General features: G+C 71.9%; 50 protein-coding genes, 1 tRNA gene and 1 pseudogene (2 of these 52 only partly in view). 23 read left to right on the top strand and 29 right to left on the bottom strand.

Annotated features, from left to right (window positions below):
- A protein-coding gene (locus tag CLT71_RS22895; RefSeq protein ID WP_101368911.1) for a peptidoglycan recognition protein family protein crosses the window boundary here: on the top strand, nt 1-645 show its end. Its footprint begins 1,389 nt before the window's first position; 645 of the gene's 2,034 nt are visible here — the last part of the coding sequence; its start codon lies beyond the left edge, outside the window; the stop codon is at nt 643-645.
- Here the strand turns inward: CLT71_RS22895 and CLT71_RS22890 are convergent.
- The 3 genes from CLT71_RS22890 to CLT71_RS22880 form a co-directional block, all read right to left on the bottom strand.
- Nucleotides 642-1,691, bottom strand: coding sequence for a hemolysin family protein (locus CLT71_RS22890; RefSeq protein WP_101368910.1), 1,050 nt, complete (start codon nt 1,689-1,691; stop codon nt 642-644). The genes CLT71_RS22895 and CLT71_RS22890 overlap by 4 nt on opposite strands.
- Nucleotides 1,688-3,055 carry a hemolysin family protein gene (locus CLT71_RS22885; protein WP_101368909.1) on the bottom strand — a complete coding sequence of 456 codons (1,368 nt, stop codon included), beginning with the start codon at nt 3,053-3,055 and terminating at the stop codon, nt 1,688-1,690. Before CLT71_RS22885 ends, CLT71_RS22890 begins: the two co-directional genes overlap by 4 nt.
- 165 nt (nt 3,056-3,220) lie before the next feature.
- A complete protein-coding gene (locus CLT71_RS22880) occupies nt 3,221-3,916 on the bottom strand; it encodes a hypothetical protein (protein WP_143743546.1) in 696 nt (231 codons plus the stop codon).
- A gap of 231 nt (nt 3,917-4,147) precedes the next feature.
- Between CLT71_RS22880 and CLT71_RS22875 the strand changes: the two genes are divergently transcribed.
- The gene (locus tag CLT71_RS22875; RefSeq protein ID WP_101368907.1) at nt 4,148-4,816 is read left to right on the top strand and encodes a DedA family protein; all 669 of its coding nucleotides are present in this window, start codon (nt 4,148-4,150) and stop codon (nt 4,814-4,816) included.
- A 63-nt stretch (nt 4,817-4,879) separates the two neighbouring features.
- On the opposite strand, the gene CLT71_RS22870 is transcribed toward CLT71_RS22875, so the two are convergent.
- The 4 genes from CLT71_RS22870 to CLT71_RS22855 form a co-directional block, all read right to left on the bottom strand.
- Nucleotides 4,880-5,524 (bottom strand): response regulator transcription factor, encoded by a 645-nt coding sequence (locus tag CLT71_RS22870; RefSeq protein ID WP_101368906.1) that lies wholly within the window; start codon nt 5,522-5,524, stop codon nt 4,880-4,882.
- A gap of 19 nt (nt 5,525-5,543) precedes the next feature.
- Nucleotides 5,544-6,812 carry a sensor histidine kinase gene (locus CLT71_RS22865; protein WP_486483397.1) on the bottom strand — a complete coding sequence of 423 codons (1,269 nt, stop codon included), beginning with the start codon at nt 6,810-6,812 and terminating at the stop codon, nt 5,544-5,546.
- 195 nt (nt 6,813-7,007) lie between these two features.
- Entirely contained in the window at nt 7,008-9,167 is a 2,160-nt protein-coding gene (locus tag CLT71_RS22860; RefSeq protein ID WP_101368905.1) for a (Fe-S)-binding protein, read from the bottom strand.
- A 212-nt stretch (nt 9,168-9,379) separates the two neighbouring features.
- Complete coding sequence (locus CLT71_RS22855) at nt 9,380-9,643, bottom strand: cell division protein CrgA (protein WP_101368904.1); 264 nt, start codon at nt 9,641-9,643, stop codon at nt 9,380-9,382.
- A gap of 225 nt (nt 9,644-9,868) precedes the next feature.
- Here CLT71_RS22855 and CLT71_RS22850 point away from each other — a divergent pair, with 225 nt between their 5' ends.
- The 4 genes from CLT71_RS22850 (at nt 9,869) to CLT71_RS22835 (ending at nt 13,892) form a co-directional block, all read left to right on the top strand.
- A complete protein-coding gene (locus tag CLT71_RS22850; protein WP_101368903.1) occupies nt 9,869-10,678 on the top strand; it encodes a DUF881 domain-containing protein in 810 nt (269 codons plus the stop codon).
- 1,247 nt (nt 10,679-11,925) lie between these two features.
- Entirely contained in the window at nt 11,926-12,927 is a 1,002-nt protein-coding gene (locus CLT71_RS22845; RefSeq protein ID WP_101371705.1) for a class E sortase, read from the top strand.
- A gap of 6 nt (nt 12,928-12,933) precedes the next feature.
- Nucleotides 12,934-13,236 (top strand): hypothetical protein, encoded by a 303-nt coding sequence (locus tag CLT71_RS22840; RefSeq protein ID WP_101368902.1) that lies wholly within the window; start codon nt 12,934-12,936, stop codon nt 13,234-13,236.
- Between the two features lie 5 nt (nt 13,237-13,241).
- A complete protein-coding gene (locus tag CLT71_RS22835) occupies nt 13,242-13,892 on the top strand; it encodes an aminodeoxychorismate/anthranilate synthase component II (RefSeq protein WP_101368901.1) in 651 nt (216 codons plus the stop codon).
- A 121-nt stretch (nt 13,893-14,013) separates the two neighbouring features.
- Here CLT71_RS22835 and pknB read toward each other — a convergent pair whose 3' ends face one another.
- From pknB to CLT71_RS22800, 7 genes and pseudogenes are all read right to left on the bottom strand, one after another.
- Nucleotides 14,014-15,825 carry a Stk1 family PASTA domain-containing Ser/Thr kinase gene (pknB, locus tag CLT71_RS22830; RefSeq protein WP_101368900.1) on the bottom strand — a complete coding sequence of 604 codons (1,812 nt, stop codon included), beginning with the start codon at nt 15,823-15,825 and terminating at the stop codon, nt 14,014-14,016.
- A pseudogene (locus CLT71_RS22825) lies at nt 15,822-17,215 on the bottom strand (serine/threonine-protein kinase). The gene pknB and the pseudogene CLT71_RS22825 overlap by 4 nt, the downstream one beginning before the upstream one ends.
- 1 nt (nt 17,216) lies before the next feature.
- Entirely contained in the window at nt 17,217-18,722 is a 1,506-nt protein-coding gene (locus CLT71_RS22820; protein WP_101368898.1) for a penicillin-binding transpeptidase domain-containing protein, read from the bottom strand.
- Nucleotides 18,719-20,110 (bottom strand): FtsW/RodA/SpoVE family cell cycle protein, encoded by a 1,392-nt coding sequence (locus tag CLT71_RS22815; RefSeq protein ID WP_101371704.1) that lies wholly within the window; start codon nt 20,108-20,110, stop codon nt 18,719-18,721. The genes CLT71_RS22820 and CLT71_RS22815 overlap by 4 nt, the downstream gene beginning before the upstream one ends.
- A 145-nt stretch (nt 20,111-20,255) precedes the next feature.
- Nucleotides 20,256-21,674 (bottom strand): protein phosphatase 2C domain-containing protein, encoded by a 1,419-nt coding sequence (locus tag CLT71_RS22810; RefSeq protein WP_101368897.1) that lies wholly within the window; start codon nt 21,672-21,674, stop codon nt 20,256-20,258.
- On the bottom strand, nt 21,671-22,156 hold the full coding sequence (locus CLT71_RS22805; protein ID WP_101368896.1) for an FHA domain-containing protein FhaB/FipA: 486 nt from the start codon (nt 22,154-22,156) through the stop codon (nt 21,671-21,673). Before CLT71_RS22805 ends, CLT71_RS22810 begins: the two co-directional genes overlap by 4 nt.
- Nucleotides 22,157-22,161: 5 nt before the next feature.
- On the bottom strand, nt 22,162-22,953 hold the full coding sequence (locus CLT71_RS22800) for an FHA domain-containing protein (RefSeq protein WP_101371703.1): 792 nt from the start codon (nt 22,951-22,953) through the stop codon (nt 22,162-22,164).
- Between the two features lie 277 nt (nt 22,954-23,230).
- Here CLT71_RS22800 and CLT71_RS22795 point away from each other — a divergent pair.
- From CLT71_RS22795 to CLT71_RS22770, 7 genes are all read left to right on the top strand, one after another.
- A tRNA-Leu gene (locus tag CLT71_RS22795) sits at nt 23,231-23,313 on the top strand.
- Between the two features lie 112 nt (nt 23,314-23,425).
- On the top strand, nt 23,426-24,496 hold the full coding sequence (locus CLT71_RS22790) for an NAD-dependent epimerase/dehydratase family protein (RefSeq protein ID WP_101368895.1): 1,071 nt from the start codon (nt 23,426-23,428) through the stop codon (nt 24,494-24,496).
- 46 nt (nt 24,497-24,542) lie between these two features.
- Nucleotides 24,543-25,349: a WecB/TagA/CpsF family glycosyltransferase gene (locus CLT71_RS22785; RefSeq protein ID WP_101368894.1), complete on the top strand. Its 807-nt coding sequence runs from the start codon at nt 24,543-24,545 to the stop codon at nt 25,347-25,349.
- Nucleotides 25,350-25,444: 95 nt separating this feature from the next.
- The gene (locus CLT71_RS37090) at nt 25,445-25,612 is read left to right on the top strand and encodes a P-loop NTPase family protein (RefSeq protein WP_158242281.1); all 168 of its coding nucleotides are present in this window, start codon (nt 25,445-25,447) and stop codon (nt 25,610-25,612) included.
- Entirely contained in the window at nt 25,606-28,182 is a 2,577-nt protein-coding gene (locus CLT71_RS22780; protein ID WP_101368893.1) for an ABC transporter permease, read from the top strand. The genes CLT71_RS37090 and CLT71_RS22780 overlap by 7 nt, the downstream gene beginning before the upstream one ends.
- Before the next feature lie 49 nt (nt 28,183-28,231).
- Nucleotides 28,232-29,626 (top strand): hypothetical protein, encoded by a 1,395-nt coding sequence (locus CLT71_RS22775; RefSeq protein ID WP_199187684.1) that lies wholly within the window; start codon nt 28,232-28,234, stop codon nt 29,624-29,626.
- Nucleotides 29,623-30,402, top strand: a complete 780-nt coding sequence (locus CLT71_RS22770; protein ID WP_101368891.1) for a 3-ketoacyl-ACP reductase — start codon at nt 29,623-29,625, stop codon at nt 30,400-30,402. Before CLT71_RS22775 ends, CLT71_RS22770 begins: the two co-directional genes overlap by 4 nt.
- Before the next feature lie 65 nt (nt 30,403-30,467).
- On the opposite strand, the gene CLT71_RS22765 is transcribed toward CLT71_RS22770, so the two are convergent.
- Entirely contained in the window at nt 30,468-32,336 is a 1,869-nt protein-coding gene (locus CLT71_RS22765) for a S8 family serine peptidase (RefSeq protein WP_101368890.1), read from the bottom strand.
- 244 nt (nt 32,337-32,580) lie between these two features.
- Here CLT71_RS22765 and CLT71_RS22760 point away from each other — a divergent pair, with 244 nt between their 5' ends.
- On the top strand, nt 32,581-33,180 hold the full coding sequence (locus CLT71_RS22760) for a hypothetical protein (RefSeq protein ID WP_101368889.1): 600 nt from the start codon (nt 32,581-32,583) through the stop codon (nt 33,178-33,180).
- Here the strand turns inward: CLT71_RS22760 and CLT71_RS22755 are convergent.
- Nucleotides 33,148-33,588, bottom strand: coding sequence for a hypothetical protein (locus CLT71_RS22755; RefSeq protein WP_101368888.1), 441 nt, complete (start codon nt 33,586-33,588; stop codon nt 33,148-33,150). The genes CLT71_RS22760 and CLT71_RS22755 overlap by 33 nt on opposite strands.
- Nucleotides 33,589-33,639: 51 nt before the next feature.
- Between CLT71_RS22755 and CLT71_RS37085 the strand changes: the two genes are divergently transcribed.
- Nucleotides 33,640-33,786 carry a hypothetical protein gene (locus CLT71_RS37085; protein WP_158242280.1) on the top strand — a complete coding sequence of 49 codons (147 nt, stop codon included), beginning with the start codon at nt 33,640-33,642 and terminating at the stop codon, nt 33,784-33,786.
- A gap of 39 nt (nt 33,787-33,825) precedes the next feature.
- On the opposite strand, the gene CLT71_RS22750 is transcribed toward CLT71_RS37085, so the two are convergent.
- Together CLT71_RS22750 and CLT71_RS22745 are read right to left on the bottom strand one after the other, a co-directional pair.
- Entirely contained in the window at nt 33,826-34,047 is a 222-nt protein-coding gene (locus CLT71_RS22750) for a DUF397 domain-containing protein (RefSeq protein WP_101368887.1), read from the bottom strand.
- On the bottom strand, nt 34,017-34,898 hold the full coding sequence (locus CLT71_RS22745; RefSeq protein ID WP_101368886.1) for a Scr1 family TA system antitoxin-like transcriptional regulator: 882 nt from the start codon (nt 34,896-34,898) through the stop codon (nt 34,017-34,019). The genes CLT71_RS22750 and CLT71_RS22745 overlap by 31 nt, the downstream gene beginning before the upstream one ends.
- 583 nt (nt 34,899-35,481) lie before the next feature.
- Here CLT71_RS22745 and CLT71_RS22740 point away from each other — a divergent pair.
- Together CLT71_RS22740 and CLT71_RS22735 are read left to right on the top strand one after the other, a co-directional pair.
- Nucleotides 35,482-35,784, top strand: a complete 303-nt coding sequence (locus CLT71_RS22740; protein WP_101368885.1) for a hypothetical protein — start codon at nt 35,482-35,484, stop codon at nt 35,782-35,784.
- A 318-nt stretch (nt 35,785-36,102) separates the two neighbouring features.
- Nucleotides 36,103-36,675 (top strand): hypothetical protein, encoded by a 573-nt coding sequence (locus CLT71_RS22735; protein ID WP_101368884.1) that lies wholly within the window; start codon nt 36,103-36,105, stop codon nt 36,673-36,675.
- A 111-nt stretch (nt 36,676-36,786) separates the two neighbouring features.
- On the opposite strand, the gene CLT71_RS22730 is transcribed toward CLT71_RS22735, so the two are convergent.
- Nucleotides 36,787-37,590 (bottom strand): PASTA domain-containing protein, encoded by an 804-nt coding sequence (locus tag CLT71_RS22730; RefSeq protein ID WP_158242279.1) that lies wholly within the window; start codon nt 37,588-37,590, stop codon nt 36,787-36,789.
- A gap of 120 nt (nt 37,591-37,710) precedes the next feature.
- Nucleotides 37,711-38,391, bottom strand: a complete 681-nt coding sequence (locus tag CLT71_RS22725; RefSeq protein ID WP_101368882.1) for a PASTA domain-containing protein — start codon at nt 38,389-38,391, stop codon at nt 37,711-37,713.
- Between the two features lie 183 nt (nt 38,392-38,574).
- On the opposite strand from CLT71_RS22725, the gene CLT71_RS37080 reads away from it, so the two are divergent.
- On the top strand, nt 38,575-40,107 hold the full coding sequence (locus CLT71_RS37080) for a hypothetical protein (protein ID WP_101368881.1): 1,533 nt from the start codon (nt 38,575-38,577) through the stop codon (nt 40,105-40,107).
- Nucleotides 40,108-40,112: 5 nt separating this feature from the next.
- Here CLT71_RS37080 and CLT71_RS22715 read toward each other — a convergent pair whose 3' ends face one another.
- Together CLT71_RS22715 and CLT71_RS22710 are read right to left on the bottom strand one after the other, a co-directional pair.
- A complete protein-coding gene (locus CLT71_RS22715; protein WP_101368880.1) occupies nt 40,113-41,591 on the bottom strand; it encodes a glutamate-cysteine ligase family protein in 1,479 nt (492 codons plus the stop codon).
- 288 nt (nt 41,592-41,879) lie between these two features.
- Complete coding sequence (locus CLT71_RS22710) at nt 41,880-42,464, bottom strand: YceI family protein (RefSeq protein ID WP_101368879.1); 585 nt, start codon at nt 42,462-42,464, stop codon at nt 41,880-41,882.
- 150 nt (nt 42,465-42,614) lie between these two features.
- Between CLT71_RS22710 and CLT71_RS22705 the strand changes: the two genes are divergently transcribed.
- Nucleotides 42,615-43,058 carry a MarR family winged helix-turn-helix transcriptional regulator gene (locus CLT71_RS22705; protein WP_486483716.1) on the top strand — a complete coding sequence of 148 codons (444 nt, stop codon included), beginning with the start codon at nt 42,615-42,617 and terminating at the stop codon, nt 43,056-43,058.
- A 344-nt stretch (nt 43,059-43,402) separates the two neighbouring features.
- Here CLT71_RS22705 and CLT71_RS22700 read toward each other — a convergent pair whose 3' ends face one another.
- From CLT71_RS22700 to CLT71_RS22690, 3 genes are all read right to left on the bottom strand, one after another.
- Nucleotides 43,403-46,051, bottom strand: a complete 2,649-nt coding sequence (locus CLT71_RS22700; protein ID WP_101368877.1) for a helix-turn-helix domain-containing protein — start codon at nt 46,049-46,051, stop codon at nt 43,403-43,405.
- 119 nt (nt 46,052-46,170) lie between these two features.
- On the bottom strand, nt 46,171-48,417 hold the full coding sequence (locus CLT71_RS22695; RefSeq protein WP_101368876.1) for an MMPL family transporter: 2,247 nt from the start codon (nt 48,415-48,417) through the stop codon (nt 46,171-46,173).
- Nucleotides 48,418-48,625: 208 nt separating this feature from the next.
- Nucleotides 48,626-49,111 carry a MarR family transcriptional regulator gene (locus tag CLT71_RS22690; RefSeq protein ID WP_199187683.1) on the bottom strand — a complete coding sequence of 162 codons (486 nt, stop codon included), beginning with the start codon at nt 49,109-49,111 and terminating at the stop codon, nt 48,626-48,628.
- A gap of 51 nt (nt 49,112-49,162) precedes the next feature.
- Between CLT71_RS22690 and CLT71_RS22685 the strand changes: the two genes are divergently transcribed.
- Nucleotides 49,163-50,455, top strand: coding sequence for a multidrug effflux MFS transporter (locus CLT71_RS22685; RefSeq protein ID WP_199187682.1), 1,293 nt, complete (start codon nt 49,163-49,165; stop codon nt 50,453-50,455).
- 54 nt (nt 50,456-50,509) lie between these two features.
- Entirely contained in the window at nt 50,510-51,763 is a 1,254-nt protein-coding gene (locus CLT71_RS22680) for a D-alanyl-D-alanine carboxypeptidase family protein (RefSeq protein ID WP_101368875.1), read from the top strand.
- On the opposite strand, the gene CLT71_RS22675 is transcribed toward CLT71_RS22680, so the two are convergent.
- Nucleotides 51,760-52,512 (bottom strand): GNAT family N-acetyltransferase, encoded by a 753-nt coding sequence (locus tag CLT71_RS22675; RefSeq protein ID WP_101368874.1) that lies wholly within the window; start codon nt 52,510-52,512, stop codon nt 51,760-51,762. The genes CLT71_RS22680 and CLT71_RS22675 overlap by 4 nt on opposite strands.
- Nucleotides 52,513-52,618: 106 nt before the next feature.
- On the opposite strand from CLT71_RS22675, the gene CLT71_RS22670 reads away from it, so the two are divergent.
- Nucleotides 52,619-53,170: a DUF1697 domain-containing protein gene (locus CLT71_RS22670; protein ID WP_101368873.1), complete on the top strand. Its 552-nt coding sequence runs from the start codon at nt 52,619-52,621 to the stop codon at nt 53,168-53,170.
- A gap of 20 nt (nt 53,171-53,190) precedes the next feature.
- On the opposite strand, the gene CLT71_RS22665 is transcribed toward CLT71_RS22670, so the two are convergent.
- A complete protein-coding gene (locus CLT71_RS22665; protein WP_101371700.1) occupies nt 53,191-54,339 on the bottom strand; it encodes an acyl-CoA dehydrogenase family protein in 1,149 nt (382 codons plus the stop codon).
- Nucleotides 54,340-54,412: 73 nt separating this feature from the next.
- Nucleotides 54,413-55,945 (bottom strand): acyl-CoA carboxylase subunit beta, encoded by a 1,533-nt coding sequence (locus CLT71_RS22660; protein ID WP_101368872.1) that lies wholly within the window; start codon nt 55,943-55,945, stop codon nt 54,413-54,415.
- A 206-nt stretch (nt 55,946-56,151) separates the two neighbouring features.
- Between CLT71_RS22660 and CLT71_RS22655 the strand changes: the two genes are divergently transcribed.
- On the top strand, nt 56,152-56,727 hold the full coding sequence (locus CLT71_RS22655) for a snapalysin family zinc-dependent metalloprotease (RefSeq protein ID WP_101368871.1): 576 nt from the start codon (nt 56,152-56,154) through the stop codon (nt 56,725-56,727).
- A 107-nt stretch (nt 56,728-56,834) separates the two neighbouring features.
- On the opposite strand, the gene CLT71_RS22650 is transcribed toward CLT71_RS22655, so the two are convergent.
- A protein-coding gene (locus CLT71_RS22650; protein ID WP_101368870.1) for an MBL fold metallo-hydrolase crosses the window boundary here: on the bottom strand, nt 56,835-56,923 show its 3' portion. 559 nt of this gene lie beyond the right edge of the window; 89 of the gene's 648 nt are visible here — the last part of the coding sequence; its start codon lies off the right edge, out of view — the gene reads right to left on this strand; it ends in the stop codon at nt 56,835-56,837.

The following is a 56,923-nucleotide window of genomic DNA, read 5'->3' as shown; positions in this document are numbered from 1 at the left end:
GACTTCGCCACCAACCGGCCGGCCTTCACCGGCTGCCAGAGCGCCGGTGTGCCCTGCCCGTCCCGTGGATCGTCGTCGGTGATCCTGCGCAGCGCGCCGGCCGCCGACGCGCCGCTGGTGAACGACATCGCACTGCGCCCGGACGGCACCCCGAACACCATGCACATCTCCGACCACGGCGCGCGGGCCTCGGCCGGGCAGACCTACGCGCTCGCCGGCCGGCAGGGCGACTGGACCGCGATCTGGTATCTCGGGCAGAAGGCGTGGTTCCACAACCCGAGGAGCAACCCCACCGCCAAGTGGACGGTCGGGCTGGTCGCGACGCCGAAGCCGGGCCGGGCCAGCATTCCGGTGTACGGCAGGGCGTACCCGGAGGCCGACGCCTACCCGGCCGGCGTACCGGTGCAGGCGGTCACGCCGTTGCAGTACACCCTCGCCGCCGGGCAGCGGTACGCCGTCGGCAACCTCCTGCCCAGCGAGTACTACCGGGCCACCACCTTCGACGGCTCGTCACCCGGTGACTGGACGGTGATCCGGGGCGACCTGCGGTACGTCCAGATCCAGTTCGGTCACCGGATCATGTTCGTGAACGCCGACGACGTACACCTGCTGCCGTCGCCGGTCGGCGCACCGCGAGCGGGCTAACCAGCCGGCTGCGCGGGTTGGGCCGTGGTGCCGGTGGGGTCGGTGGCCGCCCCGACGACGGCGGTGAGCACGTCGTCGAGGGTGACCACCCCCATCGGCACCCGCCCGTCGCTGACCAGCACCATGTGCCGGCGCTCCCGGCGCATCGACAGCAGCAGGTCGGCGAGGCTGCGCTCCGGCGGCACCACGGCCAGCGGCCGGAGCAGCTCGATCGGCACCGGCGCCCGGCGGGCCGCACCGGAGTACCCGAGGACGTCCTTGACGTGCACGAAGCCCAGCACCCGGCGGGTGGCCCGCTGCACCACCGGGAACCGGGACCGGCCGGTACGGGTCGCCAGCACCTCCAGGGAGGCCGGAGAGACGTCGTCGGCCACCGTGGTGACAGTGGCCCAGGGCCGCAGCGCGTCGGCGGCGGTACGCCGGTTCAGCGCCAGCGCGCCGGTGATCCGGGCGTGCTCCTCGGAGCCGAGCAACCCTTCGGTACGCGCCTGCGACACCAGCCCGGCCAGCTCCTCGGCGGTGAATACCGTCTTGACCGCGTCGGTGGCCTCGACCCGCCACAGCCGCAGGATCCGGGCCGACGCCCACTTCATCGCCAGCAGCAGCGGCTTGGTCGCCACGCAGAACGCCAGCATCGCCGGCCCGAGCCAGAGCGCGGACGGCTCCGGCCCGGCCAGGGTGATGTTCTTCGGCACCATCTCGCCGATCACCGTGTGCAGGAAGACCACCAGGCCGAGCGCGATCACGAAGGCGACCGGGTGCACCGCACCGTCCGGCAGCCCGACGGCGTGGATCGGCACCTCCAGCAGGTGCGCCAGGGCCGGTTCGGCGATGGCGCCGAGGCCGAGCGAGCAGATGGTGATGCCGAGCTGGGCACCCGCGATCATCAGCGGGATCTGGTTCATCGCCGACAGCGCCCACCGGGCCCGCTTCGACCCCGCCGCCAGCGGTTCGAGCACGGTACGCCGGGAGGCGATCAACGCGAACTCGCTGCCCACGAAGAAGGCGTTGCCGAGCAGCAGCCCGACGGTGATCAGCAGGTTCATCCGACGGCCTCCTCGGGTCGGACCACCCGGACCTGCTCGATGCGGTGCCGGACCACCTCGACCACGGTGAACTCGTAGCCCTGCTCCTCGACGGTCTCGCCGGCCACCGGGATGTGGCCGAGCCGGGCCAGCAGGAACCCGGCAAGCGTCTCGTACGGGCCCTCGGGCAGCCGGAATCCGACCCGTTCGACGAGCTCGTCCCCGCGCAGCACCCCGTCGACGAGCACGGCGCGTTCACCGCCCGGCACCGTCAACTCCACCGGGCTCTCCTCGGCGGTGTCCCGGGCGGTCGAGTCCGGCTGCGGGGTGGAGTCGTCAGCAACCGGATCGAACTCGTCGGCGACCGGGTCGAACTCGTCGGCGATCTCCCCGACCAGTTCCTCGACCAGGTCCTCCACCGTCACCACACCGTCGGTGCCGCCGTACTCGTCGACCACGATCGCCAGGTCCGCACCGGCACCGCGCAGCGCCGCGAGTACCCCGTCCAGGTCGAGGCTCTCCGGCACGTACACCGGCTCCCGGGCCACCGCGGCCACCGTGGTGCAGGACCGCCGGTTCGGTGGTACGCCGAGCGCGTCGACGACCCCGGCCACCCCGGTGACCAGGTCGACGGTCTCCTCGTAGACCGGAAACCGGGTCCGGCCGGTCTGCTGGGCCAGGGCCAGCAGCTCGGCGACCGTGGCGCCGGCCCGCAGCGCGACAACGTCGACCCGGGGCGTCATCGCCTCGGCGGCCCGCTTGTCGCCGAACCGGATCGTCCGTTGCAGCAGCATCGCGGTCTCCCGGGGCAGCGCACCGGCCTGCGCGGAGATCGCCGCCAGCAGGCCGAGTTCCTCGGGTGACCGGGCGCTGGCCAGCTCCTCCTGCGGTTCGACGCCGAGCCGTCGGACCAGCCAGTTGGCCGAGTTGTTCAGGGCCCGGATCAGCCAGCCGAAGATCCGGGAGAAGGCCCGCATCGGCCCGGCGGTGGCCAGCGCGGCCGGCATCGGCCCGGCCAGCGCGGCGTTCTTCGGCACCAGCTCGCCGAAGAGCATCGAGAGCAGCGTCGCCAACGCCAGTGCGAGCAGCGGGGTGACCCGCCCGGTGGCGTCCCCGGCGATCGGGCGGAGCAGCGGTGCGAAGAGCTTCGCCAGTGCCGGCTCGGCGAGATAGCCGGTGAGCAGGGCGGTGATGGTGATCCCGAGCTGCGCGCCGGAGAGCTGGAAGGAGAGTTCCCGCAGCGCCTTGCGGACCGTACCGGCCCGCCGGTCGCCGCCGGCCACCCGCCGGTCGAGTTCCGCCCGGTCGACGGTGACCAGCGCGAACTCGGCGGCGACGAAGAAGGCGTTCCCGCCGGTCAACAGGGCGAAGCCGGCCAGTGGCAACAGGGTGCCCAGGAGTAGGGCGTCGATGATGGGTTCACCTCGACCGTGGTTGCGTCCCGCCCGCGAATATCGAGCACAGTACCTGTCCGACCAGGCCACGGCTGCCCGGTCCGCCGCTGGATTCTCGACGCCGCCGGCCTCCGCCTGGCGGTCTGCCAGCGGAGCTCAGCGTCGGAAGCAGCGCCAGCCGAACGGGTCCCGGCCCTCCGGGTTCTCCGCGAACGCGTCGTCGCCGTAGCTGTCCCGGCAGGCCCGGTCGATGTCGATGGTCCGGGACGACAGCAGCAGCCGCTCGCACTCCCAACCGCCGTCGCCACGGGTGTCCGCCCAGGTCGCCCCGCCCACGTGCTCGTCGCAGTAGCGGTCCATCATCCGGGCCAGCCCGTCCCGGCCGTCCGGCCCGAGCAGCACGGGCTGCGCGGGCGGTGGCGGCGGTGCCGGGGCAGCCGGCGAGGACGGCGCGGCACTGGTCGCGGACGGTGTCGGTACCGTCGCTGGCTGAAGCGGTGGCCGTGACGGCGTCGACGGTGCGGACGGCGGCGACGCTCCGGCACCGCCGGCCCGGGACGCCGGGGTCGCGGTCGCGGTCGCCGCGGGGGTACCCGTCGGCGGCGCGGCGTCCGGGGACGGCCCGGCCGTCGGCGACTGCGGTGCCGGCGGGCTGGCCACCGCCACCGGTACGCCGGCCTCCGGCTCGGCCCCGCCACCCCAGAGCGTCGCCCGGAGCGTCTCGGCCCCGAACGGTACGGCGAGGAGCAGCAGCCCGACTCCGAGCCCCACAGTGGAGGTCAGCCGGAGCCGGCGTCCCGACCGGCGGTCGACCGGCCCGACTTTCCGGTGCCGTCCACTCGACTCCGTCACCCTCCGGTGTGGTGCGCTTTCCGCCACGCGGCGCCCGCCTCCTCGCGGTCCGAGGGCCGTCGTCGGCCCACCCGTCGCCTCATTGGAGACCGCCGCGCGGCGGTCCAACATGGACAGGTACGAACGAACGCCGTATGTGGTTCACCGCAGTCCGTGACTGTGGCGGCCCGGCGGATCATCGGGCGCCGCTCCACAGGGTTTGAACAGGTTCCACCGGTTAGCGTCGGATTCATGATCGATGATACGGCTCCGATGGCCGCCGAACCCACCCCGCTGAGCGGGATCGCCGAGTGGGCGACCGACCTGATGGACACGCTCGGTGCCCCCGGAGCGGGCCTCGCGGTGGCGTTGGAGAACCTCTTCCCACCGCTGCCCAGCGAGATCATCCTGCCGCTCGCCGGCTTCGCCGCCAGCCGGGGCGAGATGAGCCTCTGGTCGGCGATCTTCTGGACCACCCTCGGTTCGGTGGTCGGCGCGCTGGCGCTCTACTACGTCGGCGCGCTGCTCGGCCGGGAACGTACCCGGGCCATCGCCGCCCGGCTGCCGCTGGTCAAGCTCGACGACGTGGACCGTACCGAGGCGTGGTTCCTCCGGCACGGGGTGAAGACGGTCTTCCTCGGTCGGATGATCCCGATCTTCCGCAGCCTGATCTCCATCCCGGCCGGCATCGAACGGATGCGGATGGGCACCTTCCTACTCTGTACCGCCCTCGGCAGCCTGATCTGGAACACCGTCTTCGTCCTCGCCGGCTATCTGCTCGGGGAGAACTGGCACATCGTCGAGGAGTACGCCAGCCTCTTCCAGAAGGTGGTGATCGTGACCGTGGCGCTCGCGGTCGGCTGGTTCGTGCTCTCCCGCCTCTCCCGGCGCAACCGCCCGCGCAGCCGCCACCGCATGTGACGAGGTGTAAGGAAGGGCCCCCTCTACAACAGAAAACGATAAGAAGGGGCCCTTCCTTACACCTCAGCCGCCCAGATAGCGGAGTACGGCGAGCACCCGCCGGCTGTACCCGGTGACGTGAGCCAGGTCGAGCTTGTCGAAGATGGCGTTCACGTGCTTCTCGACGGCGCTCTGCGAGACGTGCAACTGTCCGGCGATGGCGGCGTTGGTGTGCCCCTGCGCCATCAGGTCCAGCACCGCCCGCTCCCGTACGGTCAACCGGGCGAGCGGGTCGGTGTGACTGGTCCGGGCGAGCAGTTGGCGTACCACCTCCGGGTCGAAGGCGGCGCCGCCGTCACCCACCCGGGCGAGCGCGTCGAGGAACTCGCCGACCTGGGCCACCCGGTCCTTGAGCAGGTACCCGACCCCGCCGCTCTGGCTGGTGAGCAGCTCCACGGCGTAACGCTTCTCGACGTACTGGGAGAGCACCAGGACCCCGACGGCGGGCCAGCGGCGGCGGATCTCCAACGCGGCGCGCAGCCCCTCGTCGGTGTGCGTCGGCGGCATCCGTACGTCGACCACCACCGCCTCCGGTGGATCGGCCTCGACGGCCGCGAGCAGGGCGGTCGCGTCCCCCACGGCGGCGGTGACCCGATGCCCCTCCTCGGCGAGCAGCCGGACCAGCCCCTCCCGGAGCAGGGTCGAGTCCTCGGCCAACATCACCCGCATGGCAGCTCCGCGACCACTATCACTCGCATGGCAGCTCCGCGATGACTGTGGTGGGGCCGCCGGCCGGGCTCGTCACCCGGAGCCGGCCGTCCAGGGCGGTGACCCGGCGGGCCAGCCCGGAGAGGCCACCGCCGGCCGGGTCGGCCCCGCCGACGCCGTCGTCGACGACCGTCACGACCAGCCGGCCGTCCCGGATCGCGACCTCGACGTCGACCCGGCTGGCCCGGGCGTGCTTGGCGGCGTTCGTCACCGCCTCCGAGACCACGAAGTACGCGGCCGTCTCGACCGCCCGCGCCGGTCGGCTGGTCAGCCGGTGGTCGATCCGGACCGGCAGCCCGGCGTGCTCGGCGACCCGGGCCAGCGCGTCGGCCAGCCCGAGGTTGTCCAGCGCCGTCGGGTAGACCCGCCAGGCCACCTCGCGGAGGTCGTCGAGGACCCGGCCGGACTCCTCGTGCGCCTGCCGCAGCAGCTCTGCCGTCCGGGCCGGGTCGGTGGCCCGGCGGGCCCGGCCGACCAGCATGCCGAGCGCGACCAGCCGCTGCTGTACGCCGTCGTGCAGGTCCCGCTCGATCCGGCGACGTTCCGCGTCGACCGCGGCCACCACTCCGGCCCGGCTACTGGCCAGCTCGGTGATCCGGCGTTCCAGCAGCTCCCGGTCGCTCGGTCCGAGAAACCGCCGGGCCAGCCGGCGGTCCAGCGCCGCGACACCGAGCACCCCCTGCACGGCGAGGAAGAGCAGCACCAGGGCGAAGACGCCGAAGTACGCCACGATCAGCGGGGTGGCCTCGATCCCGTCGACCGGGCGGCCGATCACCCAGCCGACCAGCACGCCACAGACCACGACCGTGCCGTACAGCATCATCCCCAGCACGATCCCGCCGAGTACCCCGACCGGCAGCCGGGCGACGAGGTAGCCGGCCGCACGGGAGTCGGTGATCACGCCTGCGGGGCTGTCGCCGAAGTACCGCTCGACCCGTCGACGGTCGTACTCGGCGAGCCTTCGGGCCAGCCCTCCCAGCCACCGTCGAGATCGTGGAAAGCGGCCCGGTACGGCGTGGCCGAGCAGCGTGCCGGCCAGGTGACCCAGGCTGACCGTCGCGGTGACGGCACCGAGCAGCACCCCGGTGGCGAGCCGCACGCCCGCACGCGGCGGCCACCAGGACGGGCGGCTGGCGGAGTCGGCCCCCGGCGCCGCCCGGCCGTTGCGGTAGTGCAAACCAGGCTCGACGGCGGTCTCGTCCGGCCCGCCCGGCACCGCGTCCGTCGTCCCGATCCCCTGCTCCGGCACGTCCCGAAGGCTACCGTTGTGGTTTTCCACACCCTGCCGGCGACGGAACTCCACAGCACCTACCCGATCCGATCCGGGAGGTCGCCCGGCCGGCCGGTCCGCCTGCTGTCCGGGTGGTGGCGGATGGTCCAGGTAACGGCCGATGGTCCGCCTGCTGTCCCGGTGGTGGCGGATGGTCCGGGTGGTGGCGGGCGGTCAGGCGCCTGGCTTGACCGAGCGGAGCAGCACGGTGGCCACGTCGACCACCTCGACCTGGTCGCCGGCCTCCTTGCCGTTGACGCCGTCGCTGAGCATCGTCGAGCAGAACGGGCAGCCGACCGCGATCGTCTGCGCGCCGGTCGACATCGCCTCCTCGACCCGGTCGACGTTGATCCGCTTGCCGATCCGCTCCTCCATCCACATCCGGGCACCACCGGCACCACAGCAGAAGGAGCGCTCCTGGTTGCGGGGCATCTCGGTGATCCCGTCGGCCGCCGCCGCACCGAGCACCTCGCGGGGCGGGGTGAAGACCCGGTTGTGCCGGCCCAGGTAGCACGGGTCGTGGTAGGTCAGCCCGCCGTCGACCGGTTGTACCGGGGTGAGCCGTCCCTCGGCGACCAGGTGGGCCAGCAGTTGGGTGTGGTGTACCACCTCGAACTGGCCGCCGAGTTCGCCGTACTCGTTGCCGAGGGTGTTGAAGCAGTGCGGACAGGTGGCGACGATCTTGCGCTTCGCCGGCTCGCGGTCGCCGAACGCCTCGTTGAGGGTCTCGACGTTCTGCTGGGCGAGCATCTGGAAGACGAACTCGTTGCCGATCCGTCGGGCCGGGTCACCGGAGCAGGTCTCGCCCTCGCCGAGGATGGCGAAGTTCACCCCGGCCTGGTTCAGCAGGGTGGCCACCGCCCGGGTGGTCTTCTTGGCCCGGTCCTCGAACGCACCGGCGCAGCCGACCCAGAAGAGGTACTCGAAGTCGTCGACCTCGCCGACCCGGGGCACCTCGAAGTCGAGGCCCTTGGTCCAGTCCTCCCGGGTGTTCGGCGGGGCGCCCCACGGGTTGCCCTTGTTCTCCAGGTTGCGCAGCATCACGCCGGCCTCGGAGGGGAAGCTCGACTCGATCAGCACCTGGTAGCGGCGCATGTCCACGATGTGGTCGACGTGCTCGATGTCGACCGGGCACTGCTCCACGCAGGCACCGCAGGTGGTGCAGGACCAGAGCACGTCGGGATCGATCACCCCGAGTTCCTCGGCGCCACCGACCAGCGGCCGGTTCGCCTCGGCCAGCGCCAGCACGTCCACGTGCGCCAACTGGGCCTCGGTCGCCTTCTCCTCGCCGGTCAGGTCCTTGCCGCCACCGGCCAGCAGGTACGGCGCCTTGGCGTACGCGTGGTCGCGCAGCGACAGCACCAGCAGCTTCGGCGAGAGCGGCTTGCCGGTGTTCCAGGCCGGGCACTGCGACTGGCACCGCCCGCACTCTGTACAGGTGGTGAAGTCCAGCAGCCCCTTCCAGCTGAACTGCTCGACCTGGGCCACCCCGAACTGGTCCTTTTCGGGGTCGGCCTCCTCGAAGTCGAGCGGCTTGCCGTTGCTGGTCATCGGGCGCAGTGCGCCGAGGCCGGAGCCGGTCCGGTCGGGGTCGCGCTTGAAGAAGATGTTCGGGAAGGCGGCGAACCGGTGCCAGGCGACGCCCATGGTGACGTTCAGCGAGATCACGATGACCCAGGTCATCGAGATCGCGATCTTCACCAGGGCGGTGACGCTGGTGCCCGCATCCCAGGCCGGCAGCAGCCCTCCGACGGCGTGGCTGACCGGGGTGGCCCAGGCCGGGAACTCGAAGTGGTCGGTGGCGACCTTGAAGCCCCGGATCAGGAACCCGCAGACCAGTACGGCCAACACCACGGCCTCGACGAAGTAGCCCTGCCACATGGTCGAGCCGGTGAACCTGGAGCGGCGGGCCGGGTTGCTCGGCCGGTTGCGCAGCCGGATGCCGATCAGCACCAGGATCCCGACCACCCCGAGGATCCCGATCAGCTCGGTGACCAGCCCGTAGCCCACCCAGTGCCCGATCAGCGGCAGTCCGCCGGTCGGGCTGACCACCTCGAAGTACGCCTCGAGCACCAGCAGCGACAGCACGACGAAGGCGACCATCACGAACCAGTGCGCGGCGCCCACCACGCTCCAGCGCAGCATCCGGGTGTGGCCGAGCGTCTCGACCAACATGTTCCGGGCCCGGAGGCCCCGGTCGGTGAACCGCGTCGGGTCGGGTTGGCCGAGCCGGATCACCGCGGTCATCCGCAGCACCGCGCGGGTCGCCAGCCACACCGCGACCGCGGTGATGGCGGCGGCGAGGATCGTGGTGACGATCTGGACGCTGCCCATGCCTGTTGGCCTCTCCGTCCTGCTGTCTGACGTCGTCCACCGCCGGCCGTCGAGCGGCGGTGCCGATGCACGAAGCCTACGCGGCGAGGTTACTGGTTGGTAACGTGACTATCCTCGCAGCGACGGGCAGCGGGGCCGAGATGGGACGGCGAGCGAGGCGTTCGGTAGCGAGCAGCCCCGGCAGGGCGCCGGGGCTGGATGTCGAGCCGGAGTCAGCGCCAGCGGGAGAGCAGGCCCAGCGAACCGACCATCGCACCGAAGCCGATGGCGAGGTTCCAGTACCGCCAGGTGGCGACGGGGTACTCCATGTCGGACAGGTAGAAGACCACCAGCCAGCCGATGCCGAAGACGATCAACCCGACCGCCGTGGCCGGCAACCACACCGGGCTAGGCTTACGAGTCGCCGCGGTGGACGTGGGACGAACGTCCGTCGGCGGGGTGTACACCTTCTTCTTACGTACCTGAGACTTGGGCACGGCGCTCTCCTGAGGGGGTGGTGATCCTCGTCCGGCCTGACAACCGGACGCAAGGGCGACGGTCCATGGCCAATAATGTTCGACAGCTAGCGTAGTCGCGAGAACCCGTTCAGGCCACGGACCCGGGCATCTGGGTACGGACGGTTGAACGCCCGGATCGCCTCGGTAATTCCCGCGATCAGGACATAATTACCAGACCGGCATGATCGTGAGGGGGAAGGCCCGATGGAGTACACCTCCGGTGTCGCCTCCTGGCGGAAGGTGCTCCGCCGCGCCGCAGTGGGGCTGCTACCCCGGCGGTCGGCCGAGCGCCGCCCCGGATGGTCGGTGGGGGTACCCCTGATCGCGCTCGCCGCCGGGCTGCTCTTCACCACCACGGCCACCACCGCCGGCGGCACCTCGCTGCGGGAGGACCGCCGCCCGGAACTCGCCCAGCTCATCGAGAGCCGCCGTAGTCAGGTCGCCGCAGGCCAGGAGCGGGCCGCCGCACTCCGCGACGAGGTGGAGAACCAGGCGGAGGCGCTCGGCGGCTCCGACGGCCGGGTGGCGGCGCAGCGGGACCGGGCCGCCGTCAGCCGACAGGCGGCCGGATTCACCGCGCTGACCGGCCCCGGCGTCACTGTCGAACTCGACGACGCGCCGCAGCACGGCGAGGGCAAGCTGCCGGCCGACGTCAGCAACGACGATCTCGTGGTCCACCAGGGCGACGTACAGGCAGTGGTCAACGCGCTCTGGGCCGGAGGTGCCGAGGCCATGACCATCATGGGCGTCCGTGTCCTCTCCACAAGCGCGGTACGCTGCGTAGGGAACACCCTGCTCCTGCACGGGCAGGTGTACTCACCACCATTCAAGATCACCGCCATCGGCAATCCCGCCGCACTACAGCGAGCACTCGCCGCGTCCGAGGGGGTCCGGTTGTTCAGGGACGCCGTCACCCACTACCACCTCGGATACCGCGAGGCAGTGCAGCCCAGCGTGACGGTTCCCGCGTACGACGGCCCCGGCGGGCTCCGGTCGGCCAAGGTTCCGGGGTGACTCCGGTGGCCGGCGACCCGAACTCCGCCCGCAACGGTCGGCACCGCGCCCCGGACGGCGACGACCCGACGATGTTCATCCCCCGGCTGCCGGAAGCTGACGAGGCACCCGCGGCCGACCGGGCACCCCGTCCGTCCCGCCCCGGGCCGCCGGAGCCGGCCGCCCGCCGCCCCCGGATCACTGTCGACCACGTCGTGCCGGCGCCACCGGTCCGCGGACCGCGCACACCCGAGCCGCCCCCGCCGGCCGCCCACGACACCGTCAACCTGCCGGTAGCGAAGAGCCCTGCCTCTCCCGTCAGCCCTCCCGTCGGTCCTCCCGTCAGCCCTCCTGTGGGCGGCCCCGGCCGCTATTCGGCCGCCGATCCGGTGCGGCGCGGCCCAACCGGGGCACCCGACCCCCGTCCCGGACTCGGGACACCAGGCCCCCGTCCGGGACTCGGGGCCCCCGAACCGCATCCAGGTCTCGGGGCATCAGGCCCGCACCCCGGATCCGGAGCACCCGAACCGCACTCGGGACTCGGGGCGCCAGGCCCGCGCCCGGGACTCGGGGCACCCGAACCGCACTCGGGGCTCGGAACACCAGGCCCGCGCCCGGGACTCGGCGCGCCCGAACCGCACTCGGGGCTCGGGGCACCGGGGCCCCGGCCGGCAGAGCATGGCCGGCCCGGTGACCGCCGCAGCCCGGTCGAGGGCCACCACCCGCAGCCGTACGCGCCGGCCAAGCCGGAGTTCCGGCAGCCGTACCCGCCGGTCGAGGCCGAGTTCCGGCAGCCGTACCCGGCCGTCGAGGCCGAATTTCGGCAGCCGTACCCGCCGTCGGGCCGCCGGGAGTCGGCGCCGTCCGGCGGCCGCCGGGGCACGGCGACCGATCCCGAGAGCTGGTCACCGGCTCCGGAGACCACGTCGGAGCGGTGGGAACCGGCGCCGGCCGTCCGGCCGGGCGCCTGGGAGCCGACCCGGGCCACCGCCGAGCCCGGTCGCCGGGAGTCGGCTGACCCCGGCCATCGGGAGTCGTCCCCGGGTGCTGCCGGCCATTGGGAGCCGTCCCCGGGTGCTCCGGGCCTTCGGGAGCCGTCCCCGGGTGACCTCGGCCGGGAGCCGTCCCGGGGTGAGTCCGACGCCCGCCTCCGTAGTGACCCCTCGGCTGGCCGCCGGACCAACGGGGCTGATCGGGTCGACGCACCGACCGCGCTCATCCCGACCGTCCCCGCGGCCGACCCCGAGACCACCGCGCCGATCCCGCCGATGCCGCAGCGGGCCTCCGGAGCCGAGGCCGGCCCGCCGACGACCCCGCATCGCGCCCCCGCCGCCGCCGACGGCGCCACCACCGCGCTGCCACAGGTCCGGCCCGCCGCCGCACCCCGGCGGGACGACATCGAGTCCACCGCGCTGATCGGCGCGATCCCACCCCGACCGGCGACCGACGACAAGGACGACCCCGCCGACACGGACGGCGATGCGGACGCCGAGCAGCGGCCTCGGCGGGGCGAGCGGGTGGTCCAACTCCGCCCGGAGCAGACCGGCGAGGGCTACAAGAGCGTGTACTCCGAACTGACCCGACCCTCGCTCGGTTCCCGGATCCGGACCGGCGTACGGGCCACCGGCGAGATACTGATCACCTTTGGCCTGGTCGTCCTGCTCTTCGCGGCGTACGAGGTCTGGGGCAAGTCGACGATCGTCAACGCACACCAGGACGATCTGGGCCAGCAGTTGGCACAGCAGTGGGAGGAACCCGACCCGACGGTCGGGCCGACCCCCACCGCCACTCCGAAGCCGACCAAGCCGGTGCAGGGCAAGCCGATCGCCGGGCTCTACATCCCGAAGCTGGACAAGCAGTGGGTCGTGGTCGAGGGCGTCAGCCAGAAGGACATCCGGTACGCCCCCGGCCACTACCCGAGCAGCGCCCTGCCCGGACAGGTCGGCAACTTCTCGGTCGCCGGTCACCGGAACCGGGCCACCTTCTGGCGACTCGACGAACTCCACGACGGCGACGTGATCGTCGTGGAGTCCAAGGAAGCCTGGTTCGTCTACCACGTCTCGCAGACCCGGATCGTCCGGCCGTCCCAGGTCGAGGTGGTCGCCCCGGTCCCCGGCAAGCCGAAGGCGAAGCCGACGAAGGCGATGCTGACCCTGACCACGTGCAATCCGAAGTTCGACAACTACCAACGGTTGATCGTGCACGCCGAGCTGGTCCGTTCCGAGCCGAAGACGGTCGGCTCGGCCCGCCCGCCCGAGTTGGACGGCTGACCCGCCATGTACGCGTGGATCTGGCGCAAGCTGCCGTACGGGATTCCGGGCAAGCTGATCGGCTCGCTGCTGATCGTGGCGAGTCTGCTCGCCCTGCTCTGGTACGTCGTCTTCCCGTGGGCCGAGCCGCTGCTGCCGTTCGACGACGTACAGGTGACCCAGGACAACGGAGTTCCCGGAGCGCCGGCCGGTGAGCCGGGAGTCGACGGCGAGAACCCGGGTGTCGGTGACGAGCCGCCCGGCGACGAGCACGATCTGCCGTACGACACCACCCGGAACAACACTCCGCCCCCGAGCCCGACCAGGTAGGCCCGATGCGTGTCCTCGTGATCGACAACTACGACTCGTTCGTCTTCAACCTCGTGCAGTACCTCGGCCAGCTCGGCGCCGACTGCGAGGTACGCCGCAACGACGAGATCGACCTCGCCGAGGTGGGCCGGCTGGACGTGGCCGGAGTGCTGCTCTCGCCCGGCCCCGGTACTCCGGACCGGGCCGGCGTCTGCCTCGACGTGATCCGCGAGTACGCCGGCCGGCTGCCGATCCTCGGCGTCTGCCTCGGCCACCAGGCCATCGGCGCCGCCTTCGGTGGAACGGTCGAACGGGCACCCGAACTTTTGCACGGCAAGACGTCCGAGGTCCTGCACCGGGGCGTGGGCGTACTGGCCGGGCTGCCGGATCCGTTCACCGCGACCCGCTACCACTCGCTCGCCGTACTTCCGGAGACCCTGCCGGCGGAGATCGAGGTCACCGGCTGGACCGAGTCGGGCGTGGTGATGGCGATGCGGCACCGCGAGCTGCCGGTCGAGGGGGTGCAGTTCCACCCCGAGTCGGTGTTGACCGAGGGCGGCCATCTGATGCTCGCCAACTGGCTCGCCGGCTGCGGCCTGCCGGCGGCACTGGACCGGGCTCCCGCGCTGGCCGCCGAGGTCGACGCCCGGCGCCGGTCCGCCTTCGTCACGGTCTGAGCCGGTGTGACGCGCTGCGTCCGCGTCACGGCCGCAAGCCGTCGACGTGGTCGCCGACCACCCCGGGGTGATTCCGCCGGGGTGGCCCGAGCACGTCGAGGTCAGCCCCGGCGCGCCGCGATCACCGTTCGGGTCGGGTGACCGGCGGGTTCACCGGCGGGAACAGTCCGCCGCCACCCCCGCCGCCGTCGCCCGGACCGGTTGGCGAGCCGGTGGGGGTCGGGGGATCCGGGTCGTCCTCCTCGGCCACGCTGACGGTGATCGTCACGGTGGTGCCGGTCGCCCGCTTCTCCCCGGCGCTCGGGTTCTGCTTGGTCACCTCACCGGCCTCGGCCGGCGGGACCGGCTCACCGTCGACGACCTTTACCCGGAAGCCGGCCCTGTCCAGCTGTTCCCGCGCCTCGTCCTCCTGCAGGCCGAGGACCCTCGGCACCTCGACGACGTTGCCCCGGGAGACGGAAACCGTCACCTTGGAGCCCTTGGGGACCTTCCTGCCCTCGGCCGGGTCGACGGCGGTGACGGTGCCCTTGTTCTGGCCACTGTTCACGTCCGTGCGCACGACCACCAGACCCTGCTCCTTGAGCCGGATCTCGGCGGACTCGAACGTGCCGCCGATCAGCCCGGCCGGAACCGCCACGGTGCCGGGGCCGGCACAGATCCGGATCTCCACCTCGGTACCCGCGTCGACCTTGGTGGTCGGCGCCTGACTCTGCGAGGTGACCTGCCCCACCTTGCAGTCCTCGCTGGTGTCCGGGTCACCGACCTTGGCGGTCAACTCCGCCTGTTCGAGGGCGTTCCGGGCCGCCGCCTCGGTGCTGCCGACCACGTTCGGCACTTCGACGCTTGCCGTGGCGCCCGGGTCGTTCTCGTTGTTGAGCATCAGCGCGGCGACCAGGGCGATCACCGCGAGCACCCCGAGGCCGCTCAGTGTGGCGATCACCCAGGCGGACGCCCTGCGGCGCCGCGCGTCACCGACCCGGGCCGGCGGCATCGGCCGGCCTCCACCGACCTGGATCTGGCGAGTGGTCGCCGCGTGCGACATCGCCATCGTCTCGTCCTCGCGCAGCACCGGAGTGGCCATCACCGGCCGGCCGGCGGCGGCGCGGAGCAGGTCGGCGCGCATCTCGGCCGCGCTCTGGTAGCGGTTGAGCGGGTTCTTCGACAGCGCCTTGAGCACGATCGCGTCGATCGGCGGGGTGACGTCCGGGTTGAGGTCGCTCGGTGACGGCGGATCTTCCCGTACGTGCTGGTAGGCGACGCTGACCGGGCTGTCACCGACGAACGGCGGATGGCCGCAGAGCAGTTCGAAGAGCACACATCCGGCGGCGTAGACGTCCGACCGGGCGTCCACCGCCTCGCCCCGGGCCTGCTCGGGCGAGAGGTACTGGGCCGTACCGATCACCGCGCTGGTCTGCGTCATCGTGGTGGCGCCGCTGGCCAGTGCCCGGGCGATGCCGAAGTCCATCACCTTGACCTGGCCGGTCTGGGTCATCATCACGTTGCCGGGCTTGATGTCCCGGTGGATGATGCCGTGCCGGTGACTGAACTCCAGCGCGGCGCAGACGTCGGCGGTGATCTCCAGGGCCCGCCGGGGCATCAACCGCCCCTCGGCGGCGAGCACCTCCTTGAGCGTCCGGCCGTTGACGAACTCCATGACGATGAACGGCAGGGTCTCACCGGTGGGGGCAATCTCCTCACCGGTGTCGTAGACGGCGACGATCGCGGGGTGGTTGAGCGACGCGGCGTTCTGCGCCTCCCGCCGGAAACGCATCTGGAAGGTGTCGTCGCGGGCCAGATCGGTACGAAGCATCTTGATCGCGACATCGCGGCCGAGCCGGAGGTCGCGCCCGCGGTGCACCTCGGCCATGCCGCCGTAACCGAGCAGCTCGCCGACCTGGTACCTGCCACCCAGCAGGCGGGCCTGCGCCGTCATCTCGTCTGTCGTCCTTCGCTCATCTGGTCACCCCGCCGGGGTATCCGTTCCGTTCCACCTGACGGTACGACGCACCGGTTGGTGCGTCGCGTCCGGCTTCCGGCCGGAATTCCGATATCGCCGCCTGGGGCGCTGACATGCCGCTTGTGTTCTGGTTCTCTTTCCAGTTGAAGGCAATCACGCCCGAGCAGATCAGTACCAGCAGGCCCAGCACAACGAAGAGCGCGATCAGCAACGAGCGGTTCCCGGGCGACGGCGGTGGTACGGCCGGACGCCCCGGGTACGAGTATGCGGCCTCCGGCCGGGGCCGGACCGGCTGCGGCACCGGGGCCGCGCCCCGGTTGTAGCCGGCGGGCCCGACCGGCGCCGTACCGGCCGGCGGGCGGGCCAGCGGCGCGGCGGCCGGCGAGTGCGGCGCGTGCGGTGCCACCCGCGCGGCACCCGGTGGCACCCGGGGCGCGGGCGGGACCGAGGTCGGCCGGGGTGGCATCACGGGCGCGGGCGGCGGCGGCGCGGAGCGCTGCGGCGGCACCGGCAGCGCCGTGACCGGCCGGCCGGGCTGGTTCGCCATCCCGATCGTGGCGGCGGCCTGCCGGGACACCGCGGCCAACTCGGCGGCGCTCTGCCAGCGGGCCTTCGGGTCCTTCGCCATCGACCGCTCGACGATCGCCCGGATCGCCGGCGGGATGTCGCCGGGAAGCTGCCGGGGAGTCTCCCGTACGTGCTTCATGGCGATCTCGATCGCGCTGTTGCCCTCGAACGGCCGCCGGCCGGCAAGACACTGGTACGCGACCACGCCGAGCGCGTACACATCCGAGCAGGCGGTGGCGACCTCGCCGGCCGCCTGCTCCGGCGAGATGTACGACGCCGTACCGAGCACCGAACCGGCGGCGGTGAGCTGGCCGACCAGGGCCGAGCGGGCGATGCCGAAGTCGGTCAGCACCAGCGTGCCGTTCGGCCGGACCAGCAGGTTGCCCGGCTTCACGTCCCGGTGCACGATGCCCTTGTCGTGTGCGGCCTGCAACGCGTCGGCAGCCTGCGCGACAAGTGCCATGGTGCGGGCCGGGGTGAGCCGGCCGACCCGGCTCAGCGTCCGGGAGAGCGCGTCGCCCTCGACGTACTCCATCACCAGGAAGGCGATCTGCTGGTCGCTGCCGTAGTCGTAGACGTCCACCACGCCCGGGTGGTTGATGGTGGCCATGGTCCGGGCCTCGCCCCGGAACCGCTCGGCGAAGCCCGGTTCGTCCAGCAACGCCGGCAGCAGGATCTTGACCGCCACCGTACGGCCGAGCACCTCGTCGGTGCCCCGCCACACGTCGCCCATGCCGCCACCGGCGATCCGCTCGTCGAGGCGGTACCGGTTACCGAGCAGCACTCCGGGCTTCAGCATGTCAGCGGCCTCCCCGGTCGGTGATGACCGCCCGCATGATCTGCTGGCTGATCCGTGCCGCCTCGCCGCTGCCGCCCTCGCCGGCGTTCTCCAGGAAGACGCAGACCGCCGAGATCGGCTTGCCGGCGCTGTTGATCGCGAACCCGATGAACCAGCCGTGGTCCGGGTTGGTTCCGCCGTTCTCGGCGGTCCCGGTCTTGCCGCCGACCCGGTAGCCGTTGATCCTCGCGTTGGTGCCGCTGCCGTTCTGCACCACGCTGACCATCATCTCTTCGAGCTGGCTGGCCACGTCGGCGCTGACCGGCTCGCGCAGCTCCTTGGGAACCGCGGTGTAGTAGTCGGTGGTGCGGTCCGGGCCAAGCTGCTGCTGCACCAGGTACGGCCGCATCTGCCGCCCGTCGTTCGCGACAGTGGCCGCGATCAGCGCGCCCTGCAACGGGGTCATCTGGACGCTGTTCTGCCCGATGGAGGACTGGGCCACCTGCGGCGGGTCGTCCTTGCCGTCCGGGGTGGTCATCTCGCCGGTACGGCTGGCCGCCACCTTCTGGCCCGAACCGTTCAGCCGGCCGACCGCCAGCTCGTCGTCCTCGAAGCCGAACTGCCTGGCCTCGTCCTTGAGCTTGTCGGCGCCGAGCTTGACCCCGAGCTGGGCGAAGCCGGTGTTGCAGGAGTCGGTCAACGCCGTGTTCAGGGTCACCTGGGCCTGGGGGCAGATGCTCGGCGCCGCGTTGCGGATCGGCTCGCCGGCGGTCGGCGCCAGGTAGCTCGGACCGGCCGGGATCCGGGTGCCGGGCTCGTACCCGTTCTCCAGCGCGGCGGCCGCCATGATGACCTTGAAGGTGGAGCCCGGCGGGAACCTCTCGGAGAGCGCGCGGTTCTTCAGCGGCCCGTCCTTGGCGGCGTCGAGCTGGTTGTACGCGGCCTCGGCCTGCTCGGTGTTGTGGTCGACGAGCGGGTTCGGGTCGAAGCTCGGCATCGAGACGAGCGCCTGGATCGCCCCGGTGGTGGGGTCGATCGCCACCGCCGCGCCCTTGACCGCGTTCCTGCGGTTGTTGGCCAGCTCCCGGTAGGCGACCTCCTGGGCCCGGGGCGAGAGGGTGAGCAGGATGTTCCCGCCGGCCGTCTGGTTGCCGGTGAAGAGGTCCCGCACCCGGTCACCGAAGAGCTGGTCGCTGGTGCCGGCGAGGAACTCGTTCTCGCTCTTCTCGATGCCCGTCTCGGCCAGGTTGACCGGCTTGTAGCCGAGGGCGTGCGCGTACACCTCGCCCTTGGGGTAGGTGCGGAGGAACTTCAGCTTGCCGCTGGTCTCCTTGCTGGTCGCCAGGGGCGTACCGCCGGCCTCGATGATCCCGCGCTTGCGCTCGTACTCGGCGACCTGGACCCGGCCGTTGTAGTCGCTGTTGCGATATTCGTCAGCCTTGTACGCCTGTACGTAGTTGAGGTTGACGAAGAGCAGGCCGAACAGGACCATCACGACGACACCCACCCGGCGCAACGGTGCGTTCACGGTCTGATCACCTCCGTTTGGGCGCCGTGCAACTGTGCCGGCGGTCCGGCGGGTACCCCGCTGGGCCGGGCCGGGGAAGCGGAGTCGACCGGCCGGCGCGCCGCGTCGGAGATCCGGAGCAGGGCCGCGACCAGCAGCCAGTTCGCCATCAGCGACGAACCACCGGCGGAGAGGAACGGCGTGGTCTGGCCGGTGAGCGGGATCAGGCCGCTGACGCCGCCGATGATCACGAAGAGCTGGAGGCAGACGGTGAAGGAGAGTCCGCCGGCGAGCAGCTTGCCGAACGAGTCGCGGACGGCCAGGGCGGCCCGCAGCCCCCGCTCGATGATCAACAGGTAGACCACCAGCAGGGCGGAGAGCCCGAACAGGCCGATCTCCTCACCCAGGCCGGCGAAGACGAAGTCCGTGTGCACCTCGGGGATCTCCGTCGGCTGCCCGGCGCCGGGGCCGGTTCCGAATAGCCCACCGGTACCCAGCCCGAGCAGTCCCTGGAGGGTCTGCCAGCCGGTGCCGTACGGGTCGCCGTACGGGTCGAGCCAGATGTCCACCCGGGTGTAGAAGCTGGCGAAGGGCCCACCGACCACACCGCCGAGGTACCAGGCGAGCACGGCACCGCCGAAGAAGAGCAGCAGACCGATGATCAGCCAGCTGACCCGTTCGGTGGCGATGTAGAGGGTGACCACGAACATGCCGAAGTAGAGCAGCGAGGTGCCGAGGTCCTTCTGGAAGACCAGCACCGCGAGACTGATCAGCCAGACCACGATGACCGGGCCGAGGTCCCGGCCACGGGGGAAGTCGATGCCGAGGAAGCGCCGGCTGGCCAGCGAGAGCACCTCGCGCTTGCGGACCAGGTAGTAGGCGAAGAAGACCAGCAGGGCCAGCTTGGCGAACTCGCCGGGCTGGATGGTGAACCCGCCGAAACTGATCCAGAGTTTGGCGTCCGACTGCGGGTTGACCTGCGAGTACTTGGCGGGCAGCAGGGCCGGGGTGATCACCAGTACGATGCCGGCCAGCACCAGCGTGTAGGCGTACCGGCTGATCGCCCGGTGGTCGCGGATCAGCACCAGCAGCCCGGCGGCGAGCGCCACCGAGAGCAGCGTCCAGGCGAGCTGCCGCCCGCCGGTGCCGGAGAACATGGTCAGGTCGGCCCGCTCGTCCGGGGTGGCCCGGCCCAGGTCCAGCCGGCGCAGGAAGGCGACGCCGAGACCGTTGACCAGGGCGACCGCCGGCACGAGCACCGGATCGGCGTACGGCGCCAGGAACCGGACCACCACGTGGATCGCCAGGAAGACGGCGGTGATCGACGCGATCGGTACCCAGAAGTCGAAGGTCACCGTGTCGAGCAGGTTCGCCTCGGCCGTCGCCGCGTACGCCGCGACGACGACCATGGCCAGCAGCAGCAGTGCCAGTTCGGCGTTCCGCCTGGACCTGGCGGCGACTCGGACACGTGGCAGCTCGCCCGTGGGTGCGGGCGTCGATGCCGATCCAGGCGGGGCGGTCACGTGAGTTCCCTCGGATCGTCGGAGCTGACGCTCACTCGATCGACCGGCATCCCGCGGGGTCGGTGACCGGCGGGATCGGGTCGGACGGTGGCGCGTCGGGCGTGTCCGCCGGGGTGGCGGTCGCCTGCACGGTCTGGCCGGGGGTAGGAGTGGGTGCGGTCGTGGCCGGCGGGGTGGCGCTCGGCGTGGGGATGGGGATGGGGGTGGCGCTCGGCTGGCAGAGCGGCTTCAGGTTGGGGTTGCCGGGGTCCTCGTTCGTCAGCTCCGCGAGCCGGCGTTCCGCGTCCGGCTCGTCGTCGGCCTGGATGCCCTGCCTCACCTGCTCCTGGGCGGCGTCGGTCAGGTCGTCCAGCTTCGTCGGACTGGTCGCGTGCACGTTCGACAGTTCGAGCCCGGCGATCCGGCCCGGAATGCCCTGGAAGACCGCGAGCTGGCCGTCGTCGGTGGCACCGACGTAGTACTGCCGCTGGCTGTAGTCCCAGCCGAACCAGAGTCCGGCGCCGACCACCCCGAGCAGCGCCACCACGAGTACGGCGGTGCGCAGCGGGCGCCGACGGGGGCGCTCGGACTCGTCGTCGGCGGAGGGTTCGGGCTCGTTCTGCTCCGGCGAGGCCGGACGCGGCGGGGAGAGTGCCGAGGCCCGGGCGGCCGGCGTCGAGTCGTCGGCCGAGGTCGCCATGCCCCGGTCCCGGGACGCCGCACCGCCGACGATCGGGGCCGCCTCCAGGATGTCCTGGTCGCTGGCGTCCGCGATGATCACGGTGATGTTGTCCGGGCCGCCACCCCTGAGCGCGAGCTGCACCAGCCGCTCGACGCACGCCTGGGGGTCCTTGATGTTGCGCAGCGTCTCGCCGATGGTCTCCGCGCTCACCACGCCGGAGAGCCCGTCGCTACAGATCAGGTAGCGGTCACCGGTACGCACCTGGCGTACGGAGTATTCGGGGTCGATGTCGCGGCCGTCCAGCGCGCGGGTGAGCAGCGACCGCTGCGGGTGGCTGCTCGCCTCCTCCAGGCTGATCCGGCCCTCGTCGACGAGCATCTGGACGTACGTGTCGTCCTTGGTGATCTGGGCGAACTCGCCGTCACGGAGCAGGTAGGCGCGGGAGTCACCGATGTGCACCATGCCGATCTTGCTGCCCGAGAAGAGCAGAGCGGTGAGCGTGGTGCCCATCCCCTCGAGATGCGGATTGGCGTCCACCGTGTCGCGCAACTGTTGGTTGGCGGTGTCCACGGCCGATCGCAGCGCATCGACGAGGGCGTCACCCGGGACGTCCTCGTCGAGCGGGGCCATGGCACCGATGACGATGTTGCTGGCGACGTCACCGGCGGCCATCCCGCCCATGCCGTCGGCCACGGCGAGAAGCCGCGGCCCGGCATAGACGGAATCCTGGTTGCCGTCTCGGATCAGCCCGCGGTCGCTGTGCGCCGCGTAACGCATGGTCAGAGTCATGGCCGTAATTCGAGAGAAGTGCGGCCGATCCGGATCGGCACGCCGAGGGGGACGGGGGTAGGTCCGGTGACCTTAGCGCGATCGAGGTAGGTCCCGTTAGTCGAGCCGAGATCTTCGACGTACCACTGCCCGTTGCGCGGCACGAGCCGGGCGTGCCGGGCCGAGGCGTAGTCGTCGGTGATCACCAGCGTCGAGTCCTCCGCCCGGCCGATGGTGATCTGCGCTTCGCCGAGCGTTATTCGTGTGCCGGCGAGCTGACCCGCGGTCACGACCAACTGGTGCGCCGCCCGGCCCCGTTTGACCTTCGCCGGTTTGTTCTGTCCCAGCGCCGCGGCCCCCACCCCGCGCGGCGCGGCGACGAGGCGACTGGACCTCGCGCCGGCGAAGAGGTCCCGACGGATCACTCCGACCACCGTGAAGACGAAGATCCACAGCAGGACGATGAAACCGATCCGGGCAACGGTGATGACGAATGGGGGCAAGGTGGTTAGCCGTCCACGCGGAAGGTCAGGGTGGTGGTGCCGAGCTGGATCATGTCGCCCGGGTTGAGCGCCACGGCGGAGACCCGCTGCCCGTTGACCATAGTGCCGTTCGTCGACCCGAGGTCGGTGAGCACCACCTGGGCGCCGTCGAAGTCGAGTCGGGCGTGCCGGCGGGAGATGCCGACATCCGGCAGCCGCAGGTTCGCCTGGTCGCCCCGGCCGATCACGGTCGAACCCATCTGCAACGGATAGGTACGGCCGTCACCGGAGACCAGCCGGATGTTGCGGCCGCCGGCACCGTGCCCGGGCGGTGGGCCGTAGCCGCCGCCCTGGTCGTACGGCGGGTAGCCGCCGGGCTGCTGGTCGTATGGCGAGGAGTGCACCGGTGCCACGTCGCCACCGGTGTAGACCTCGGCGGTGACCCGGAACATCCCTGTGTCGAGGCCGTCCCCGCGCTCGATCTCGACGATGACGTCGCCGTAGACGGTCCACGCCTGCTCGCCGATGAACTCCGCCTGCGACTGGGCCAGTTCCTGGGCCAGCGCGGCGGCGTACGGCGCCAGCCGACTGTGGTCGTACGGCGAGAGATCGATCACGTAGCGGTTGGGTACCAGAGTGCGCCCACCGGCGAGGATCGCCTTGTGCGCCTCTGCCTCCCGCTGCATCGCGTTGAGGATCTCGACGGGGTGCACGACCCCTTTGAACACCTTTGCGAAGGCCCCCTCGACCAGGCCCTCCAGACGCTTCTCAAAGCGTTGCAGCACGCTCACCGGCTCCTCCTCGGGTTCCGAGGACATGATGGTATCCGGCCGCCGCACGTGCGGCTCGCACGCCGCTCGGCCGCCTGCTGCCGGCCTCTCCTCAGCGGCCGGGATAGTCGTGCTACTCTTCCATCCGCTGCGGGCGGTAACGCCCACAGCGGCAGTAGGGACAGCGTAGTATGTCCCGGCACATGCCGAAGAGTGGGCTCCGGAGACGATTGTTATTGTCCTGTGGCGCACTCGGGGGGATGAGTCGGGTTGTCCCGGGCCTCTCGTCGAGAGGGCACGGGGCGACGCGGGTCACGCCTCGCAAGGGGAAGTGGCGGAATGGCAGACGCGCACGGTTCAGGTCCGTGTGCCCGAAAGGGCGTGGGGGTTCAACTCCCCCCTTCCCCACCGCTTCGAGGGGCTCCGTGGTGACACGGGGCCCCTCGTTCATATTGGGGCAAAGGCGCCACCGCGCTATGCTCCGGTGGTTTTCCGACCCAAGGGCAACCCAGGAGTGCGTGTGACAGTCGCGTTGGTGACCGGATCCGGCGGCCTGATCGGCTCCGAGGCGGTTCGGCACTTCGCCGGGCTCGGCCTCGACGTGGTCGGAATCGACAACGACATGCGGCGACGCTTCTTCGGCGCCGAGGCCTCCACCGCGTGGAACGTACTGCGGCTCACCAGTGACCTCGGCGACGCGTACACGCACCACGACGTCGACATCCGCGACCGGGACGCGCTGGCGGAGATCTTCAGGCGGTACGGCCGGGACATCGGCGTGGTGATCCACACCGCGGCGCAGCCCTCGCACGACTGGGCCCTGCGTGACCCGTTCACCGACTTCGACGTCAACGCGGGCGGCACCCTCAACGTCCTGCAGAACGTCCGTGAGCACTGCATCGACGCGCCGGTGATCCACTGCTCCACCAACAAGGTCTACGGCGACCGGCCGAACAGCCTCCCGCTGATCGAGCAGGAGACCCGCTGGGAACTCGCGGCCGACCACCCGTACTTCGACGGCATCAAGGAGGACATGTCGATCGACGGCTCACTGCACTCGGTCTTCGGCGCCTCCAAGGTCGCCGCCGACGTGATGGTGCAGGAGTACGGCCGCTACTTCGGCATGAAGACCGCCTGCTTCCGGGGCGGCACGCTGACCGGCCCGGCGCACTCCGCCACCGAACTGCACGGCTTCCTCGGTTACGTGATGCGCTGCAACATGGAGCGCCGGACGTACAAGATCTTCGGGTACAAGGGGAAGATGGTCCGGGACGCGATCCACAGCCACGACGTGGTCGCGGCCTTCGAGGCGTTCTTCCGGGAGCCCCGCTCGGCGGCGGTCTACAACCTCGGCGGCGGTCGGCACTCGAACTGCTCGCACCTGGAGGCGTTCGCGCTGGCCGAGCAGATCACCGGGGAGCAGATGGTCACCGAATACCACGAGGCCAACCGGGTCGGCGACCACCAGTGGTGGATCGGCTCGAACGCCGCCTTCCAGCGTGACTACCCGCACTGGAAGCAGATCTACGACGTGCCGATGATCCTCCAGGAGATCTACGACGCCAACGTCGACAAGTGGATACCGCGGTGAACCTTTCCAGCCGTGAGGACGGCGACCAGCGGGGCAGGGGGAGACTGTGATCTCGCGGGGTAAGCGCAACGTCCTCGGCGTACTTGTCGACGCGATCGACTACGAGGCCGCGACCGAGCAGGTGGTGTCCGCCGGGCGGGAGCGCCGGTCGATGGCGTTGACCGCGCTGGCCGTGCACGGGGTGATGACCGGGGTGCTCGACCCGGCGCACAACGCCCGGCTCAACGCCTTCGACGTGGTCACCCCGGACGGCCAGCCCGTGCGCTGGGCGCTCAACCTGCTGCACCGCGCCGCCCTGGCCGAGCGGGTCTACGGCCCCGACCTGACGCTCAGCGTGCTGGCCAGGTTCGCCGACGAGGGCATGCCGGTCTATCTCTACGGCTCCACCGACGAGACCCTGGCCCGGCTGATCCCGGAACTGGAGCGGATGTTCCCGGCCCTGAAGATCGCCGGGGTGGAGTCGTCGAAGTTCCGGCCGGCCCGCCCGGGCGAGGACGCCGAGATCGCCGACCGGATCCGCGCCTCCGGCGCCCGGCTCGTACTCGTCGGGCTCGGCTGTCCCCGGCAGGAGGTCTTCGCGTACGCGATGCGACCGCTGCTGGACATGCCGCTGATGGCGGTCGGGGCGGCCTTCGACTACCACGCCGGCCTGCTCCGCAAGCCTCCACCGTGGATGCAGCGGGTGGGGCTGGAGTGGCTGTGGCGGTTCGGTCTGGAGCCGAAGCGCCTCTTCCACCGGTACATGGTGCTCAACCCGGCGTACGTGGCCCGGCTGACCGCGCAGCGGCTCGGCATCTGGAAGGCCAACCCGCCGGCTCCGGCGAACGACCGCCCGGCCAGCTTCGCGGTCTGACCGGCCCGGACGCGGCGGAGGTAGGGCTGCCCCTACCCGGGAAAGGCCGGTCGCCGGGAGTGTCCCGGGGTGCCCGGTCCGATTGACTTCCCGCTATGGACGCGGTGCGGCTGGCGGAGGTCGGCAGACGGTACGGCTCGGGCGGCGGCGCGGTGACCGCGCTTGACCGGATGACGCTCGGCTTCGGGACCGGCCCGTACACGGTGCCGACGGGTCCGTCGGGTTCCGCCAGGAGCACGCTGTCGCGGGTCGCGCCGTGCTGACGCTCGCCGGCCAGACGTTCCGGAGCCGCTGGACCGCGTTCGTGGGTACCTTCGTCGCGCTCGGTCTCGGCGTCTGCCTGCTCGCCACCACCGGGCTCGCCCTGGCGTCCAGCGTCAGCGGTCCGGACCGGGCCACCGAGTGGTACCGGAACGCCGACGTGGTGGTGGCCGGACCGAGGTCGGTGAGTGTCACCACGGGTACCGGCGACGAGCGGTACACCTCGACCACGGACACGGCGTACTCGCGGCCGGTGCCGGTCGAGTTGGCGGCCCGGCTGGGTACGGTGCCGGGGGTCGTCGCGGCGGTACCCGACCGTCAGGTCCCGGTGGATCTGGCCGGTACGGCGGGAATCGCCCGCCCCTGGTCGGTCTCGGCACTCGGCGGGTACGGCCCGCTGGTGGGTGAGCCGCCTACTGTGGACGGTGAACTGGTCGCCGCCTCGCCGGGCGGGCACCGGCCGGGTGACCGGATCCCGGTGCAGACCCCGGACGGGCCACGGACGTTCACCGTCAGCGGCGTCCTGACCCCGCCGACCGCAACACCCGACACGCCGGAGAACGGGAACGGGCCGGGCGGCGGGAACGGGCCGGTGAAGAGGGACGGGCCGGGCGGCGCAGGGCGGGTGGACGACGGGGAGGCGCCGGTCGTCGTCTTCATCACCGACCGGGCCGCCGCCGAGCTGGCCGGGGATCGGATCACCGCCGTGGCACTGCGGGCCGGCGACGGGATCTCCACCGGCGCGCTGGCCGCGCGGGTCCGGGCCGCCGCGCCCGGGTTCCGGGTGCTCACCGGTGACGACCGGCGGGCCGCCGAGCCGGATCCGGACGGCGAGGAGCTGGCGATCGCGGCGTCGTTGCTGGGTACCACCGCCGGGGTGGCGATCTTCGTCTCGGTCTTCGTGGTCGCCGGTACCTTCTCGTTCGCGGTCGCCCAGCGCCGGCGCGAGTTCGCCCTGCTGCGTACCACGGGTGCCACGCCCCGGCAGATCCGCCGGCTGGTGCTCGGCGAGGCGGTACTCGTCGGGGTACTGGCCGGGCTGGCCGGCAGCCTGCTGAGCCTGGTCACCGCGCCGCCGTACGCGCACTGGCTGGCCCGGTCCGGGTTCGCGCCGGAGGACTTCACCGCCCGGTTCGTCCTCTGGCCGCTGCTCGCGGCGTCCGGGGCGGGTCTGCTGGTCGCCCTGCTCGGCGCCGGGGTCGCGGCCCGGCGGGCGGCCCGGGTACGCCCGATCGAGGCGCTGCGGGAGGCGTCGGTCGACACCCGGGTGATGGGTTGGGGGCGGTGGCTGTTCGGACTGCTCTTCCTCGGCGGCGCGGTGCTGCTGCTCGCCGTGCTGCCGGAGATCGGGGTCTCGGACGGGCTGGCCATGGTGATGCTGGTCGCCCAGCTGGGCCTGGCCGCCGCCGGGCTGCTGGCGCCGGTGCTGATCCGGGTGCTGGTGCCGCTGTTCGGCGTCCTGCTGTGGGGGCCCACCGGCGCGATCGCCCGGTCGAGTGCGTCGGGCGCGCTGCGCCGTACCTCCGCCACCGCCGGGCCGATCCTGGTCACCGTCGGCATCGCGGCCACCACGCTGCCGCTGACCGCGACGCTCTGGCAGGCCGAGCAGAGTTCCGCTCGGGAGCGGGTCATCGCGGGTGCGGTGGCGACCGCGAGCGGCCCGGTCGGGTTCGCCGAGCCGACGGTCGCGGCACTGGGCCGGGTCACCGGGGTACGCGCCGCCGTGCCGAGCCGGCAGACCGAGGTGTACGTGCGCAGCGACGACTACCCCGAGGAGTACTCCGCCCGGTATGTAGGTGCGGGGCTGGACCGGGTACTGCGACTGCCTGTGGTGGCGGGGTCGCTCGACGGGCTGACCGGTACCGACACGGTGGCGGTGAGTCGCTCGATGGGCTGGCAAGTGGGCGAGCGGGTCCAGGTGTGGCTCGCCGACTCGACCGAGGTGCGCCTGCGGGTGGTGGCCGTACTCGTCGACTCGATCGACCTGGACCGAACCCTGCTGCTGCCCTGGGAGCTGGGCCGGGCGCACCGGCCGGGCGGCGGCGCCGACGTCGTCTACCTGGACGGCGGCGACCCGGTGGCGCTCGACGCGGCGGCCGTCGCCGGTGGCGGGCGGGTGCTGCCCACCGCCGAGCACCTGGTGGTGGGGGACGCCGTGCAGTACGAGCGGAACCGGGTGGCGCTGCTGGCGGTGCTCGGGATGGCGTTGCTCTACACAGGCATCGCGATCGCGAACACGCTGGTGATGGCGACGAACGACCGGCGACGGGAGCTGGCGGTGCTGCGGTTGACCGGGGCGACTCCCGGGCAGGTGCTGCGGATGGTCGGGCTGGAGGCGGTGCTGGTGGGGCTCGCCGGCACGGCGCTCGCCGGGCTGGTGGCCGCCGCGATGCTGGCGGGGCTGCGGGCCCGGCTGGCCGAGTTGGTGGCGCAGCCGCAGGTGAGCGTGCCGTGGTTGCCGATCACGCTGATCGCGGCGGGGTGCCTGCTCGCCGCCGTACTGGCCAGCGTGGTGCCGACGGTGCTGGCACTGCGTACCCCGGCCGCGCGGCTCGCGGGGATGCGGGAGTAGGGCCGAGTCCCCCCTGTCGCTCGGGATAGCGCTTTCCTATGCTGGGCCGATGATGAGGATCGACCAGGGCCTGACCCCGTCCGCGCTGTTACCCAAGATCGAACGACTCTGGGACGCCTCCGCCCAGAAAATCGACTCGATCGAGAAGACCTGCCCGCCCGGCGCCGCCTCGCCGGTCTTCACCGTCGACGGGCAGTACACCGCGCGGGGCTGGACCGAGTGGACCCAGGGCTTCCAGTACGGCTCCGCGCTGCTCCAGTTCGACGCCACCGGCGAGCGGCGGTTCCTCGACTCCGGGCGGGAGCAGACCGTCGCGGTGATGGCCAGCCACGTCAGCCACATCGGCGTACACGACCACGGGTTCAACAACGTCAGCACGTACGGGAACCTGTGGCGGCTGATGAACGAGGGGCGGATCCCGGCCGACCGCGCCGAGCGGGACTTCTACGAGCTGGCGCTCAAGCTGACCGGCGCGGTCCAGGCGGCCCGCTGGCGTACCACGGCGGACGGCACCGGCTACGTCTACTCGTTCAACGGGCCGCAGTCGCTCTTCGTCGACACCATCCGGTCCTGCCGGGCGCTCGCCGTGTCACACCTGCTCGGGCACGTGCTGATGGGCGAGCGGGACGAGCGGATCTCGCTGCTGCGCCGACTGGTCGAGCACGCCGGCAACACTGCCCGGTGGAACGTCTACTACGGCGAGGGCCGGGACAGCTACGACATCCTCGGGCGGACCGCGCACGAGTCGATCTTCAACGTGAACGACGGCAGCTACCGCTGCCCGAGCACCCAGCAGGGGTACTCGCCCTTCAGCACCTGGACCCGGGGACTGGCCTGGGCGATGCTCGGCTTCCCGGAGCAGCTCGAATTCCTCGCGATCGTGCCCGACGAGGAACTGGCCCCGTACGGTGGCCGGGCCGAGATCGAGGCGACGATGCTGAAGGCGGCCACCGCCACCTGCGACTTCTACCTCGCGCACACCCCCACCGACGGCGTGCCGTACTGGGACACCGGCGCGCCCGGCCTGGTCCACCTCGGCGACTACCTGGACCGGCCGGCCGACCCGTACAACGCGCACGAGCCGGTGGACTCCTCGGCTGCGGCGATCGGGGCGCAGGGGCTGCTCCGGCTCGGCCGCCACCTCGACCGGGCCGGCCGGACCGAAGAGGGGCGGAAGTACTGGCAGGCCGGGCTGACCGTCGCCGACACGCTCTTCGGCGAGCCGTACCTGAGCACCGACGCCCGCCACCAGGGCCTGCTGCTGCACTCGGTCTACCACCGGCCCAACGGCTGGGACCACGTACCGGCCGGGCAGCGGGTGCCGAACGGCGAGTCGAGCATGTGGGGCGACTACCACGCCCGGGAACTGGCCCTCTATCTCCAGCGGATCGCCCGGGACGAGCCGTACTACACCTTCTTCGGCCTGATCGGGGCGAAGGCGTGACCGGCCGCCCGGTGGCGGTGGTGACCGGCGGGTCGCGGGGGATCGGTCGCGGCGTGGTGCTCGCGCTGGCCGGCGCCGGCCACGACGTGGTGGTCAACTACGCCAGCAACGCCGACGCGGCGGCAGATGTCGGCAAGGAGGTCGAGGCCCGGGGCAGCCGGGCCCACCTGGTCCGGGCCGACGTCTCCCGGGCCGAGGACCGGCAGCGCCTGGTCGACGAGACGATCGCGGCGTTCGGCCGGATCGACCTGCTGGTCAGCAACGCCGGGGTCGCGCCGAGCGTCCGGGCAGACCTGCTGGAGGCCGGGGAGGAGTCCTTCGACCGGCTGGTCGGCATCAACCTCAAGGGGCCGTACTTCCTGATCCAGATCGTCGCCAACACGATGATCGCGCAGCAGGCCGCCGGGCTGGTGGAACGGCCGAAGATCGTGGTGATGTCGTCGATGAGCGCGTACACGGCCAGCGTCAACCGGGGCGACTACTGCGTCACCAAGGCCGGCCTGGCGATGACCGCCCAGCTCTACGCCGCCCGGCTGGCCGAGTACGGGATCAACGTCTACGAGATCCGGCCCGGCGTGATCGAGACCGACATGACCGGCCCGGTCAAGGCCAGGTACGACGATCTCATCTTCAACCAGGGGCTGACCCCGATCCGGCGCTGGGGACAACCCGACGACGTCGGCCGGGCCGTCGTGGCGGTCGCCACCGACCTGCTCCCGTTCAGCACCGGCGAGGTGATCAACGTGGACGGCGGTTTCCACCTCCGCACCCTCTGAGGTGCAAGGAAGGGCCCCTTCTTATACAAAAAGCGATAAGAAGGGGCCCTTCCTTGCAGGAAAGCCTAGAGGGTGAGGGTCCAGGCGTTGATGTAGCCGGTGTCGCCGGAGTAGACGTCCCGCACCTGCAACCGCCAGAGACCGTTGGCCGTCTCGCCGGAGAGGTTGACGGTGTACGTCGCGTTCACGTTGTCGGCACCGTCGAAGATGCTGCTGTTCTTCAGCCGGTAGCTGCTGCCGTCCGGAGCGATCAGGTCGATGACCAGGTCACCCCGGTAGGTGTGCACGATCTGCACGGCCACCGTGGAGGTGTTGGAGGCGTTCCGGTTGCAGCCGGAGATGGTGATCCCGCTCGTCACGTTGACGTTGGTGTCCGGGATGGCCACGTCGGCCGTGTTGCCGGCCGTGCAACCGCTGCTGCTGCCGGTCACCGTCAGCGTGAACGGGGTGCTCCGGGTCGCCGACGTCCCGGTACCGGTGATGGTCAGCGGGTACGTCCCCGGCGGGGTGGCGGCGGAGGTGGCGATGGTCAGCGTGGCCGAGCCACCCGAGGTGACCGTGGCCGGGCTGAACGTGGCGGTGGCACCGCTCGGCAGGCCGCTCGCCGAGAAGGTCACCGACTGCGCCGAGCCGGCAGTGGTGGCGGTGGCGACGGTGGCCGACACCGAACCGCCCGGCGTCGTCGACCCGGTGCCCGGCGAGACCGAGACCGAGAAGTCGTTTGCCGGCGCCTCGTTGACCACGTAGAGCAGCCGGTTCGGGGTGCCGGTGCCCACGTTTGTCACCACGTTCGGGGTGGAGTTGTTCACCAGGTGGTCGCGGACCTGCTGCGGCGTCCAGGTGGGGTTGGTGGAGAGCACCATCGCCGCCGCGCCGGCCACGTGCGGCGACGCCATCGAGGTACCGCTGATGGTGTTGGTCGCGGTGTTGCTGTTGTACCAGGCGGAGGTGATCCCGACCCCCGGCGCCAGGATGTCGACGCAGGTGCCGTAGTTGGAGAAGCTCGCCGCCGCGTCGTTGTTCTGGGTGGCGCCGACCGTGATGGCGTTCGGCACCCGGGCCGGGGAGTAGTTGCAGGCGTCCTGCCGTACACCGAGGGTGTTGCCGTTGCCGGCCGCGACCACGTAGGTGATGCCGGCGTTTATGGAGTTGTTGACCGCGGTGTCGATGGCGCTGTCCGCCGAGCCGCCGAGGCTCATGTTGGCCACGGCCGGGCGTACCGCGTTCGCGGTCACCCAGTCCATCCCGGCCACCACCTGGGCGGTGGTGCCGCTGCCGGAGCAGTTCAGCACGCGTACGCCGTAGATCCGGGCCGACTTGGCCACCCCGTACGAGCTGCCGCCGACGGTACCGGCGACGTGCGTGCCGTGCCCGTGGCAGTCGTCGGCCGTACCGCCGTCGATCGCGTCGAACCCACTGACCGCCCGGCCGCCGAACTCGTTGTGGCTGAACCGGATTCCGGTGTCGATGACGTACGTGTTCACGTTCGACGCCGTGTTCGGGTACGTGTACGAGCTGTTCAGCGGCAGGTTGCGCTGGTCGATCCGGTCGAGGCCCCAGGACGGGGGGTTCGGCTGGGTACCGCTGACCTGGAACGTCTTGTTCTGCTCGACGTACGCCACGCTCGGGTCAGCGGCGATCCGCCGCGCGGCCCGCGCGGTGGTGCTGATCTCGAAGCCCCGCAGTGCGGCGCTGTAGGTGCGGCCCACCTTGCCGCCGTGCTTGCCGATCAGGCCCCGGGCCGTCGTCGACACGTTGGTACGGGCGACCGCGGTGTCCTTGAACACCACGATGTAACTGTCGGCGACGGCATTCGCGCTGCCGACGCCCCGGACCGGCGCTTCCGGTGGAGCCGCGGCGGCCGGCACGGCGGCAGCGGCGATCATGGCCAGAGTGGACACTCCGACGACTACGGACCTACGAGGGAGACTCATCTCCCCTCCTCCCCTCCGATCGGTGCACGACCGCCCGCCCCCGTTGGATGGCGGGTCAGCACGACCGATCGAGCTGACACTAGTCAGAAGCCCTGCCGAACAGTAGATCCCGAACGTTCTATCTCTGCGGAAAGATGGTCGTCGCTGCCTGCGTCGTCGTCGCACCCCCTACGGGTGGCTTCTCCGGGGATCGGTGGGGCGGGCCCCGGATTCGCCGGAGCCGAAATCGGGCAAGGCTGATGGCATGTACACCGATCTCGCCATCCTGCTCGCGATCGCCGCCGTCTGGCTCGCGGCTGGTCTCGTCGTCGAGGGGCTGCCGCAGTTGCGGGCAGCGCGACCGCTGCGCCGGCGTACCGGACTGCTCCTCGGGCTGGTCGGCGCCGGCCTGGCCGGGCTGGCCGGGGTACTGCTGGCCGGGCTGGTGGAGGCGGAGCCGACGCTCGCCGACCGTACCGCCACCGGGCTCGCGCTGCCGGCGGTGCCCGCGGTCGTCGTCGCGGCGGTGACCGTACGCCGGCTGCGACAGATCTGGGCCGGCGCGGGCGCCTTCGCCTCGGCGCCGGAGACCCCGGCCCCGCCCGCGCTGCGCGCCGCCGCCGCGCACCCGATGATCGCCCTGCCGGTGCAGGTGACCGGTCTGGTCATGCTGCCGGCACTGGTCACCGCCACCGGTCTGGTGCCGCTGACCGATCCGGGCATGATCGGCCTGGTGCTCACCGTGGCGGTGCTCGCGGTCGCCACCATCGGGGTACGGCACGCGCTGCGGCACAGCCGCCTGGTGGAGCGGGCGGTCACCCTACGGTCGCGGTCATCGCGTCCGGCTGGCGTCCTGCACGTATAGCAGTTCGAGGATCGCCCGGGCGGCCTCGAACCAGCGGTCGAGCCAGAGCGAGTTCGGGACGCTGCCCTTGGGCGGCAGTTCCAGCAGCAGCCCGCGCAGCAGTGGGTGGTCGACGAGCGGCTCGGTCGGCGGGGTGTCGGGCCAGCCGGCCGGCGGAAAGACCGGCTCGGTCAGGCCGCCCATGTCCAGCGACGGCAGCGTCGGCGCACGCTCCGGCGGCACCGCGGCCAGGCTCGCACCCAGCTCGGAGACCCGCTCCGCCGGGGCGCCCTCGGCCGGGCCGAGGTTGGTGTCGACCGGCGCCTCCTCCACCGTGGCGCCGCTGTCCCTGCGGGCACCCCGGTACTTGCCGCCGAACCGTTCCGACTTGGCGGAACCGTTGCCCAGATTTTCCGACCCGATCGTCATCCGTCTCGCCTGCCTCGCTCGGTTTGCGAACCCCCTGCGGGCGGGTCGGTCATGCCGACTCTCACCGTCTGGTACAACGACCCGGCCGGTCACCGGCGACGGCCAGCCCTCGGTCGTCGGGCGGCCAGCGTCCGGGCGTGGGGCGGCCGGGACGCGGCCAGCGCGGCCATCCGGGCAGCTTCGGCGCTGGCCGGGTGACCGCGCTGGGTCGATCGCCGGTGTTCGTGACCCGTCAGATCAGGTCAGGTCGAATTCGCCGTCCTTGGCACCGCCGACGAACGCATCCCACTCGTCGGGTGTGAAGATCAGGGCGGGCCCGCTCGGGTTCTTCGAGTCGCGTACCGCGATCGCGCCGCCCGCGAAGGCCACCTCGACGCAGTTGTCACAATTGGGTCCGCTACGCGAACTCTTGTGCCAGGCTGCCCCGCTCAGGTCGACGCGGTACCCCTTTGTCTCCACTTCCACAATGGCTCCTCTGCCAACTTCGAAATCAGCGCGACGGACTCCTCCGGGCGTAGGGCTGCCGCACGGATATGATCGAAGATGAATATGTATTTCTGCAGCTCATCCCGCTTCTCCAGGAAAAGCCCGCCTGTGGCGTTTTCGGCGTACACCACATCCGGATCACCCGGTTCCGGAAAGCCGAGGATGGTGAAAGTGCCGTCCATGCCGGCGTGCGCACCGGCTTCGAACGGCAGGACCTGGAGCGTGACGTTCGGTAGGTCAGCGGCCTCTACCAGCCGCTCCAACTGGGCCCGCATGACCGCGTCGCCGCCCACCGGCCGGCTGATCACCGCCTCATCGAGCACCACCCACAGATCGATCGGATCGTCCGGGTCAAGTAACGACTGACGACCCAACCGGACACGGACCCGCTTGTCGACTTCTTCGGGGACCCAGTCCGGCCGGGCGGACCGGATCATGGCCTGGGCGTACTCCTCGGTCTGCAGAAGTCCCGGTACGGTCTGCTGTTCGTACGCCCGGATCGAGGCGGCCGCCGCCTCCAGCCCGACGTACGCCCCGGCGAGCACCGGGCTGTACGGATGCCACCAGCCCTTCTGTCGGGCCTCCCGGGCGATCTGGATCAGCTCGTCGCACTCCGCGCCCGTCACGCCGTAGATGCCGAGCATGTCCCGCACGTCCCGGACGGTGGCCGTGGTGTGGCCGGTCTCGATTCGGGACACCTTGGACGCGGAGCACTCCAGCAACTCGGCGACGGCCTCGATCGTGACTCCGGCCTTCTCCCGGCGCTGGCGCAGCTCGGCGCCGAGCCGACGGCGGCGGATGGTCGGGCTCCGGCGCTCGGTCACCGGGTCACCTCCGGACGATCAATAGAGAATCGGATTGCCGCCGCGCCTTCGTGACCGCCGATCGGCGGAGGATCTTTCGCGGCGGATGGAGCGATGACCCTGTACGGCCACAGGGGGCCTAAACCGGGTCCAGTCTGCCGGTTCCACGCGCAGCGCATCAAGCGCCACCCAACCCACTATCGCCATGCCGGAGCAAAGGGCAAACTGCAACTTGCATTGATCATGTTCTTGATGCACCCTGTCCGTATGGCTCGGGCTACGCAGCGTTCCCCTCTGGTCAGGCGACGCAATGCTCCCCCATTCTCGCCTGACCGTGGAGACGGCCGTGCCGGCGGTACGGCGAGGAGCCCCGCTCCGGGGTAAGAGCCCCCGCCGCTGTATGCCAGGGCCGCTACGGCGGCTGGCGCGTCCCGGAGTCGACAGGTGTCGGCCGGGGCGATGTGGTGGCAACGACACATCGCCCCAGCCGACGCCCCACACGACCGGCCCTGGTGCACCCCCGAACGACCGCGTCCGACCCACCACCAGACCCCCGCCCGCCACTTTCGCCGGCCCGCCCGGCGCCAGTCGGACAGGAGCTGATGTGCCCCTTCCCCGCTCCGGTGACGTACTCCACGTGACCCGCGCGGCGAGCGTCCAGTTCGCCGACCCCATCTATTTCCGGGTGATCCGGGTGCACGACTGGCCGACCTACCACGGCTGGGTCTGGCTCGACGGCTACGAACTCAACCCCAGCGGCGACGCGGTCGAGCGACGGTCGATATTCGTGCAGATCAACGGGCTGCGGCACCTCCAGACCAACACCGCGCGGCGTAACTACCCGCAGCCCCGCAGGCCCGCGCTCACCAACTCCAACGCACTGGCCGCGCGGGTCCGGGTCGGCTGAGACGCGGCCGCGGCGGCCACACCACCCGCGGCGGAGGCAGCTGTGCCGGGCGCGGCTGCGGTCGAAGACACCTGCGGCAGGTGCGGCTGCGGCGAAGGCACCTGCGGCAGGTGCGGCTGCGGCGAAGGCACCTGCCGCAGACGCAGCTGCGGTGGACGCATCTGCGGCAAAGGCGGGGCGACGGCACCGGGCAGCGCCCTAGACTGGGCGTATCCACCCCAGCGTTTTGACCGACCCGCACGTCGTCGAGGGCCCCGAACCTGGGAGCCGCCGATGGCAGTTGAGACCTCCGACCGACACCGGACGACGTGTCGGAGCATGCGGGTCAGCGTACTGCTGATCCTGATCACCGTCGGGCTGCCCGGCTGTGCGAGCGGCACCGGCACCGGGCGTCCAGCGTCCGTACGGCAGCCGGTCGCCAATCCGACGTCGCCGGCCGAGTCGGGGCGTGGCAAGACCGACTCGGCCAGGACCGAACCCGACTCGGGACTCGCCGCCCCCTCCGGGCACGGCGCTGCCGCCGCCCCCGCGTCTCCCACCGACACCGACACCGCGCGGGGATGGCCGGGCCGACGCGTCCAACCCTGGCACCGCCTGCCGGCGCAGGGCGACCGGGACGAAGAGGACGACCGGGAAGACGAGTACGGCGCCGACGTTCCGGACCCGGCCGGCGACCCGGCCGGCGGGCCCGATCACGACCGGGCCGGCTACCCCGCGCCGGTCGGCCCGGACCGAGCGCCTGACGACACCGGGGAACAGCGGGCCGGCCCCGCCCACACCGGCGGACCGCCGCCGGGCTACCAGCGCTCGCTGGCGTACTCCGGCCTGTTCGGCCTGGTCATCTCCGCCGTCGGACTGGTCATGGTGGGCACCAGACGCCGCTACTGGTGACCGCGCGGGTTCGGGCACCTCGCCGTCCCCGTTCCTCTCCTCTCCTCTCCGGGCGAGATGGAAGGTGTGCCGGCCCAGCTCGTCGTCGCCGCCCGTCCGGACGCCGCCGGATCAGCCGTCCGGGGTGGGCTGTGGCGGGCCGGTCGGATCGGGCGCGGTGCTCGGCGGCGGGGTCGGCGGCTCGGCCACCACCAGCACGACCTCGCTGCCCGGCTCCACCTCCGTACCGGTCGACGGCTCGGTGTCCAGCACGGTGCCGGGCGGCCGGGCGGAGGTACGTGGCTGGATCCGGGGGACCAGCCCCAGCCGTTCCAGTGCCGCCACCGCCTCCTCCTGGCTCAGCCCGACGAGCGGCGGCAGCGGCACGGGTGCCGCGGTGGTGGCCGCCGGGGTGGGGCTCGGGGTGGGCGCGGGAGTGGTCTGCGCGGCCGTGGTCGGCGCCGCCGAGGTGGTCGGCACAGGTGACGGCGAGGTGGGGGTGTCCCGCCGGCTCGCGTCGACGATCGCCCAGCCGGCGACGACCAGCACGCCGAGCAGGACCAGTGCCACAGTTCCGATCAGGATCGGCATCCACCAGCGCCGGTCGTCCGCCTCCGCGCCGTAGTTCCAGTCCGGCTGCGGCTGCCGGGGCGGGTTCGCGCCGGGAGGCGGCACTCCGGCCCGGCCCGACCAGGCGGGCTCGCGGGGCGGCATCGGCACGGTGGCGTCCGGTGCACCGGGCTGGCGGTGGGTCCCGGCGACCCGGGTGGCATCGTCCGGCCCCGAACCGGCGCCCGTCGGCGGGCCGGCAGACGTCGGCGGGCCGGCGGGCCTGGGTGGATCGCTCGGCTCGCCGTGGCGTGGGCCGTCGTCGGGTACGCCCCAGCCGCCGTCCACGCCCCGGTCGTCCGGAGGCTGCCGCGGATCGTCGGCCATGCCACGTCCTCTCGCCATCGGATGGGACCGGGCGGACCAGCTCAACCTATCCGGCGGGACGTGCTGCGGCCATCGTCGCGGGTCCGGGCGTGTCTGCCCGTTCGACGCCGCCGCGCAGGGTTACGGCGTCGGCGTACCGCCGGGTGCGGGACCGTCGGAGCAGTGCAGCCGAACCCGCTCGTTCCAGCGCAGCACGGTACCGCCGGGCGGCTCCTGGTTGCGTACCTCGCCCCGCTCGCCGGTCGGATAGCTCGGATAGAGGCCGTCGTCGACCAGCCGCCGTGCCGCCTGCTTGCAGGACTCCCCAACGAGAGCCGGCACCACCACCTCCGGGGCCGCACCGACCACCGTGACCCGTACCGTGACGCCTCGCTTCACCGCCGTACCGCCCTTCGGGTTGGTACTGGCCACGGTGGGGTCGTCACCCGCACTGCCGAAGACGAACTGCACGCCGAGACCGAGACCGCGCAACTCCTCCCGGGCCTTCTGGAAGTTCTCGCCGACGAGATCGGGCAGGATCATCTGTCCGATCGGCGGGGAGGTGCTGCTCGGCCGGTGGCTCGGGGTCCGGCTCGGCGTACTCCGAGGTGGCTTGCTCGTGGTCTGCACCGTCGGGGCGGTGGTCGCCCCGGCGTCGTACGGCCCCTCCTGGTCCGAGCCGTCGCCGGCCAGCAGGTAGCCGCCGAGGGCACCGACGACGGCACAGATGACCAGCCCGACCGCCGCGCCCGCGAACAGACCCGTCCGGTTCGAGGGATCACCGCCCAGGTCCGGGTGCCCCGTCACAGCCTCATCCGTCATGCCGACCCTGCCTCACCATCCGGCGTACGTGAGCCACGCCGTTGTTCCGTCCGCCCGGTCCAAGTGTGTGTCCGACAGCATCGGTGGCCCGGCCCTCGAAACGCAACCGGCCACGGTTCGTGTCGGGACGGCTCCCCTTTGACGACTCGCCCCCGGTATCGGATGGACGCTACGCTGCCCCGCATGGCCGCACGAGGCTGGGGAGGATCCGTCGCGACGGCGGTCGGCGTGGCCGCCGGCGCCGGCGCCGCTCAACTGGGCTTCGGCTACGGGCTCGGCATCATCGCCTGGGTGCCGGCGGCCGGCGGCAGCAGCGAGGCGGCCTGGGTCGCCAGCCTCACCTGGGCCGCCTGGATCGCCGCCACCTCGACCGTGGCCGGTGCGGTCTGTGCGTACCGCCTCGGCGGGAGCGGCCAACGTCCGACCGGGAGCGGCCAGCGTCCGGTTGAGGGCGGCCAGCGTTCCGGCGGAGGCGGCCAGCGTTCGGCCGGGCGGGCGGGCGATCCGGCGCCGACCCTGGCCACCATGCTGTGGCGGGCCGTGCTCGCCGTCTCCAGCGCGATCGGCGCACTGGTCACCGTGGTGCTGGTGGCGGTACCCGCCCGGTCCGCGGTGCGGGTCGACACCTCCGCCCCGCAGACCGTCGCGGCCGGCTACGCCGTTCTCGGCGTACTGCTCGGACTGGTGGCGGCGATCTGGGCGATCTCGTCACCGGCCGTCGCCAGCAACGTGCTCGGTACGGTCTGCTGGCTCTGGGCGCTCGCGGTGATCTCGGTCGTCGACGGCGTACTCTCCGGGCGCGGGCTCTCCGCCGCGCAGCTCGGGGTGTGGCAGTTGACCTCCGACGGCGAGCGCTTCTGGTTCCGCGAGTACTTCTACTGGCCCGGTGCCGCCCTGTCACTCGGTTCCGCGCTGCTGATCGGTGCGCTCGCGGCCCGCTCGGCGGCCCGCCGGCCGGCGACCCGGGTCGGTGCCGCCGTCTCGGGGATCAGCGGGCCGCTGCTGGTGGCGGTCGCCTACTTCCTCGCCGCGCCCCGGCTGGTGGGCATCCGTCCCGAGCAGGTGTCGGCACACCTGATGGCGCCGTACGCGGTGGTCGCCGGTCTCGCCGGGTCGGCGCTGGTGGCGGCGCTGGCGCAGCGCGCGGAGACGATTGCCCGGCAGGGGGATCCCGGCGATGCCGGCGCCGAACCGCTCCCGTCCGGGACCGGTCCGCAGGCACCAGCACCGGCCACCGACGCCGACCCGGCGTTGCCGCCGCCCGGCACGGACTCCCGCCCGACCGAGGCGGACCGGAGCGCCCCGGCTACCGCAGCCGCCGCCTCGGACCAGCGGACCGACGGCACCGGCGACTCCGAAACCGGTACGCCGGGCGGTGCCGGTACGCCGAGCACCGGTACGCCGGGCGGTGCCGGTCGTCGGCTGCCCGGCCAGCCGGGCCGCCGGGCGCGGCGTGACGCCGACAGGGCCGCCACTTCCGGGGTACCACTGACGCCCGCCGCCCCGACCCGGGCCGGTACCGAGGCGCCCGCCGCCCCGACCCGGGCCGGTACCGAAGCGGGAGCCGCCCCGACCGCCGACGGGCCGGAGGATGTCGCCGACCGACCGGCGGATGGCACCGACGCAACGGCCGGGGCGGAGAATCCCGCCGGGCCGGTCACCGAGGACGGTGCGAAGGGCGGCCGGCTGGGCAGGTTCGGTCGGCGCTCCCGCTGACCGGGTCAGTCGACCGGCCAGGTGTGCACGGGCTGGTCGGTCCGCTGGAGTTCGCCGTACCGGTGCAGCATGTGGTGCAGCGCCTCGGACCGGTTCATCCCCCTGCCACGTTCGGCGGCCTGCACCGCCTCGACCTGCCACACTGCCCCGTTGCGCCGGGTACGGCAGCGCTGCTCGATGATGCCGAGCAGCCGGTCCCGGTGGTCGGCACCGACGCCGAACCGGTCCAGTCCGGCTGCCGCCCTGGGCAGCAGTACGTCGAGTACCAGCTCGGTCACCTTCACCTCGCCGAGCCGGGGCCAGGTGACCGAGGCGTCGATGCCCCGCCGGGCGGCGGCGTGGAAGTTCTCCTCGGCGGCGCTGAACGTCAGCTGGCTCCAGAGCGGCCGCTCGCCCTCGGCCAGGTCACGGGCGAGCCCGAAGTAGAAGGCGGCGTTGGCCAGCATGTCGACCACGGTCGGCCCGGCCGGGAGTACCCGGTTCTCCACCCGCAGGTGCGGCCGGCCGTTCATGATGTCGTAGACCGGGCGGTTCCACCGGTAGACGGTGCCGTTGTGCAGCCGTAGTTCGGGCAGCCGGGGGATGCCGCCGTTGTGGAGCACCTCGACCGGGTCCTCGTCGTCGCAGATCGGCAGCAGCGGCGGGAAGTACCGGACGTTCTCCTCGAAGAGGTCGAAGATCGAGGTGATCCACCGCTCGCCGAACCAGACCCGCGGGCGTACCCCCTGGGCCTTGAGTTCGTCCGGGCGGGTGTCGGTGGCCTGCTCGAAGAGGGCGACCCGGGTCTCGGCCCAGAGTTGCCGGCCGTGCAGGAACGGCGAGTTGGCGCCGAGCGCGACCTGCACCCCGGCGATGGCCTGCGAGGCGTTCCAGTAGTCGGCGAAGCTGTCCGGCGCGACCTGGAGGTGGAACTGGAGGCTGGTGCAGGCGGCCTCGGAGACGATCGAGTCGGTGTGGGTCTGCAACCGTTCGACGCCCCGGATGTCGAGTTCGATGTCCTCGCCCCGGGCGGCCACGATCTGGTCATTGAGCACCTGGTAACGCTCGTTGCTGGAGAGGTTGTCGCGGACCAGGTGCCGGGGGGTGAGCGTGGGGAGGATACCGATCAGGATGATGTTGGCGTCGGACTTGACCGCCAGTTCCTCCGCCCGGCCGAGGCTGGCCCGCAGGTCCTGCTCGTAGTCGGCGAAGCCGGCGCCCTCGATCAACCGGGGCCGGGCGTTGAGTTCCAGGTTGAACTGGCCGAGCTCGGTCTGGAAGCTGGGGTCCCCGAGGTTGTCCAGCACCTCCGCGTTGCGCATCGCCGGCTCGGCGTTCGCGTCCACCAGGTTCAGTTCGATCTCCAGGCCGGTGGTCGGCCGATCGGCGTCGAAGCCGAAGTCGTCCAGCATGAGCGCGAAGACGTCCAGACAGCGGCGTACCTTCTGCCGGTATCGGATCCGGTCCTCCCTGGTGAAGGGGACCTCCGACACGTCCTGGCCCATCGACCCTCCCGCCGTGCGGTGCTGTCCGCGCAGTCCCGGGGGATGCCCCGGGAAGGCGTGTTGGAATCATTACGGTAGGAGCACCACGCGCGCGTGACCAGGGCCACGGCGCCCGCCGACCCCGGTGACCCGCCGACCCGGCGAGCGGAGAGCGGCGCTGTGTCCACGATCGCACACGACCGAGCTGCTCTTTCCATCGGGAGCATTACCCAGCGAGGCGCCCCGGTCACCATGAGATCGGTGACCGGGGCGTCCTGGTGCCGACTTGACCGTGTCGGCCGGCGAAGGTCAGGCCTGGCGGATGGCCTCGCCCTCGATCTCGATCTTGATCTTCTTGCCGACAAGTACGCCGCCGGTCTCCAGCGCGACGTTCCAGGTCAGCCCGAAGTCCTCCCGGTCGATCTCGGTGCTCGCGGTGAAGCCGAAGATGTCCTGGCCGAACGGGCTGCGGCCGGCGCCCTCGAACTCGACCTCCAGGTCCACCTGCTTGGTGACGCCCTTGATCGTCAGGTCACCGGTGAGCACGAACTCGTTGCCGCTGTGCGACTTGACCCCCGTGCTGCGGAACTCCAGGGTCGGGTACTTCTCCGTCTCCAGGAAGTCGCCGCTGCGCAGGTGGTTGTCGCGGTCGTCGGCGCCGGTGTCGATGCTGGCGGCCTGGATGGTCGCGGTCACCGCGGAGTCCAGCGGGTTCTCGGCGACGGTGATGGTCGCCTCCGCCTCACGGAACCGGCCGCGGACCTTGCTCACCATCATGTGCCGGGCCACGAAGCCGACGCGCTTGTGCGCCTGGTCGAGCAGGTACGTCCCGGCGGTGGGGATCGTCAGTCCTTCCCACGTACGGGTGGTGGTGGACTCGGCGCTGCTGGTCATGGTGATGTCTCCCCAGGAATAGGTTGTGTGACCGATGTCTGACGAAGCAACTATAGACACAGCAATATTCCCCGTGTCAATTACTGCTACGATGACCCTGTGACCAAGAACCTGTACGACGACGGCCGGATCACCGCCGTGGGCCTCGTCATGGAGGTGTACGCGGGGCTCGCCGCGAGGTTTGCCGCGCAGTTCGAGGAGCACGGACTGTCGACGGTCGAGTTCGAGGTCCTGATGCGGCTGGCCCGCTCACCCGAGCAGCAACTCCGGATGACCGACCTCGCCGCGCAGACCTCGCTCTCCACCAGCGGCGTGACCCGGGTCGTCGACCGGATGGAGCGGGACGGGCTGCTCTGCCGCCGCGCCTGCCCGTCCGACCGGCGCAGCGCGTACGCGGTGGTGACGGAGGCCGGCATGGCGCGACTCGAGGAGACGCTGCCCGGCCACATCCAACTGATCCAGGACTGGTTCGTCGGACAACTCGAACCCGCCAGGCTGGAGAGCCTGCTCGACTCGCTGCGGATCGTCCGGGACGCGGTGCATCCCGGTGCCACCGCCGGCAGCCTCGGCGCCGGAGCGACAAGCGACTGTTGATCTCCGGGGTACGGAGTGCCAGCAACCACCACGGATCCTGCTTATCACCCCAGGACGGGACGAGCGGCACGCTCCGGCGACCACCGGCAGAAAGACCGGCAGAACTCAGCCGCAAATAGCCATGTTTTCCGTTAAGCAGAAAAAACGGGCGCCGAGAGCTGGTTAATCTTCAGGCAGCCGGGGGCTCTGGGACGTGGCGCGAGCGGGGATCAGTAAGGGCTCTGTCGGGGGGCTGTCCCGCTCGCGCCACGGCCCTGAGATGAACACACGCCCTGAGGTGAACACACGGCCCTGAGGTGAACACTGCCACGGGCCTGAGGTGACGTAACCCCGAAGCCGCCCGGTCAGCTCCCGGGCTCCTCCGTCCGGTCCACGGCCGCCGCGTCGACAAGTGCCCGCTCCCGGGGCAGCAGGACGATTGCCCCCTCCCGGCACACCTGGTCCAGACGCCGCAGCGCCGCCGCCCGGGCCGCCGGCTCGTCGGTGCTCGCCACCAGGCCGACCAGCGCCTCGGCCACGTCCCGCAGGTCACGAGAACCCTCGCAGGCCCGCACGGCCGCCGCGTACCACTCGGCCGCCCACTCCCGGTCACCCCGCCACATCGCCAGGCTCGCCTCGATCAACGCGCAGATCCCGTCGTCGCGGGGAGCGTCCTCCTCCGCACCGGAACGTCCGGGCTCCAGTTCCGCCGGGCCGGCACCGTCGACCGACTTGCGGGCGCGCAACTCGGCGAGTACCGCCGTCGCCTCGTCGATCCGCCCGTCCTGGGCGAGCGCCAGACCGACCGTGCCGAGCACGCGCCGACGGTGCCCGGGGTCGCCGAGGTCACCCAGGGCGGCGACCGCCTGCCGACCGTGCCGGACCGCGTCTGCGTACCGGCCCTCCAGGCGGGCCGCCTCCGCCAGGTTGGCCCGGGCCAGCACCCGGAGCCGTTCCTCCCCGCACTCCCCGGCGAGCCGGTCCACCGCCGCCAAGCGTCGCCGCGCCGCGACGAGGTCGCCGACCCTGATCTCGTGCCAGGTCAGGTTGTTCTGCGCCACCGCCATGTCCCGGATCCGTCCGGCCCGGGTGGCCAGCTCCAGCGCCGCCTCGCCGTGCCGTCGCGCCTCGTCGTGGCCGCCGAGCGCGGTCCACAGTCCACAGAGCACGTTCCGGGCCGCCAGCTCACCCGGAATGTCGGACAACCGCTGGAACGTCGCCACCGCCTCCTCGGCGGCCGGCAGCTCCTGCGGCCCGGCACCGTGCTCCTGGGCGAGTTGCGCCACACCGACCTGCGCCCAGGCCCGGTCCGCCGGGTCGGCGTCAGGGGTGCGCGGATCGTCGAGCAGCCGACGCAGCCACTGCCGGCCGGCCACGTCCCGCCCCCGGTAACGCCACCAACGGGCGAGGTTCCCGGCCAGTCGCAGCGCGGTGTGCGGATCGTCGTTCGCCGAGTACGCCAGTGCGGTCCAGAGGTCACCGGCGACCTCGTCGAGCCGGCCGACCGCCTCGACGAGTCTGGCACCGGCCAGGTCCGGCGCGACCCGGGCGGCAAGCGCGGCGAAGACCGAGGCGTGCCGTCGACGGATCGCGGCTGTCTCACCGTTGGCGGTGGCACGTTCGGCGGCGAAGTCCCGCACCACGTCCAGGACCCGGAACCGCAGCGGCCCGGTACCCCGCGAGCCGATCAGCCCGTGCGCCAGCAGACGGTCCAACAGACGTACCGGATCGACCGGGTCGGGCCGCTCGGCGCCGGCACCCCTGGCCGGAGCGTCACCGTCGACGGGTCCCGGTGCATCCGGGCCGGTCCCGGCACCGGCCGGGGGCGGATCGGGGGCGAGCATCGCCTCGGCCAGCTCGACGGACCAGCGGTTGCGCAACACCGAGAGGCGGCGCAGCGCGGCCCGCTCGTCGGCGTCGAGCAGCCGGTAGCTCGCCGCCACCGTGTCCCGCAGGGTCACCGCCGCCTCCCGACCCACCGGCGGCGCGCCGAGGTCGAGCAGGCGGTTGCCGTACCGGTCGAGCAGCTCGTTGAGGTTGAGCACCCGGCCGTGCGCGGCGGCGAGTTCGATGGCCAGGGGCAGCCCGCCGAGCCGGCGTACCAGCTCGACGAGCGCGACCACCTCGTCCGGCTGCGGCGGCTCGCGGCCGATCTGGCGCAGCCGGGCCAGCAGCAGCGCGACGGCCGGATAGTCGGCCACCACCGTGAGGTCGGCCGGGACGTCGGCGGGCGGCACCTCCAGCGGAGTGACCGGCCGGACCCGCTCGCCGGGAAGTCCCACCGGATGCCGTCCGGTGGTCAGCACCCGCAGCGTCGGCGCGATCTCGGCGAGCCGGTCGAGCGCCTCGGCGGCCGCACCGGGAGCCCGCTCGACGGCGTCCACCAGCAGCAACGACGGCGCGTCGGAGAACCGGCCGGCGAGGTCACTGGCCCGGCCGACGCCGAAGACTGTGGCGACGACGGACAGGACGTCGCCCTCGGTGGACCCCTCGATCATCACGATCCCGCTGGTGCCGCCGGGAAACTCGTCGGCCACCTCCCGGGCCACCTTGAGGGCCAGCCCGGTCTTTCCCACTCCGGCGAGCCCGACCAGGCTGACCACACCGCGCGCCAACCGGGGTTGTTCGGTGAGCATCGCGGCCAGGTCTGCCACGTCCCGGTCCCGACCGATCAGCTCACCCGGCTCGGGCAGCCCGAAACCGCGCGGCGCCCGGTGCCGGGACGGCGGGGTCGGGACGCCGCCCGGCTCCGCCGCCGTACCGGCCTGGCCCCGGGCCAGCGCGACGAAGTCGGCCCGCTCCTGGCTGGCCAGACCGAGCGCGGCAGCGAGCAGCTCGACTGTGGTCCGCTGTGGACGGGAGGCCCGGCCCCGTTCGAGGTCACGGACTGTACGGATCCCGACGGCGGCCCGTTCCGCGAGTTCGGCCTGGGTCAGCCCGGCCGCCAGCCGGTGCCGGCGGAGCAACTCGGCGAAGCCACCCGGAACCCGGTCAGTGCCATGATCCGGAGTCATGGCCAGGAAGGGTACGCAGCTCGATAGCGCCTAGGCAGGGATACGTCGCGCTACCGACGGAAGAGGACATAGATATCCGACAGATCACCGATGACCGGTTCCGGCCGGTAACCGAACCCTCACCGCTCGATGGGAACCGGTACCGGAGCGGCCGGTGACCCGGCGTCGGGAGACCGCTTCCCGGCACCGGAGAACCGCTGGTGCAACCGGCGCAGCGGCGCCGGCGCCCACCAGTTCCACTCGCCGAGCAGACTCATCACCGCCGGCATCAGCAGTCCGCGTACGACTGTGACGTCGAGGAGTACGGCCACCGCCATGCCGAAGCCGATCTCCTTGACCGCGGTCAGGTCACCGAGCAGGAAACCCAGGAAGACGATCGTGATGCAGACCGCCGCCGAGGTCACCACCGGACCGGTCCGGGTGATCCCGGCCAGTACCGCCGCCTCCCCGGCCCGGAGGCGGGCCTGCGGGGTACGCAGACCGGACCGGCGGCGCCACTCCTCCCTGATTCGGGCCAGCAGGAACACCTCGTAGTCCATCGACAGTCCGAAGACGAATACGAAGAGCAGTACCGGGGTGGTCAGGTCGATCGCCCCCCAGGACTCCACGCCGAGCAGGGCCGCCCCGACACCCCACTGGAAGACCACCACCAGTACCCCGAGGGTGGCGAGCAGGGTCAGCACGTTCATCACCAGCGCCTTGACCGGGATGACCAGCGAGCCGGTGAGTACGAAGAGCAGGACGGTGGTGACGAGCAACAACACCCCCACCGCGTACGGCAGCCGTTGCGCGACCGACGACCGGTAGTCGACCAGCTCGGCGGCGGCCCCACCGACGAGCAGCGGCAGCGGCTGCTCCAGGGCGCGCACCGCACGGACGAGTTCCCGGGACTCGGGGCCGCCGGTCTCGCCGCGCGGGGTCAGGTCGATCATCACCGCCCGGCCCGGCACGTCGGGGCGGGGCTGCATCCGGATCACCTGCGGCAGGGTGTTGAGCTGGTTCATCAGGTCCCGTACCTCGGCACTGGCCGGATCCGCCTCCACGACGACGGTCACCGGGGCGGCCCGGCCGGCCTCGAAGTCGCGCAGCAACACGTCGTGCACCTGTCGGGCCTCCATCGACCGGGGCAGCGCCCGGGCGTCGGAGTTGGCCAGGTTGGCGCCGGCCAGGAAGGGCAGGGCCAGCAGCAGCAGGCCGGCGGAGACGCCGAACGCCACCGGGCCGGGCCTGCGCTGCGCGTACCCGGCAAGCCGGCCGAGCAGGCCGGCGTCGGACGTACCCCAGTTCGGGACGACGCGGCGGGCCGGCCGGGCGGCGGCGGCCAGCGCCCGGCGGACCCAGGTCCGGGCACCGGGGGCCGGGATGTGCCGGTGGGCGACGGCGACCAGCGCCGGCAGCAGGGTCAGCCCGGCCAGCGTGGCCAGGGCCACCGCCAGCGCGCCGCCGAGCGCCATCGCGGCGAGCAACGGCTCCGCGAAGGCGTAGAGGCCGACCATCGCTGCGGCGACCGCCAGGCCGGAGATCAGCACGGTACGGCCGGCAGTGTCCATCGTCCGGGCCAGCGCCTCGACGGGGCCAACCGGATCCGTCTGGTGCGCGCGCTCCTCGCGGAACCGGGCGATCAGCAGCAGCGCGTAGTCCACGGTCAGGCCGATGCCGAGCAGCGTCACCACGTTGACGGTGAACTCGCCGACCCCGGTGACCGCGGTCAGGCCGTAGAGGCCGAGCAGGGTCACCGCGACGGCGGCGAGCGCGGCGAGCAGCGGAAGCACCCCGGCCAGCAGTCCGCCGAGGATCACCACCAGCGCCACCAGGAGTACGCCGAGCGCGATCGACTCACCGACGGCCGCGTCGTCGATCGCCTGCTCGGCGAAGGCCCGCTCGGCCAGCTCCTCGCCGCCGACCAGCACCTGTGGGGCGTCGATGCCGCGCAGCAGGGCGGCCACCGAGTCCTCGGCCACCTCCCGTTCGGCGGTGGGCAGCCCGTCGACCAGTTCGACCCGGACCAGTGTGCTGCGGTTGTCGGCGCCGATCCGGCCGCCTGCCGCGTTGTAGAGGTCCTCGACCTCCTGCACCCCCGGTACGGCCTGGACCTGGGCGCGTACCTGGTTGACGCTTGCCACCAGCGCCGGGTCGTACGGGTCCCGGTCGCGGACGATCGCGACCACTGTCGGACCCTCGGGCAGGAGTTCGCCGATCCGGCGGTCGGCCCGCTGCGACTCGGCGTCGGGGCGCAGGTTGTCGGTGTCGACCAGCCGGTCGAAGACCTGCCCGCCGAGGGTCGCCCCGGCCAGGACGAGTCCCAGCCAGCCGACAAGTACCGCCCAGCGCCAGCGCCACAACCACCGTCCGTACCCAGCGAACATGCCGAACCTCCCCTGAGTCGACGCCCGCTCGTCGCCCTCGGCGCACATGCAAACACCCAGAGCAGTCGACCGTCAGCCGCTATCCGGTCAGAATCGACTGTCCGGTGTGTCGGGTCGGCTCCGGTCGGCCGTCCGGCGTGGCGGGGTCGAGCGGGATCGTGCCCCGGTCGAGGGCGTGGTCGGGACGTAGGTCGATCCTCGAAAGGGATCAGCCGCGTCCGGTGGCGCGGCGGGCCCGGAGGCGTTCGGCGAGTGCGCCGAGGGCCGGGGCGGCGTCGGCCAGCTCGGCCCGCTGCTCGTCGCTGATCTCGGCCATGGCGTCGGCGAAGATCCGGGCCCAGGCGTCCTCGATCCGGGCCGAGCCGTGCGCCGCGTCGACCGTGGCGTGCAGCCGTACGGCCCGTCTGTCGTTCGGGTCGGGTTCGCGGCGGAGCAGGTTGCGGGCCACCAGGGCGCGAACCGTCGCGCTCACGTTGCTGGCGTGCAGGCCGAGGTCACGGGCGAGGGTGCTCACCGAGACGCCGGGGGCGTCGGCGACGTACCGCAGCACCTCCAGCTCGGAGGGGGGCAGTTGGCCCAGCCCGGCCGCATCGACCCCGTGCAGCCGCATCACCCGGCTCAGTTGGTACAGAACCGGTACGAGTGTCCTCGCCTGCCGGAGAACCGCCTCGTCCGCCATGGTCACTCGTTTCACTTCACGAGAATAACGCTAGACATAGTTATATAGGTATAGTAATTTGCCGTCGTGACCTCCGCCCCCTCCAGGACCGACGAGTCCAGCCCACCCCCGCCGCCAGGGACAACCGGCGAGCCACCCGGCAGGAAACGCCGGCTGCTGCTCCCGGCCCTGGTGCTGCTGGCCTTCGTGCCGCCGATGGGCATCGACATGTACCTGCCGGCCTTCCCCCGGATGGCCGACGAGTTCCGCACCGACCCCGCCGGGATCCAGCTCACCCTCACCGCGTTCGTGGTCGGGCTGGCCCTCGGTCAGCTCGTGCTCGGCCCGCTCTCCGACCGGTACGGCCGCCGCCTGCTGATCCTCGCCGGCACGGCGGTCTGCGCCACCTCCGCCGCCGCCTGCGCCTTCGCGCCCACCCTGGAGACGCTCACCGCGCTCCGGTTCGTGATGGGATTCAGCGCGGCGGCCGGGGTGGTGGTCGGCCGGGCCGTCATCTCCGACACCGCCCAGGGGCCGGCCGCCGCCCGGATGTTCGGCATCCTGATGGCGCTCACCGGCATCGCCCCGATCACCGCACCGCTGATCGGCGGCGTGGTGACCAGCGCCGCCGGCTGGCGCGCGGTCTGGGTCACCCTGGCCGTCGGGCTGCTGCTCACCCTGCTCGTCGCGCTGGTCGGCGTGCCCGAGAGCCTGCCACCGGAGCGCCGGCACGCCGGTGGGCTGCGCGCCACCCTGGCCACCGCGCGGTCGTTGCTCACCGACCGGATCTACCTCGGCTACATCTTCGCGTTCGGCTTCGGGTTCGCGGCCCTGTTCTGCTACATCGCCGCCTCGCCCTTCTTCCTCCAGCACGTGCTGGGGCTCTCCGTCCGGCAGGCCGCCGTCGCCTTCGCGGCCGGTGCACTGGTCTCCGCCGTGAGCAGCGCGCTCAACGCCCGGGTCGTCGGCCGGGGCGCCTCACCGGCACTCCTGCTCCGGATCGGCCTGGCCGTCATGCTGGCCACCACCGGCGGCCTGCTCGCCGTCACCCTGGCCGGGCGCCTCGACCGGGTGGTCGCGGCCGTACTGCTGCTCTTCTTCGTCGGGCTCGGCATGATCATGGGGAACGCGACGTCGCTGGCGATCCAACGGGTACCGAAGGCCGCCGGCAGCGGGTCCGCGGTGCTCGGCACCCTCCAGGGCGTACTCGCGGCGGTGGCGGCACCGCTGATGGGGCTCGGCGGCCGGGACAACGCGGTCGCACTGTTCCTGGGCATGACGGTCTGCCTCACGGTCGCCTGCCTCGCGCTGCTGCTCACCCGGGGCCACCGGCCCGGCACGGCGCCCGGAGCGGCGGATATGCCGGAGCGCCCGGCCTGAGGCCGATATCCGAACCTGCCACCCGTACGGATGACGACGACTACTCTCCGGAGTATGACCCGAGGGTTGCTCGCACTCAGAGTAGCCAGCGCCCTTCTGGTGCTGCCGTCGCTGACGACGGGCGGCGCACCCGGAGCCGCGATGGTGAGGACTCCGACCCAGGCCCGAGCGGGTACCCCGGCCCGGCCCTGCCCGGCCCCGACCCCGCCGGTGCCCCGGCCCACCCGCCCCGCCCCACCGCCCCTCGACCCGGCGAAGGCTGCGGTCGGCGGTCCGGCACTGGCCACCGCCGGCCTGGTCACCCCGTCCGGCGTCGCCGAACCGCCCCGGGTCACCGCCACCTCGTGGCTGGTCGCCGACCTGACCAGCGGCGCGGTGCTCGGCGGCTGCGGCCCGCACGAGTACGGGGTACCGGCCAGCGTGCAGAAGCTGCTGCTGGTGGCGGCGGTGCTGCCGCACCTCGACCCGCACCGGGTGGTCGAGGTGACCGAGTCGGATCTCGACTTCGAGCCGGGCAGTTCGGCGGTGGGGCTGGTCCGGGGCGGCCGGTACCCGGTCGAGACGCTCTGGCTCGGCCTGATGCTCAACTCCGGCAACGACGCGGCGAACGTGCTGGCCCGGCTCGGCGGGGGTACCGGTGGCCAGGCCGGTGGGGTCGCGGCGATGAACGCCGAGGCGGCCCGGCTCGGCGCGTACCAGACGCACGCCGCCACACCGTCCGGACTGGACGGTCCCGGGCAGTACACCAGCGCCTACGACCTGGCGCTTATCGCCCGCGCCTGCTTCGCGCACCCCGACTTCCGGCGGTACGCCGGCACGAAGATGGCGCAGGTGCCGGCGCAGGCGGCGAACAACACCAAGGGCTATCCGATCTGGAACGACAACCAGCTCCTGCACCGCTATCCCGGCGCGCTCGGCGGCAAGACCGGCTACACCGACCTGGCCCGGCACAGCTTCGTCGGGGCGGCCGAGCGGAACGGGCGTACCCTGCTGGTCACCCTGCTCGGTGCGGAGTCGCAGCCACAGCGCGGCTGGGAGCAGGGTGCCGCGCTGCTCGACTGGGGATTCGGGCTGCCCGCCGACGCGACGGTCGGCCAGCTCGTCGCCGCCGGGCAGGACACCCGCAACCAGATCTCGTCACCGGCCGCCGGCGCCACCCCGACCCGCCCCGAGCGGGGATTCCGGGCCGACTGGCTGCTCGGCACGGTGGCCCCGGTGATCCTGGTCGGCACCCTGCTGGTGCTCCTGGTCCGGCAGCGGCGCCGGGCCGCCCGTCGACAGCAGGGCGGTGACCCGGGATCCGGCTAACCCGCCGGGGCCGGCGGGGCGACCTCGGAGACCTCCAGGACCCGGCCGGCCAGCTCGACGCCGGGCAGCTCCTCCTGCCGGTACGCCGCCCGGCGCGGATCGTCCAGATAGGACTGGTACCCGTCCCGCCCGCCGAACGAGAGCAGGTGCACCTCGGTACGGCCGTCGCCGGTACGCAGCCGCTGTTCCAGCCGGCCACCGTGTTCGGCCAGCAGCGCCAGTACCCGCTCCTCGTAGCGGGCGAAGGCGGCCAGGTGCTCCTCGGGGACGTCGAGAACCGCGACGATCCGGATCCGCGACCGGGGTTCCGAGCCGTCCAGGCGCTTGATGAAGTGCAGGTCGGCGTACCCGCCGGGGAAGCCCTCGCTGCGACCGACCTGGACGTAGCCGTGCCGGCGGTAGAACGGCGGCGCCTGGAACTCGAACGACGAGACGATCATGCGGTCGCAGCCGCGCCGCCGGGCCTCCTCCTCGGCGGCCCGCAGCAGCCGGCCGCCGACGCCGCGCCGCCGGTGGTCCTCCCGGACCCAGACCATGCTGATGCCGCCGCAGCCGCCCCAGGTCCAGCCGGTCAGGCCGCCGACCAGCTCGCCCGCCCCGTCGGTCACCCGGACCGAGAGGTCGGCCTCGTCGTCGGCGCCGGTCGCCGCGTTGTTGAAGGCGCTCAGCTCCGCGCTGAGCCGCCCGGACAGCTCCGGGTCGTCCCCGCCGACCGCGACCGCCAGCCCGGCGTCAGGTTCCGTCGTCATCCGCGCAGTATCCGCAACGGCCTGCGCCGGCAGGTCGCGGCCCCTGGCACCGGCTCCGCCCGGGTACCCTGCTGGCCGTCGGACAGGATCGACCAGAGGAGGCCGAATGGGCCGGTACGCCGCACTCCTGCGGGGGGTCAATCTCGGCTCTCGCAACCGGATCGGCATGGCCGACCTGCGCCGGATCGCCACCGACCTCGGGTACGAGGACGTGCAGACCTACCTGCAGAGCGGCAACCTCGTCTTCGGGGCGGGGAACGGCGCCGATCCGGTACGGCTGGCCGGCGAGATCCGGCAGGCCCTCGTCGACCAGCTGCGCCTCGACGTGCCGGTGGTGGTCCGGACCGGTCCGGAACTGGCGGCGCTGGTCGGCGCCAACCCGTACGAGTCCCGGCAGCCGGAGGATGTCAAGCTGCTGGTGGCGTTCCTGGCCGAGCCGCCCAAGGCCGACCGGGTGTCCGGGCTGGCCGTGCCGGCGGGCGACACCGCCGAGTTCACCCTCGCCGACAGCGGGCGGGACCTCTACCTGCACTACCCGGACGGGTACGGCCGCACCAAGTGCGACAACAACTACCTGGAGAGGCGGCTCGCCGTCGTCTCGACCAGCCGGAACTGGAAGACCGTCAAGGCCCTGGCCGGCCTGACCGCCGGCAACTGAGCCGGCCAGGGCGGTCCGGGCTACAGGCCCAGGTCGCGGGCGATGATCATCCGCTGCACCTCGGAGGTGCCCTCGCCGATCTCCAGGATCTTCGAGTCCCGCCAGAACCTGGCCACCGCGAACTCGTTCATGAAGCCGTACCCGCCGTGGATCTGGGTCGCCTCCCGGGCGTTGTCCACCGCGCACTCGCTGGCGTGCAGCTTGGCGATCGCCGCGTGCCGCTTGAAGTCCTCGCCGGCCAGCATCCGGGCCGCCGCGTCGTAGTAGGCAAGCCGGGAGGTGTGCGCCCGGCGCTCCATGTCAGCGATCTTGAACTGGATGGCCTGGAAGTTGCCGATCGGCTGGCCGAAGGCGTGCCGCTCCTTCGCGTACCTGACGGACTCGTCGACGCAGCCCTGGGCGAGCCCGACCGAGAGCGCCGCGATGGCGATCCGCCCCTCGTCGAGGATCCGCAGGAACTGGGCGAAGCCCCGGCCGCGCTGGCCGAGCAGGTTCTCCGCCGGCACCCGGCAGTCGTCGAAGGTCAGCTCGTGGGTGTCCGAGGCGCACCAGCCGACCTTGGAGTAGCCCGGCGCGACGGTGAAGCCCGGGGTACCGGAGGGCACGATGATTGTGGAGAGTTCCTTGGAGCCGTCCGGCTTCGTACCGGTGACCGCGGTGACCGTGACCAGGGCGGTGATGTCGGTACCGGAGTTGGTGATGAACGCCTTCGAGCCGTTGATCACCCACTCGTCGCCGTCGAGTACCGCCCGGGTCGCCGTGCCGCCCGCGTCGGAGCCGAAGCCCGGCTCGGTCAGCCCGAACCCGGCCAGCGCCTCGCCGGTGACCAGCTTCGGCAGCCAGCGGGCGCGCTGCTCGTCGGTGCCGAACCGGTAGATCGGCATCGCGCCGAGCGAGACCGCCGCCTCCAGGGTGATCGCCACACTGGAGTCGACCCGGGCGATCTCCTCCAGGGCGAGGCAGAGCGCGAAGTAGTCGCCGCCCATCCCGCCGTGCTCCTCCGGGAACGGCAGGCCGAACAGGCCCATCTTGCCCATCTGCGCGACGATCTCGTACGGGAAGGTGTGCCGCTCGTAGTGTTCGGCGATGGCCGGCGCGATGACCTCGCGGGCGAAGGAGCGCACGCTCGATCGCAGCGCCTCGTACTCCTCGCTGAGCCGGAAGTCCATGGGTTCCTCCATCGGTTCGGTACGCCGGGAACGCTCGTGGCGCGCCGGGCGGGGCGGGACTGCGGACGGGCCCCTAGACGGGGGTGACGCCGTGCCGGCGGCGGGAGAAACTACGGTCCTTGCCTCGGGCGGCGGCGAACCGCCGGACCAGCTCGGCCCGCAGGTCGGCCGGCTCGACGATCGCGTCCACGACCAGCTCGCTGGCCAGCCGGACGATGTCGATGTCCTGCTCGTAGGCGGTGCGTCGCTCCGCGACGAAGGCCGCCCGCTCGTCCGGGTCCTCGATCGCGGCGATCTTGTTCGCGTAGACGGCGTTCACCGCCGCCTCGGCGCCCATCACCGCGATCTTCGCGGTGGGCAGCGCGATCGTCGCGTCCGGCTCGAAGCCGGGACCGGCCATCGCGTAGAGGCCGGCACCGTACGCCTTGCGGACCACGACACAGATCTTCGGTACGGTCGCCTCGCTGATCGCCGTGATCATCTTGGCGCCGTGCCGGATGATGCCCTGCTTCTCCACCGCCGTACCGACCATGAAGCCGGGCACGTCGGAGAGGAAGAGCAGCGGCACGTTGAACGCGTCGCAGAGCTGCACGAACCGGGTCGCCTTGTCGGCCGAGTCGACGAAGAGCACCCCGCCCTTGAACATCGAGTTGTTGGCCACCACGCCGACGACCTGGCCGTCGAGCCGGCCGAAGCCGACCGTCAGCTCCTTGGCCCAGAGCGCCTGGATCTCCAGGAAGGAGTCGGCGTCGAGCAGGCCCTTGACGTACCGGCGCATGTCGAACGCCTGCCGCTCACTCGCCGGCACCAGCGCGGCCAGGTCGACCTTGTCGGAGGCGGCGACAGGTGTCGCGGCCGGCGGCTGCTGCGTCCAGTTCGCCGGCAGGTACGACAGGTAGCGGCGGACCACGTCGAGCGCGTCCGTCTCGGTCTTGCAGAGGAAGTGCCCGACGCCGGACTCGGCGCAGTGCACCCGGGCCCCGCCCATCTCCTCCAGCGTGGTCTTCTCCCCGGTGACCATCTCGACCATCCGGTCGGAGCCGAGGTACATGCTGGCGTTGCCGTCCACCATCGCCACCACGTCGCAGAACGCCGGGATGTACGCCCCGCCGGCCGCGCTCGGCCCGAACAGCGCGCAGACCTGCGGGATCGAGCCGGAGGCGCGCACCTGGTTCCAGAAGATCTTTCCGGCGCCGCGCCGGCCGGGGAAGAGGTCCACCTGGTCGGTGATCCGGGCGCCGGCCGAGTCGACCAGGTAGACCATTGGCTGGCCGTTCGCGTATGCCCGCTCGATGATCCGGATGATCTTCTCGACCGTACGGGCGCCCCAACTGCCGGCCTTGACCGTCGAGTCGTTGGCCATCAGGCAGACGGGCCGGCCATCGATACTGGCCTGGCCGGTGACCACGCCGTCGGCGGGGAGCCCGTCGGCGAGCGCGTTGGCGTAGAGGCCGTCCTCGACGAACGATCCCTCGTCGACCAGCAGCGCGATCCGTTCCCGGGCGAAGAGCTTGCCCTTGGCCGCGTTGGCTGAGTGGTATTTCTCCGCTCCGCCGGCCCGGACGCGCTTGCCGAGTTGTTCCAGCGCCGCACCGTCGAGTGTCACGCCGACCCCCTCGCCCGCGGCGGGACTCCGTGGCCCCGCGTCAACGACCTGAACGATCGTTAGGCTACTGCATCCCGGTCGGTCCGGGCCACTCCACCACCCGTCATAGCGAACGACCACGTACCCGGACAGGATGTTGTAATAGATATTTGTCTATAACTACGCTGCTGGCACCCCCAACGTTCCACCGGATCGGAGAGTGAGCCATGACCTCACGGATCAGCCGGCTACTTGTCGCGTTCGTCGCGACGACGGGTGCCACCCTCGGCGTTACGCTCGCCAACCCCACGCCCGCGTCGGCCGCCATGACCATCTGCTACAACACCAGCCAGGCGCCCAGCTACGTCAGCATCGCCAACCAGGCCGCCTCGATCTGGAACAACGCCACGTCGAACCTGACGCTGTCGGCCAACTGCGGCAGCAACCTGCGGATCTACCAGATCACCGGCGGCGGCTCGTACGCCGTACGGACCAGTCTGGGCAACGGACGGGTCTACATCGACACCCGCCAGGCGCAGCAGTACAGCCCGTTGCGGATCATGACGCACGAGATCGGGCACATCCTCGGGCTGCCGGACAACTACAACGGCAACTGCGCGCTGCTGATGTCGGGCGGCAGTGCCGGTACGAGCTGCACCAACCCGTACCCGAGCAGCACCGAGGCCAACCGGGTCACCCAGCTCTTCGCCGGTACCCGGGTCGGGCCGCAGCGGGCCGACGTCGTCGACAGCCAGGTCTTCCGGGACAGCTGGCCGGCGACGATGCTCGCCCCGATCGGCTGAGCCGCCGACGCGGCGACGACGCACAGACGCACAGCGGAGGGGCTGGCGGTCCGCCGGCCCCTCCCGTCGCGCTCGCGGTCAGTCGGTCCCCTCCGCCACGCTCGCGGTCAGTCGAAGGTGACCGACTGGCCGGGCGGGATCCGGGCGTACTCGGTCTCGGCCTTCTGCTCGAACCAGCGGTCCACGACCGGCGCCC

The organism is Plantactinospora sp. CNZ320, from assembly GCF_002846275.1.
This window is presented reverse-complemented; position numbering and strand designations above follow the sequence as displayed.

Bases quoted from the DNA above. Each gene is read 5' to 3' on its own strand.
- CLT71_RS22890 (WP_101368910.1), bottom strand. From the start codon at position 1,691: ATGAACCTGCTGATCACCGTCGGGCTGCTGCTCGGCAACGCCTTCTTC.
- CLT71_RS22875 (WP_101368907.1), top strand. From the start codon at position 4,148: ATGATCGATGATACGGCTCCGATGGCCGCCGAACCCACCCCGCTGAGC.
- CLT71_RS22870 (WP_101368906.1), bottom strand. From the start codon at position 5,524: ATGCGGGTGATGTTGGCCGAGGACTCGACCCTGCTCCGGGAGGGGCTG.
- CLT71_RS22860 (WP_101368905.1), bottom strand. From the start codon at position 9,167: ATGGGCAGCGTCCAGATCGTCACCACGATCCTCGCCGCCGCCATCACC.
- CLT71_RS22850 (WP_101368903.1), top strand. From the start codon at position 9,869: ATGGAGTACACCTCCGGTGTCGCCTCCTGGCGGAAGGTGCTCCGCCGC.
- CLT71_RS22845 (WP_101371705.1), top strand. From the start codon at position 11,926: ATGCCGCAGCGGGCCTCCGGAGCCGAGGCCGGCCCGCCGACGACCCCG.
- CLT71_RS22840 (WP_101368902.1), top strand. From the start codon at position 12,934: ATGTACGCGTGGATCTGGCGCAAGCTGCCGTACGGGATTCCGGGCAAG.
- CLT71_RS22835 (WP_101368901.1), top strand. From the start codon at position 13,242: ATGCGTGTCCTCGTGATCGACAACTACGACTCGTTCGTCTTCAACCTC.
- pknB (WP_101368900.1), bottom strand. From the start codon at position 15,825: ATGACGGCGCAGGCCCGCCTGCTGGGTGGCAGGTACCAGGTCGGCGAG.
- CLT71_RS22815 (WP_101371704.1), bottom strand. From the start codon at position 20,110: ATGGTCGTCGTCGCGGCGTACGCGGCGACGGCCGAGGCGAACCTGCTC.
- CLT71_RS22810 (WP_101368897.1), bottom strand. From the start codon at position 21,674: ATGACTCTGACCATGCGTTACGCGGCGCACAGCGACCGCGGGCTGATC.
- CLT71_RS22800 (WP_101371703.1), bottom strand. From the start codon at position 22,953: ATGTCCTCGGAACCCGAGGAGGAGCCGGTGAGCGTGCTGCAACGCTTT.
- CLT71_RS37090 (WP_158242281.1), top strand. From the start codon at position 25,445: ATGGACGCGGTGCGGCTGGCGGAGGTCGGCAGACGGTACGGCTCGGGC.
- CLT71_RS22775 (WP_199187684.1), top strand. From the start codon at position 28,232: ATGATGAGGATCGACCAGGGCCTGACCCCGTCCGCGCTGTTACCCAAG.
- CLT71_RS22765 (WP_101368890.1), bottom strand. From the start codon at position 32,336: ATGAGTCTCCCTCGTAGGTCCGTAGTCGTCGGAGTGTCCACTCTGGCC.
- CLT71_RS22760 (WP_101368889.1), top strand. From the start codon at position 32,581: ATGTACACCGATCTCGCCATCCTGCTCGCGATCGCCGCCGTCTGGCTC.
- CLT71_RS22755 (WP_101368888.1), bottom strand. From the start codon at position 33,588: ATGACGATCGGGTCGGAAAATCTGGGCAACGGTTCCGCCAAGTCGGAA.
- CLT71_RS37085 (WP_158242280.1), top strand. From the start codon at position 33,640: ATGCCGACTCTCACCGTCTGGTACAACGACCCGGCCGGTCACCGGCGA.
- CLT71_RS22735 (WP_101368884.1), top strand. From the start codon at position 36,103: ATGCGGGTCAGCGTACTGCTGATCCTGATCACCGTCGGGCTGCCCGGC.
- CLT71_RS22730 (WP_158242279.1), bottom strand. From the start codon at position 37,590: ATGGCCGACGATCCGCGGCAGCCTCCGGACGACCGGGGCGTGGACGGC.
- CLT71_RS22725 (WP_101368882.1), bottom strand. From the start codon at position 38,391: ATGACGGATGAGGCTGTGACGGGGCACCCGGACCTGGGCGGTGATCCC.
- CLT71_RS37080 (WP_101368881.1), top strand. From the start codon at position 38,575: ATGGCCGCACGAGGCTGGGGAGGATCCGTCGCGACGGCGGTCGGCGTG.
- CLT71_RS22715 (WP_101368880.1), bottom strand. From the start codon at position 41,591: ATGGGCCAGGACGTGTCGGAGGTCCCCTTCACCAGGGAGGACCGGATC.
- CLT71_RS22710 (WP_101368879.1), bottom strand. From the start codon at position 42,464: ATGACCAGCAGCGCCGAGTCCACCACCACCCGTACGTGGGAAGGACTG.
- CLT71_RS22705 (WP_486483716.1), top strand. From the start codon at position 42,615: ATGGAGGTGTACGCGGGGCTCGCCGCGAGGTTTGCCGCGCAGTTCGAG.
- CLT71_RS22700 (WP_101368877.1), bottom strand. From the start codon at position 46,051: ATGACTCCGGATCATGGCACTGACCGGGTTCCGGGTGGCTTCGCCGAG.
- CLT71_RS22695 (WP_101368876.1), bottom strand. From the start codon at position 48,417: ATGTTCGCTGGGTACGGACGGTGGTTGTGGCGCTGGCGCTGGGCGGTA.
- CLT71_RS22680 (WP_101368875.1), top strand. From the start codon at position 50,510: ATGACCCGAGGGTTGCTCGCACTCAGAGTAGCCAGCGCCCTTCTGGTG.
- CLT71_RS22675 (WP_101368874.1), bottom strand. From the start codon at position 52,512: ATGACGACGGAACCTGACGCCGGGCTGGCGGTCGCGGTCGGCGGGGAC.
- CLT71_RS22670 (WP_101368873.1), top strand. From the start codon at position 52,619: ATGGGCCGGTACGCCGCACTCCTGCGGGGGGTCAATCTCGGCTCTCGC.
- CLT71_RS22665 (WP_101371700.1), bottom strand. From the start codon at position 54,339: ATGGACTTCCGGCTCAGCGAGGAGTACGAGGCGCTGCGATCGAGCGTG.
- CLT71_RS22655 (WP_101368871.1), top strand. From the start codon at position 56,152: ATGACCTCACGGATCAGCCGGCTACTTGTCGCGTTCGTCGCGACGACG.